Genomic DNA, 57,671 nt, shown 5'->3' with positions numbered 1-57,671 from the left:
GCGGAATACCGCGATCAGCTGGATCTCCTGCATACCTTGCAAACCCTGATCGAAGGTCTGCCGGCGCGTCCTGAACGGACCGAGTTGGAGCAGGGCGTCACCCACCTGCGCGAGGCCATCACGCAGAAGGCCGACGGCGATGCGGTCGGACAGGAAGCGAGGGCGCTAGCCGCTCGATTGGCTCAGCTGTACCACGTGGCGCAGGCGCCGGCCATTACCCCAGACCCAACCCGTGGCGCACCGCTTTACGCCCAGCAGTGCGGGGTCTGTCATGGTAATACCGGGGCGGGCGACGGCCCGGCCGGCATCGGTCTGGAACCCCCTCCCGGCGATCTGCGCGATCCGGCGCGAATGGATCATCTGAGCCTCTACGATATCTACAACACCGTCACGCGGGGCATCGACGGCACGGACATGCCTTCCTTTGCCAATCAACTCGATGAGCGTCAGCGCTGGGATGTGGCGTCCTACATTGCAAGCTTTAGTGCCGACCCGGCGAAAGCGGGTGCGGCCTCGTTCGATCTGGCGCAGCTGGCGGGCCGCACACCTGCCGAAGTGGCCGCCGCACAAGGGGATGAGGCTGCTGCCGCGTTCCGTGCCCAGCGTGCCAAGCCGCCTGTGCAGCAACGCGGCCCTGTCCAGCTGATCGATTACACCCGGGCAACCCTGGATAAAAGTCTGGCGGTCTATCGCGAAGGCGAACATGACCAGGCTTATGACCTGTCTGTGGCAGCCTATCTGGAAGGTTTCGAACTGGTGGAAAGCGCCCTGGATAACCTGGACGCGACCCTGCGCAAGGACACCGAAAAGGCGCTCATGGCTTATCGGCAGTCCTTACAGGATGGCCTTGCCGTGGAGGAAGCCCAGGCTCGCCTGGACATAGCCAAGACGAAACTGGCAGCAGCCAGCGACCTGTTGAGCGGTGGTGGCATGTCTACCTCGCTGAGCTTTTTCGCCAGCCTTCTGATTCTTGTCCGTGAAGGTCTGGAAGCCATTCTGGTATTGGCCGCCGTGCTGGCTTTCCTGCGTAAGACCGGCCAGCAGTCCGCCATCCGTAGCGTGAACATCGGCTGGGGCCTGGCCATGCTGGCTGGTGTCGCTACCTGGGCGGTGGCAGCGTATGCGCTCAATATCAGTGGTGCCCAGCGGGAATTGATGGAAGGCATTACCGGTCTGTTCGCCAGTGTGGTGCTGCTCTGGGTCGGTGTCTGGATGCATGACCGCCGCAACGCCGCCGCTTGGCAGGACTACATCAAGAACAGCCTCGTGGGTGGCGGTGGTCGTTTCGGCTTTGCCGTGCTGGCGTTCTTTTCGGTCTATCGCGAGCTGTTCGAAGTTATCCTGTTCTACGAGACCCTGTGGCTACAGGCCGGCCCGGCAGGTCATGCGGCGGTACTAGGTGGTGCGATTACCGCGGTTGTTCTGCTGGTAGGGCTTGCCTGGGTCATCCTGCGAGGCTCCATGCGTCTGCCGCTGGGCCTGTTCTTCAGCGCCAATGCCGTCCTGTTGTGTCTGTTGTCAGTGATTTTCGCCGGGCATGGCGTGGCAGCGCTGCAGGAAGCAGGTGTGATCGGCACCCGTCCGGTACCGTTCTTTGATTTCGACTGGCTGGGTATCCACGCCGATGCCTACACCTTGACTGCCCAGGGCATCGCGATCGTGGCCATTGCGCTACTCTATGCCCGCAGCCGCTATGCCGAACGCCGTCGTGAGGTGTCAGGCGGCTCTGTCGGAAACGCGTAAGAGGTTTACATGCATATCTGGATCGACGCGGACGCCTGTCCGCGGGCTGCCAAAGAGCTGGTCTTCAAGTTTGCCCTTAAGCGCAAGCTCAACGTGATCATGGTGGCGGGCCAGCCACAGATCAAACCGCCGTATGCCTGCGTGCGGTTGATCATTGTGGAAAGCGGGATGGATGCGGCAGACGACTACTTGGTCGAGCAGGCCCAACCGGGTGATCTGGTCATCTGCAGCGACGTGCCGCTGGCGGATCGGTTGGTGAAAAAGGGCGTGGATGCGCTCGACCCGCACGGCAAGGAGTTCGATACCCGTAACATGGGCGAGCGTCTGGCGGTGCGTAACCTGATGACGGACCTGCGCGATCAAGGCCAGATGGGCGGCGGTCAGCCGCCCTATGGGGAAAAGGAAAAGCAGGCCTTTGCCAATTCGCTCGACCGCCTGCTTACCCGGTTGACCCGCTCGGCGTAGAGCCTGCTCAGGCAGGCTCTACGCTCTGCTCCTGCTCAGCTCTTGCCAGCCAAGCTTGCAGCTGCGGCAGTGACAAAGGCTTACTGAAGAAATAACCCTGGATGAAGTCGCACTGATTTTCCCTGAGGAAAGTCAGCTGCTCCAGGGTCTCCACACCTTCGGCCACAACTCTGAGCTGCAGTTTGTGCGCCATGGCAATAATCGCGGCAGTAATCTCCATATCGGTCTGCTGATTAGGAATATCACGCACAAACGAGCGATCGACCTTGAGCGTATCGACCTTGAACTTGCTTAGGTACGCCAGGGAGGAGTAGCCACTGCCAAAGTCATCGATCGAAACCTTTACGCCAAGCGCTCGAATTCGTTCTAACAACTCAATCGCCAGGTTGAGGTTATGCATCAGAGCATTTTCAGTCAGCTCGAGCGTCAGCGCCTCGGGCGGCAGCTCGGCTTCGCTGAGCGCTTCTTCCACGCGTTTGGGAAGGGTCCGATCGGTAAGGTTCAAAGGCGAGCAGTTTACTGCTACCCGTAGCTCGCTGTAACCCAGCCCGCGCAGGGTTTTCAGGTCTCGACAGGCACGCCGCATGACCCAATGATCCAGCTCACCAATTTGCCCGCTCAGCTCTGCTACATGGACAAAGCGGTCAGGCCTGATGGGACCAAGCGTCGGATGATTCCAGCGAACCAATGCCTCCAGGCTGGCGGTAGTCCGCGCATCACTGGTAACAATAGGCTGGTAATGTACTTCCAGCGTGCCTTCAGTAATGGCCTGACGCAGTTCCTGCTCCAAGTGAAGCGTTTCCTCCGCCTGGGTCTGCAATTCCGGAGCAAAATGCAGGAAGCGATTACGCCCGTTGCGCTTGCACTGCCCCAAGGCGAGGCCTGCATTGCGCAGCAGTTCATTGGCAGAGCGGCCATCCTTGGGATAGTGGGCAATGCCGATGCTCAGCGTCATGCCTATCTGCTGTCCGCTCAGGTTGAAGGGCGGGCGAAGCTGCTCCAACAGCCGCATGGCAAGGCGTTCACTGTGCTCAGGCTGTGCCTCAGGAACCAGGACTAGAAACTCGTTACCCTGACGAGCGACGTGCACGGTGCTATCAAGCACGGCCGTGATGCGTTGGGCAACCTGGGTAAGCAGATCGTCGCCCACGTTGTAACCCAGGCTGTCATTGATTCGCTTGAAGTGATCCAGATCCAGATTAAGCAGGGCAAGGCCTTCCTCGGGGGTGGCCTTGTTGATGATGCGCGCCAGCGTTTGGGTAAAGCTGTAATCATTCAGCAGCTGGGTAAGCGGATCGAGCAGCGTAACCTGACTCAGCGCCGTCGACATCTCTTCCAGGCGTACGCTCTGCTCATGAAAACGGTGTTCCAGACGAGTGGCTGTCAGGCCTGCACAGATCACGACCAAGGTCAGAAATGCAATGATGGTCCCTAAAAGCCCATGATGGGCATCATGGGCCATCATCATGACTGGCGTATCTTCCGGGACCACTAGCGTTAGTGCAGCCATGCCAGTGAAGTGCATAGACACGATCGCACCGCCCAGAATCAGGCTACCCAGGATCATGAGCAATTGGGTATGGCGACCGACTTGGTTACGGACGTAAAACGCCATGATCAATGCCGCCAGAGACGCCAGGATAGCCACTAGGATTGAGACCAGGAACAGGAGCGGGTTGTACACCTGGACACCAACGGAATTGATTGCGGACATTCCGGTGTAGTGCATGGCTGCAATGCCGCAGCCCGCTGCGACCGAAGCTGCCAGGTATTCCCAGGTAGCTAGCCGCTCACGGCTGATAAGCCACATGACGACGCAGGACACGGCAACGGCGATGCCTAATGACAGCAATGTCATGCTGTAGCCGTACTGCATACTGACCGGCGAGGCATAGGACAGCATTGCAATAAAGTGCATTGACCAGATACCACTGCCCAGCGCCAGGCCGCCTACACCACACCAGAGCAGACGGTTCTTACTCAAGGCGGCCGACGAGGCGCGTCTGGCCATATAAAGCGCGGTATAACCGGCCGCTGTTGCCACCAGATAGGACAGCAGAACCAGAACGAAATGATGATGATCGGAGCCGACCGGTACGAAGCCGTCAGGCAGGGATGTGGCAAGCAACATGATTACAGACTCGAAAGGACATCCCACTGCATCGATATATTCGATATCGCCACGGCAAGGCTACTGAATACGTTGGTAATGGCCTTATCGGCCGCCCGTCGGCCAAGCTTGAGGGTGACCGACAGGTGGAGGCGGGAAAAAGAAAGAAAAACTATTTTTTCGGAGCGCGTATCCGGCGCCACAGCCAGAGTACCACGCCCAGAACCAGCAGGGCGCCGAGCACCATCAGTTCGTAGCGCTTGAGATTGCCCAAGGCTCCTTCGAGCACTGCTCCAAAGTGATAGGCCGCCAATCCCAGGACAGTGGCCCAGACAATGGCGCCGATACCATTGAGCAGCAGGTAGCGCGCCGGAGGATAGCCCGACATGCCAATGGCCACCGGCATTACCGTTCTCAGGCCGTAGACGAAGCGAAAGCTGAGCACCCACAGATCGGGATGACGGCGAATATGATCCAGTGCCTTGTCTCCCATGGCTTCCCAGCGAGGCTTTCGCTTGAGCAGCTTGCGACCGTGACGGCGACCCAGGAAATACCAGAGCTGGTCGCCTGCATAACTTCCCATGAAGGCCACCATAATGACCGTCTGGATGTTCATGTACTCGCGGAAGGCTAGAAAACCTGCCAGAACCAGAATGGTTTCACCCTCGAAGAACGTGCCGAGGAAAAGGGCGAAATAACCGAAATCATGGAGGAATTGTTGCAGCATCGTCACGACAACAGGGCGAAATGAAGGCGCAGCCTAACTCGGTTAGCCGCCGGAAGGAAGCTATCGCTTCGTCTAACCCTTTTTAAAAGCAGGGGATTTGCATAGCGATGTGCCAAGCCGAAGCTAGAGGTCGTCTGCCTTAAACAGGGTTGATAGACATGCCTTATTGTCATCAGTTGTTACCATTCGGTCATGATAGTGACTTATAACTCATCACAATGACTCTGCTTGAGTCCGGGAGTACACCGTGAGTTTCACTTCAGTAAGCCGTTCCTTTCCATTCACGCGGATGCGCCGCCAGCGCCGGGATGACTTTTCCCGCCGCTTGATGCGTGAGCACACGCTGACCGTAGACGACCTGATCCTGCCAGTGTTCGTGCTCGACGGCGAAAATCGCCGTGAAAGCGTGCCCTCCATGCCGGGCGTCGAGCGTCTATCCATCGATCTTCTACTGGAAGAAGCGGCTGAGCTTGTAGCATTAGGCATTCCTGCCGTCGCTCTGTTCCCCGTCACACCGTCTGAGAAGAAATCTCTTGATGGTGCCGAGGCTTACAACCCTGACGGTATCGCCCAGCGGGCCACGCGTGCGCTCCGTGAACACTTTCCAGAGCTGGGCGTGATTACTGACGTTGCGCTCGATCCGTTTACCACCCACGGACAGGATGGCATTCTCGATGAGAAGGGCTATGTGCTGAACGACATATCCGTCGAGGTGCTGGTCAGGCAGGCGCTGTCCCATGCGGCCGCCGGTGCCCAGGTCGTTGCGCCGTCGGACATGATGGATGGCCGAGTAGGTGCCATTCGCGCGGCTCTGGAAGAGGCGGGTTATCACAACGTGCAGATCATGGCCTACTCGGCCAAGTATGCGAGTGCCTATTATGGGCCTTTCCGGGATGCGGTCGGCTCGGCTGCCAACCTGGGCAAAGGCAACAAGGCGACCTACCAGATGGATCCGGCCAACAGTGACGAAGCCTTACAGGAGGTGGCGGGCGATCTGGCCGAGGGGGCCGATTCCGTCATGGTTAAGCCGGGCATGCCTTACCTGGACATCGTGCGCCGGGTGAAGGACGAGTTCCGTGTTCCGACCTTTGTGTATCAGGTTAGCGGCGAATACGCCATGCACATGGCCGCAATCCAGAACGGCTGGCTATCCGAGGCGGTGATTCTGGAATCTCTGCTCGCTTTCAAACGTGCCGGCGCTGATGGCATTCTGACTTACTTTGCCAAACGCGCTGCCCAACAATTACGTCAGGAGCGTTAACGCTCCCAAGGAGCTGCCATGAACAGCCAAGGACTCATTGATACTACTGCGCGCACCGAGGAGGCCGCATTGACCGACGCTACGCCCACCGTTGAAACCACGCCTGCGGTCGCGGTGCCAGAAGCACCGGCCGTGCCGGCCTTAAGTGTTGACGACAGTAGCCTGTATATTCACCGGGAACTGTCTCAGCTGCAATTCAACATCCGGGTGCTCGAACAGGCCCTCGATGAGTCCTATCCGCTGCTTGAACGGCTCAAGTTCCTGCTGATCTTTTCCAGTAACCTGGACGAGTTTTTCGAGATTCGTGTCGCGGGTCTGAAAAAGCAGGTCGCCTTTGCCCGCGAGCAGGCCGGTGCCGACGGCTTGCTGCCGCATCAGGCCCTGGCCCGCATCAGCGACATCGTGCATGAGCAGGTGGCGCGCCAGTACACCATTCTCAACGATGTGCTGTTGCCGGAGCTGTCCAAACATCAGATCCGCTTCATTCGCCGCCGCAACTGGGACCTGAAGATCAAGGGCTGGGTGCGTAAGTTCTTCCGCGACGAGATCGCCCCAATTATCACGCCCATCGGGCTGGATCCGACACACCCGTTCCCGCTCCTGGTTAACAAGAGTCTCAACTTCATCGTTGAGCTGGAAGGGATGGACGCCTTTGGCCGCGACTCGGGCCTGGCCATTATTCCGGCGCCGCGTTCGCTGCCGCGTATCATCAGCGTGCCCGAAGAAATTGGCGGCCCGGGCGACAACTACGTTTTCCTCTCTTCGATGATCCATGCCCATGCCGACGACCTGTTCCCCGGCATGAAGGTGAAGGGCTGCTTCCAGTTCCGTCTGACCCGTAACGCCGACCTGTCGGTGGACGCCGAAGATGTAGACGACTTGGCCCGCGCACTGCGAGGCGAGCTGTTCTCCCGCCGCTACGGGGATGCGGTACGCCTGGAGGTGGTCGAAAGCTGCCCGAAGAACCTTACGGACTATCTGCTCAAGCAGTTCAATCTGGCTGAAAGCGAGCTGTACAAGGTCAACGGCCCGGTCAACCTGACGCGCTTGTTCAGTGTGACGGGACTCGACAGCCACCCTGAGCTGCAGAACGCCCCGCTGACGCCCAGCATTCCCAAGCTACTCCAGAAGAAGGAAAACCTCTTCAACGTACTGGGCAAGATCGATGTGCTGCTGATGCACCCGTTCGAGTCCTTTACGCCTGTGGTTGACCTGCTGCGCCAGGCTGCCAAGGACCCCAGCGTTCTGGCCATCAAGCAGACCCTGTACCGCAGCGGTGCCAACTCGGAAATTGTCGATGCGCTGGTAGAAGCGGCGCGCAGCGGCAAAGAAGTCACGGCGGTTATCGAATTGCGGGCGCGTTTCGACGAGGAATCCAACCTGCAACTGGCGAGCCGTCTCCAGCAGGCAGGGGCCGTGGTGATCTATGGGGTGGTCGGCTTCAAGACTCACGCCAAGATGATGCTCATTCTGCGCCGTGAAAATGGTGAGTTGCGGCGTTATGCGCACCTGGGCACTGGTAACTACCATGCCGGCAACGCGAAGCTGTACACCGACTACAGCCTGCTGACGGCCGACATAGCCCTGACCGAAGACGTTCACAAGCTGTTCAACCAGTTGATCGGTATGGGCAAGACCCTGCGCATGAAAAAGCTCCTGCATGCGCCGTTTACGCTCAAGAAGAACCTGCTGGAAATGATCAACCGTGAGGCCGCTGCAGCTGCGGAGGGTCGCCCCGCGCACATTATGGCCAAGGTCAACGGTCTGACCGATCCCAAGGTTATCCGAGCGCTATACAAAGCAAGCCAGGCGGGTGTGAAAATCGATCTGGTCGTTCGCGGAATGTGCTGTCTGCGTCCGGGCGTACCGGGCGTGTCGCATAACATCCAGGTGCGTTCGATCATCGGCCGCTTCCTGGAGCACAGCCGGATCTACTACTTCCTCAATGGGGGAGATGAGCGCATGTACCTGTCCAGTGCGGACTGGATGGAGCGAAACCTCGACATGCGTGTGGAGACCTGCTTCCCGGTGGAAGGCAAAAAGCTCATTTCACGGGTCAAGAAGGATCTGGAAGCCTACCTCACTGACAACACCCAGAGCTGGGTGCTGCAGGAGGACGGGAGTTACCAGCGCATTTCGCCAACGGGCAACCAGAACCCGCGGACTGTGCAGGCGACTCTCATGGAGCGCCTGAGCAGTCCGGGTATTAACACACGGTAAGGGTATAGCCGATCCGCGTGAGCCACTGCGCTTCCTGTTCGAAGTCAGCCTGGGTCAGCGGATTCTGCTCCAGCCAGCCGACCGGGAAGCATACCGCGAGGCTGCGCGGGCCTGCCTTGAGCGTCACGATGGGGCGCTCCTGGTTGCTGCGGATATGATGGAACAGAATGGCAAAGCGCAGCAGGATGCACAGGCGGATCAGGCTTTCGCCTTCTTCGTCACCCAGCTCGGCGAAGCGATCCCGCGGGATATTCCGGCGATGGCCGCGCACCAGAAGGGCCAGCATCTGCTGGTCGCGTCGGGAAAACCCAGGTAGATCGGAATGCTCGATCAGATAGGCGCCGTGCTTGTGATAGTGGTAGTGGGCAATGTCCAGCCCGATCTCATGCACGCGCGCTGCCCAGGTCAGCAGTTCCCGGTAGCAAGGATTGCTCAGGTTCCAGGCTTCGGTAACCTGTTCGAAGGCCTTCAGGGCACGGCGCTCGACCCGTTCGGCCTGACGCTTGTCCACGTGGTAGCGTTCTGCCAGGGCTGACAACGTACGCTCCCGTACATCTTCGTGGTGCTGGCGACCGATCATGTCATAGAGCACACCTTCACGCAGTGCGCCTTCGGACAGGTTCATCTCCTGCAGCTCCAGCGCTTTGAAGATCGCCTCCAGAATGGCGAGACCACCCGGCAGAATGGTGCGGCGGTCGGGCTTGACCCCTTCGATATCGAGCTTTTCGATGTCGCCCTGCTTGAAGATCTTGCGCTTGAGCCACTCGATGCCTTCGGCATTGACCTCACCCTTGCCGCGTCCGGCGGCCTGGATGGCCAGGGCCACGGCGCGGATGGTGCCGGAGGCGCCTACGGCTTCCTGCCAGCCTTTTTCGCGCAGGCTCTGGTCGATGTTCATCAACTCCAGCCGGGCGGCCGTGTAGGCCTGGGCATAGCGGGACGGCGTAATCTTGCCGTCCGCGAAGAACCGCTTGGTATAACTGACGCAGCCCATCTGCAGGCTTTCGCGCTGATGGGTTTCAAAGCGCTGGCCGATAATGAACTCGGTGCTGCCACCACCGATATCAGTCACTAGGCGACGGCCTTCCATATCTGGCATGGTATGGGAAACGCCCAGGTAGATCAGGCGGGCTTCTTCACGGCCGGAGATGACTTCCACGGAATGCCCCAGTACCTGCTGGGCACGCATGATGAAGTCGCTGCGGTTCCTGGCCTCGCGAAGCGCGTTGGTGCCTACGATACGCACGGCGCCCAGCGGCAGGCCGGTGATCAACTGGGCAAAGCGGCGCAGGCATTCGAGCCCGCGTTCCATGGCTTCTTCGCTGAGCATCCGTGATTCGTCCAGCCCAGCGGCCAGCTGAATCTTTTCGCCCATACGTTCAAGGATACGAATTTCGCCATGGTCAGTCCGCGCCCGAACAATGTGAAAGCTATTGGAGCCAAGATCGATGGCAGCAATCAGGGGAAACGGTTCTGCGGATGAATGTGGCATGCTGACGGTCTCATACATAAACGTCGACAATCGTGCCACGATCGAGGTGGTCTGCCAAACCTCAACGTGCAGTCAGACTGTTTCAGTCGATGGGCTGTGGTCTGGATCAATGAACCGAACCGATGAACTGTGCCAGCTCCGGCGTCCCGGGGTTGGCGAATATTTTCTTGGGATTGCCCAGTTCATGCACCTTGCCTCGATGCATGAACACCTGCACATCGCCCGCTTGGCGGGCAAAGCGCGTCTCATGAGGCATCATGATCAGTGTCATGCCATCCTGGATCCGCTGCTTTCTGTTAAGGATTCTTGCCTAGGCTGAAAATCACTTAATCAACCTTGCCTTGATTTTAAAAGGAATACGATTGGTGCTGATTATTGGCACCAGCACGAGTCTGGTATCCAGCTTCTCGGCACCCGCTGTGCCGTGTCGATGTTGAGACCATGCGGATAAGGCATACTGCTCCGTTCTAGTGCGCAGCTTCACTGAGAAGGGCAAAACAAGGCGTATTCGTACAGGCAGCCCGCTGATTTTCCGGCGGTCTGCCAAATGGTGTAATTGAGAGGCTTTAGCTGTCCCAATAAAGAGACTTAATGGCTTGTGCCTTCCTGTTAAGCGCTGGCAGGGCTATAGTGGTCGTTCTTTTTTGTCGTTTCCGAATTCGGAGAAAGTCCATGAGCGAATACATCACCAACGTCAGCGATGCCAGCTTCGAGCAGGACGTGCTCAAGGCTGACGGTCCCGTGCTGGTCGACTACTGGGCCGAATGGTGTGGTCCCTGCAAAATGATTGCGCCGGTTCTGGATGAAATCGCCAAGGACTATCAGGGCAAGCTGAAGGTTTGCAAACTCAACATTGATGAAAACCAGGACACCCCGCCGAAGTATGGCGTACGCGGTATCCCGACGCTGATGCTGTTCAAGAACGGCTCCGTTGAAGCCACCAAGGTGGGTGCGTTGTCCAAATCCCAGCTGGCGGCATTCCTCGATAGCAATATCTGATTTTATTGCTCTCGATCAAAAGCCCTGCGTTTAGCGGGGCTTTTTATTATTTAGCACTAGACGTCCTGTCTAGCAGGGTGCTACATTCGATCTCGCAACGACACAAACGCGTGTCGCCCTCTGCATGCCTTCGCCGATTCTCTTACTAGAATAACCAACGCGATTCTGTCGTTAGCCGCGGCGAGGCCTCTCAAGCCAAAAAGATTCTTACTCCCTCCTTTTCTCAGTTAGCAACGTCTATGAACCTTACCGAACTCAAGCAAAAGCCAATCACGGAACTGTTGGAAATGGCGGAAGCCATGGGCCTGGAAAACATGGCTCGCTCCCGCAAGCAGGACGTGATTTTCTCTCTGCTGAAAAAACACGCAAAAAGCGGTGAAGAGATTTCCGGTGATGGCGTGCTGGAGATTCTGCAGGATGGCTTCGGCTTCCTGCGTAGTGCGGACTCCTCCTACCTGGCCGGCCCCGACGATATCTACGTCTCTCCCAGTCAGATCCGCCGTTTCAATCTGCGCACCGGTGATACCATCATCGGCAAGATTCGCCCGCCGAAAGAAGGCGAGCGTTACTTCGCGCTGCTCAAGGTCGATACCATCAACTATGATCGACCCGAGAATGCGAAGAACAAGATCCTGTTCGAAAACCTGACGCCGCTGTTCCCCAACAAGCGCCTGACGATGGAAGCCGGTAATGGTTCCACCGAAGACCTCACCGGCCGAGTGATCGACCTGTGTGCGCCGATTGGCAAGGGCCAGCGTGGTCTGATCGTCGCTCCGCCGAAAGCGGGCAAGACGCTGATGCTGCAGAACATCGCCAGCAACATCACCCGTAACAACCCCGAGTGCCACCTGATCGTTCTGTTGATCGACGAGCGCCCGGAAGAAGTAACCGAAATGCAGCGTACCGTGCGCGGCGAAGTAGTGGCGTCCACCTTTGACGAGCCGCCAACCCGCCACGTACAGGTTGCTGAAATGGTAATCGAGAAGGCCAAGCGTCTGGTCGAGCACAAGAAAGACGTGGTAATCCTGTTGGACTCCATTACCCGTCTGGCACGTGCCTACAACACCGTGATCCCGAGCTCCGGCAAGGTACTGACCGGTGGTGTGGACGCCCATGCGCTCGAAAAGCCCAAGCGTTTCTTCGGTGCGGCACGTAACATCGAAGAAGGCGGTAGCCTGACCATTCTGGCAACAGCTCTGGTCGATACCGGCTCGAAGATGGACGAAGTCATCTACGAAGAATTCAAGGGCACCGGTAACATGGAGCTTCAGCTGGATCGCAAGATCTCCGAGAAGCGCGTATTCCCCGCCATCAACATCAACCGTTCCGGCACCCGCCGCGAAGAGTTGCTGACCGGTGAGGAAGAGCTGCAGCGCATCTGGATTCTGCGCAAGATCCTGCATCCGATGGAAGAGATCGGTGCCATCGAGTTCCTGCTCGACAAGTTGCGTCAGACCAAGACCAACGACGAGTTCTTCGACTCGATGAAGCGCAAGTAAGACTGAAAAGGCCGGGGTTTCCCGGCCTTTTTACATTCCGGGCAGGCTTTTCATTTTCGAAAAGGGGGCCAGGAGCGGTACACTTTCCGCTTCATTCTCTGCCGAGATACGTCCCGCTATGCAATACCGCGACCTTCGCGACTTCATCCGCGGCCTGGAACAGCGTGGCGAGCTGAAGCGCATCCAGACCCCCGTCTCGCCCAACCTCGAAATGACCGAAGTGTGTGACCGTACCTTGCGTCGCAAGGGGCCGGCTCTGCTGTTCGAAAATCCGACCGGATACGACATGCCTGTGCTAGGCAACCTGTTTGGCACACCTGAGCGGGTTGCGATGGGCATGGGTGCAGAAGATGTCGGTGAACTGCGCGAGATTGGCAAGCTGCTGGCATTTCTGAAGGAGCCGGAGCCGCCCAAGGGATTGAAGGATGCCTGGTCAAAGCTGCCGATTTACAAGAAGGTCATCAGCATGGCGCCCAAGGTGATGAAGGACGCCCCTTGCCATGAGGTGATCGAAGAGGGCGAGGCGGTTGATCTGTCCCGCTTGCCGATCCAGCACTGCTGGCCGGGCGATGTCGGTCCGTTGATCACCTGGGGCCTGACTGTTACCAAGGGACCGAACAAGGAACGGCAGAACCTGGGTATCTACCGTCAGCAGGTCATTGGTCGCAACAAGGTCATCATGCGCTGGCTTAGCCATCGTGGCGGCGCCCTGGATTTTCGTGAATGGTGCGCCAAGTATCCAGGCAAGCCCTATCCCGTGGCGGTAGCCCTGGGTGCAGATCCGGCAACGATTCTGGGCGCTGTTACGCCGGTTCCGGATACGCTGTCCGAATATGCATTTGCTGGCCTTCTGCGTGGCAGCCGTACCGAGCTGGTGAAATGCATCGGCAGTGACCTGCAGGTACCGGCCAGCGCCGAGATCATTTTGGAAGGCTTCATCTATCCCGGCGAGATGGCTGATGAGGGGCCTTACGGTGATCATACCGGCTATTACAATGAAGTAGACCGCTTCCCAGTGTTTACCGTCGAGCGTATCACTCGCCGCCGTGACGCGATCTACCACAGTACCTATACCGGACGTCCGCCGGATGAGCCGGCCATTCTTGGTGTGGCATTGAACGAAGTGTTCGTGCCGATCCTGCAAAAGCAATTTCCCGAGATCGTCGATTTCTACCTGCCGCCTGAAGGGTGCTCCTACCGCATGGCTGTGGTCACCATGAAAAAGCAGTACCCAGGCCATGCCAAGCGGGTAATGCTGGGCGTCTGGAGCTTCCTGCGCCAGTTCATGTACACCAAGTTCGTGATCGTGACCGATGATGACATCAACGCTCGGGATTGGAACGATGTGATCTGGGCTATCACAACCCGCATGGACCCCAAGCGCGACACCGTGATGATCGACAATACGCCTATCGACTATCTGGATTTCGCTTCACCGATTTCGGGCCTGGGCTCGAAGATGGGGTTGGATGCCACCAACAAGTGGCCCGGAGAGACCAATCGGGAATGGGGGCGGGCTATCGTCAAGGACGAAGCCGTGGTCAAGCGGGTCGATGAGATCTGGTCCAGCCTGGGGATCGATTGATGGATACTGTTGGCCCAACGGGGATAAGTTGCGCACATTGTGCGTCGAACCCTATGCATACAGAGGAATTTGCAGGCATGGGATTCGTGCAGAGCTATCCCCAGAAATCCACTTCCATTCACAAGGCGTCCTGAGATGAAGGTCACGTTACGTCCCTCTGGGGCGGTACTCGAGACGTTACCTGGCGAGCGTATCCTGGATGCGGCACGCAGGCTGGGGTATGAGTGTCCGCACAGCTGCCGCAACGGTAATTGCCATGTCTGTGCAGCCTTGTTGATCGAAGGGCGGGTCAGGCAGCAGAACGATGTCATCGACCACGGTGAGATTTTCGTCTGCCTGGCCGAGCCGCTCGAAACATGCGAGTTGCATTGGGATGGAGTATTCGCGCCGGGCGAGCTTCCAGTAGGCGCCTTTGCCTGTCAGGTCCTGGCATGTGAGGATGTGGGCGGAGATGTACGCCGTGTCCGGCTGCTGGCTCCAGCAGGCAAGCTCCCGCGCTATCACGCTGGACAATACCTGATGCTTGAGCGGGACGATGGCAAGCAGTCGGCCTTTTCGCTGGCATCCGCACCGCATCAGGGGCGTGAGCTGGAGTTGCATATTCTGACGCGTGAAGAGAGCAGTCAGGCGATTATCCAGCAGCTTGAGCGAGAGCGCATGGTGCGTGTCCAGCTGCCTTTTGGCGATGCGCATCTGGCCGATCTGCCTCCAGGCCCGCTTGTTCTGATCGCGGCCGGAACGGGAATGGCACAAATGCACAGCCTCATCGAGGATTGCCGTGTGCGCGGCTTCGATCAACCCCTGCACCTGTATTGGGGCGTGCGTCATCCCGATGACTTCTATGCATTACCCCATTGGGAGGAGTGGGAGCAGGACCCCCGTCTTCACTTGAACAAGGTAGTGAGTGACCTGTGTGGGTGGGAGGGGCGTTGCGGCCTTCTGCATGAAGCGGTGCGAGAGGACTTCACCGATATGAAGTCACTGCACGTGTATGCCAGTGGGTCGCCTGCCATGGTTTATGCCACATTGGATGCGCTGGTCGAAGGTGGGATGGATCCTCACCAAATGCGGGCCGACGTGTTCGCCTATGCGCCAAGAGAGGCGCTGGGGTTGTAAGCCGGACCGATCCAGCCCGTAGCTGGATCGGTCCGCTACCTTAACTCAATACCGGGTTTTTATGGCGCAGCGTCAAGGCCAGGAACACAATGGCCAATACGCATGACGCGACCAGCAGCATGAAGCCGCCGTCCCAGCCGTACAGGTCCACTGTGTAGCCAACCAGTGCGTTGGCGGCTACCGAGCCCCCCAGGTAGCCGAACAGGCCGGTAAAGCCGGCAGCTGTCCCGGCGGCTTTCTTGGGCACCAGCTCCAGGGCCTGCAAACCGATCAGCATCACCGGGCCGTAGATCAGAAAGCCAATGGCGATCAGTGCGAACATATCGACCATGGGATTACCTGGCGGGTTGAGCCAGTAAACCACGGTGCCGACTGCCACCAGAGCCATGAACACTACACCGGTGGCGCCACGATTGCCCTTGAACAGTTTGTCCGATAGCCAGCCGCACAGCAGCGTGCCGGGAATACCGGCCCACTCATACAGAAAGTATGCCCAGGATGATTTGTCCACCGTGAAATGCTTGGCTTCCTTCAGGTAGGTGGGCGCCCAATCCAGCACGCCGTAACGCAGCAGATAGACGAATACGTTGGCCAGTGCGATGTACCAGAGCATGCGGTTTTTCAGCACGTATCTGACAAAGATTTCCTTTGTACTGAATTCGCGTTCATGGCTCTCGTCGTAGCCTTCCGGGTAGTCCTGCTTGTATTCCTCGATAGGTGGCAACCCACAGGACTGCGGCGTATCGCGCATGGTCAGGAACGCGAAAACTGCAACACCCAGCGCTACGGCCGCCGGAACGTAGAAGGCTGAGTGCCAATCGTTGAACCAGCCGAGCCCCAGCAGAAACAGCGGGCCAATCAGACCACCGCCTACGTTATGGGCAACGTTCCAGACCGAGACCACGCCGCCGCGTTCCTTCTGGGACCACCAATGCACCATGGTTCGCCCGCTGGGTGGCCAGCCCATCCCTTGCGCCCAACCATTGATGAACAGCAGGATGAACATGATGGTCACGCTTGAGGTTGCCCAATGTGCGAAACCGAAAATGAACATCACACCCGCCGAGACCAGCAGGCCGAAGGGCAGAAAGTAGCGGGGATTCGAGCGGTCGGACACCATGCCCATGAGGAATTTGGAAAGACCATAGGCGATGGCAACGGCCGATAACGCAATACCCAGCTCTCCTCGGCTGTAGCCTTCCTCTACTAGGTAGGGCATCGCCAGAGAAAAGTTTTTGCGCAGAAGGTAATACCCGGCATAACCGATGAAGATACCGGCAAAGATCTGCCAGCGCAGGCGTTTGTAAGCAGGATCGATGCGATCGGAAGGCAGGCGCGCCGTATGCGGGGCCGGACGAAAAATACCAAGCATTTGAGCTCCGAAGATCGTTGTTTTTATGAGAAGAGACGTGCAGGGCAAATATTACAGTTTCATTTCAGAAAAATGACCGATACCGCTGTGCGATAAACGAAAATAAACGCTCGCAAAATGTTGTTTTCCGAACGTACAGGTCCTAACGGCCGTTCAGTCACAGGTTGTGACGTGTGAACTGAACGCGGTTGGCGTTCTATAAGGGGATGCGTATGCTGCCCCGCCGGACCGCACTTGACCGCACGTGATGGGTCTCAACCATAACCGCCTGTGTTCTGATCGTTATGCCCACCTGGAAGCGCTACATATCACGTCTGGTTGATCTCGCTACCGTCCTGATCAACCGTTATCCACGCCTGATTGCCCTGGCAGGCTTTGTTTCGGGTGTGTGCAGCTTTCTGCTGGTTGATCGCCAGCATGGCTTTGCCAAGGTAATGGCCATCGTAATGCTGGCCAGCTGGTTATGGCTGATGGTTGAGAACGTGCTGCGTCAGTGGGTGACTAGGCGGTTTGGCTGGAACCTGCCCCCTGGGCTGTTTCGCTACGCAACCCAGATGATTCATCAGGAAAGCCTGTTCTTTGTCCTGCCGTTCCTGTTTGTCACAACCACCTGGAACAGCGGGCAGGCCATCTTTACCGGCCTGCTGGCCGCCATGGCTGTAGTATCGATTGTCGACCCACTGTACTACAAAGCGCTGTCGAGCCGGCGCTGGATCTTTCTGGGCTATCACACGCTGACGTTGTTTGCCGTTCTGCTTACGTCCCTGCCCATCATCCTGCAACTGACCACCACGCAGAGCTACCGGCTGGCATTAGGCGTGGCGGTGTTGTTGTCGTTTCCAAGCATTCTTGTGGCGCTCTCGATCCGACGCCTGTGGCAATGGCCTGTCGTGCTTGGTCTGAGCCTGATGGTGGGAGGCCTAGGATGGGTACTGCGTACCTGGGTGCCGCCCGCCACGCTGTGGCTGACCGATGTGGCGGTTACCAGCAGCTTTGACAACCTCAAGCGCGAACCGGGTAAGAGTCTGAAGGAAATCAGTGCTGTCCAGCTGCGTTCACAAGGTCTCTATGCCTATACGGCCATCAACGCGCCCCGTGGGCTGAGTGAGCGGATTTACCATGTCTGGCTGCATAATGGAGATGAGGTCGACCGTATCCCACTCGAGATCAGCGGTGGCCGCGAGGCTGGCTACCGGGCCTGGACACACAAGCAGAACTTCCCGAGTGATGTGGCTGGCCGATGGCAGGTACAGATCATAACCGAGGACGGGCAGATGATCGGCACCTTGCGCTTCGAGGTAACGCCCTAACGGCTATTTGGGCATGTAATGCAACTGCCAACGCCTGGGAATCCACAGGGATGCCAGGCCGATCAGGGCCGCCCAAGCGCTGCTGACAAAGAGAGCCTTGAGGCCAAGGTGGTGTTGGAGTCATGCGCCCATTATGGCGCCGCCTAGCATGCCGGCCCACGGAATCGCTTGCATCAGCCAGCCTGAGTGGCGCTCATCCAGCAGCCAGCGTCCCAGGCCTCGTCCCAGTCGTGAAAGTGCACCCGTAACATAGGTCAGCCCAATGGACTGCCCGTTCACCTGTTCCACGGCGGCGTTGATCATGCCCATGGCGAGCACAGCGGCTACAAGAGGTAGCAAGACTGCACCTGGAAGACCGCCGGTGGACCAGCCCGCCGCCGCGGCCAACAAGGCCGATGTCAGCAGCAGGAGAGGCAACGCCCGACGGCCGCTCATGCGCACCACGACAATTCCGAGTGCATTGCCGAGGACAAACAGGGCGACAATCAGGAGCAGCCGCAAGAGGGTGGTGCTGTCGCCCAAGGCAACGGCTACGGCCAGTCGCGTCGTATTGCCGCTCATGAAGGATACGTAGTCACCAGCCGACAAGAAGCCAATGGCATCTGTCATGCCAGCCAGGATCGACAAGGCGGCAACCAGTACCAGTCCTACACGGCGATGCCGATGCATGCTCAGGTGGAGAGGTTGGGTGTGAGCATCTGCTGATGAAAGGTCAAGCGTGAGGCGGGTGCTATCCTGTTGTTTCAAAGCGCCATCCTGGGCGGAACCTGTCCGCGACGACTAAAGAGACTGTTTTTATAGTCTGTCATATTCGGGTGGTTGCCCATCTGAATCCTATGGCTTCAGAAATGCACCGTTTAGTCGATAAGCTGTGACAGGCATAGCTATCGGTTGGCTATGCACCACTCATTTTGTTCGAGGAATTGCCCCGTGAAAGCCCTGCTTGCGTTCGTACTTGCTTTCTCACTCGCTCTGCCAGCCTGGGCGGAGGAAAAAAAGGAGGCCGAAGAGGGCGCCCCGCAACCTAACTACATCAACCTGACGCCCGCGCTGGTCGGTAATTACGGCTCTGGTCCAAAGCTCAAGTACTACAAAGCCGATATTGCCCTGATGACGATGAGTAAGGAAGACTCGGCGCGCGTGTCCTTTCATGAGCCCTTGATCCGCAATCAGCTCATCATGCTGTTCGAGCAGCAGACCGATGAGACCCTGACCGGTGCCGACGCCCGTGAAGCGCTGCGTCAGGCGGCGCTCAAGCAGGTCCAGGACATCATCAATGGCGAAGAAGGCAAACCAATGGTCGAGGACCTGTTGTTCAACAACCTGATCGTTCAGCCCTAAGTCATCGGCAGGCCAGGATGGCCTGCCATTCTTCGTCAGTTACTGGCATGACTGACAGGCGGCTGCCCTTTTGCAGCAATGCAAAATTGCTCAGGGCAGCCACCTCGCGCAGACGCGCCAGTGAAGTGACCTGATCGAATACCTCGACAATACTGACGTCGCGGGCAATCCAGGGGTTTTTCTCCAGGGTGGCTTTCGACGAATGGTATGGGCTTTTCGGATCCAGCGCGGTCGGATCAGGAAAGGAATCATTTTCTATGCGGCCAATACCGGCTACGCCTGGTTCGGGGCAGCTGGAGTGGTAGAACAGAAAGAGATCCCCGGCAGCCATGGCCCGCATGAAGTTGCGTGCCTGATAGTTACGAACGCCATCCCAGCGCCCACTGCCGAGACGTTGCAAATCATGGATGGAAAACTCATCGGGTTCCGATTTCATCAGCCAATAAGGCACGAAGATTGCTCCTGGCAAAACGGTTCTGGACTTTCTGACGGTTGGTTGACGCAATGTTTGCGTCAGAAAACTGGTTAGCGCAGAATGCCGCGGTTTTTGAGTAGCCGTACGGCCTGGCATATAAACAGGTCGGCGGTGTCGTTAATTATGCCAATGAAGGGGTAGGCACATAGATGAAACGCAAGCCGGACTTGCTTTGGGTACTGGTCGCGCTGTTTAGCTTGGGCGTTGTGACGACAGGCTATACCCAAAGTCTCTGGGAAAAGCAGCAGGACAATTCACCGTCCGCTCATGTGATTCAGCAAGTGTCCCGCTGAATCTTCGCAACACGCTGTGGAACACCCTGCGTTGTAGTCTGGCGCAGGGTTCAGGCCTTCTCTTCCTTCCCGTACCATCCCTTATCCGTCACGGTTGCCTTCATCGGCACATCCCAACTGGCCAGGGCCAGCTGATCCACCTTCTGACATTCGTGGGCCAATCCTAACAATTTAGGTGAGCGCCAGGCGATGCGACGTTTGAGATAAGCCAGGCTCCGATCATAAAAGCCGCCACCCATACCCAGGCGACCGCCCTGTGCGTCAAATCCTACCAACGGCATCAGAATCAGATCGAGTGTCCAGGGTTTGCGCTGCTGTACCCGATTCGGTCTGGGTTCGACGATCCTGAAGCGATTGCGCACCCAACGCTCGTGGGGGCGGACACGCTGAAAATGCATGCGCGTGGCTGGCCAACGGCTCAATACAGGCAGGAAGGTGGCCTTGCCGCGGCGCTGGGCTGTTCGAAGCAGCGGACGCGGGTCGATTTCACCGTCATTGGGAAGATAAAAGGCGATCTGCCGGGCACGGCGAAACAAGGGATGATGGCTGAGCTGACGATGCAGCTGTCGAGCAGCCTGCTTTTGCTCGGTAGGGCTCAAGGCCCGACGTTTCTGACGCAGGATTCGGCGCAGGGCCGGACGAGAATGATCAGAAGCTTTGATCATGAGTGAAGGTAGCTCCCCGGAATGCCGCTGCCGGTGTAGCCCTTGAACCCGAGAGTTCAAGGTGGGAGAAGTCGTGGGCCATTAGGCTTTCCGGCGTGCGGACATGCACACAAGCCCAGCGAGCGACCCCCGTGGTGTTGCTTATCGGCTCAGGGACATGACCGACTGGCAAACACACCAGAGAGTGTGTCCAGTATACCCCTTCGCCATGAGAATCAAACCCCCCGTTCGTCCTGCTCTGTCGTCAGAGCCCGGTCGACACGGTCCAGCAGGTCGCGAACGCGCTCGCGCGTGCTGCTGACTTCGAAGTTCACGCCATCCTGGCGATGCAGCAGGTCGTGGGTGATATTGAGGGCTGCCATGACCGCAATGCGGTCGGCGCCAATCACTTTGCCGCTGGCACGGATTTCTCGCATCTTGCCGTCGAGGTAGCGCGCAGTGGTTTCAAGATTGGCGCGCTCGTCCGGTGGACAGCTGATGCAGTAGTCCTTGTCGAGGATGTGGACGGTGACGGTGTCGGTGCTCATGAGTCCTGCTCCAGGGCTTTCAGGCGTAAAATCATCGCTTCGACCTTATGTCGAGCCAAATCGTTCTTTTCGATTAGCTTGGCGCGTTCTTCTCGCCAGCCACGCTCATGGGCGCGCAGCTGGCGATTCTCTTTCCTAAGCTGTTCGATGTGTTCGAGCAGTTGCTCAATTTTATCGGTCAGTACTTGGAGATCGTTTTCGATCGAGGACTCGCGCATGGATGGCTGCTGCTCCGAGCTATACAAGGTTGGCCGGTAACAAGGTCAACGCGTAGGATACAAGGTTCATTCTAGCCATCACGTCGACTAACGACCATAGCCATCCATGACGAGTACATCATCTGCATACGCCGCGTTCACACAATTATTGAGCGAAGCGGCTCTTCCTGTCTCCCCGGCCGAGCTTCATGGCCATCTGATGGGCCGTATCTGCGCCGGCGCCGGGTTTGACGAATCCGACTGGCTTGTTGCCGCTACCGACCTCTTAGGCGGGGCGCCAAGTGACCGTCTGAAGTCAGCGCTGATAGGGCTTCTGGGCATGGTACAGCAGGAATTCGCCACCAACGAAGTGGCCATCGTGCTGCTCCTGCCAACCGACGAAGCGCCGCTTAAGGAGCGCCTGGCCGCTATGGCGCAGTGGTGCCAGGGCTTCCTGTCCGGCTTTGGGCTGGCCAGTCGTACGGCGGAGCTGTCCAACGAAGCCAAAGAAGTTTTGCAGGATCTTGCCGCCATCGCGCAGGTGCAGGACACGCTCGAGGAGTCCGAGGAGGGCGAAAACGATTACATGGAGGTCACCGAGTATCTTCGTGTGGCGCCTGTCATTCTTTATAGCGAGTACGGCAAGAATCCTTCGCCTGCACCCAAGCCTTCAATCCATTGAGGATTGACCCGGCGGGCGAGGGCGATCTTTCCGTTAAGGAGTTCGCATGATCCGCATTCCGAAGGCCGAGTTCGCCCGTCGGCGTCGAGCGCTCATGGCCGAGATGGCGGCGGGCAGTATTGCGATATTGCCCGCCGCGCCCGTGCGTGTGCGTAACCGCGATATCGAATATGCCTACCGCCAGGACAGCGACTTTCAATACCTGACCGGCTTTCCCGAGCCGGATGCCGTCATGGCATTGATTCCGGGGCGGGAACACGGTGAGTACGTGCTGTTCTGCCGGGAGAAGGATCCTGTCCAGGAGATGTGGACGGGCCCGCGCGCCGGTCAGGAAGGCGCGATTCGTCAATACGGGGCTGACGATGCCTTTCCCATCAGCGACATCCACGACATCCTGCCGGGACTGATCGAAGGGCGGGAGCGGGTCTATTACGCCATGGGCTCAAACCCGGATTTCGATCGCCAGTTACTGGACTGGATCAACCTGATCCGCGCCAAGGCCAACCAGGGGGCACAGCCACCCAAGGAGCTGATTGCACTTGATCCTCTCCTGCATGAAGCCCGTCTCTTCAAGACCGCGGCTGAGATCAAGGTTATGCGTGAGGCGGCAAGCGTGTCGGGTGATGCTCATATTCGGGCCATGCAGGCCTGTCGGCCGGGGCTCAGAGAGTATCATCTGGAGGCGGAGCTTGATTATGCGTTTCGCAAGGGCGGGGCGCGGATGCCAGCTTACGGTTCCATCGTCGCTTCCGGCCGCAACGCCTGTATCATGCACTACCAGCAGAACGACGCGCTGCTCAAGGACGGCGATCTGGTGTTGATCGACGCCGGCTGCGAGATCGACTGCTACGCCAGTGACATTACCCGTACCTTTCCGGTCAATGGTCGGTTTTCGCCTGAACAGAAGGCTATCTACGAGATCGTGCTGGCAGCCAACGAGGCAGCTTTTGCCTGCATCGCGCCCGGGCGCCATTGGGACGAGGCCCATGAGGTCACGGTCCGTATCATTACGGAAGGGCTGGTTGATCTTGGCCTGTTGCGGGGTGAGATCAATACCCTGATTGAAGAGGGCGCGTATCGTGATTTTTACATGCATCGGGCCGGACACTGGCTGGGGCTGGATGTACACGACGTTGGCGACTATCGCATCGGTGATCAGTGGCGGATGCTGGAGCCGGGCATGACCATGACGGTTGAGCCGGGCATTTACGTGGCGTCAGACAATCTACGCGTAGCGAAGAAATGGCGGGGCATTGGCGTCCGTATCGAGGATGATGTCGTGGTCAACCGCCACGGCTGCGAAATTTTGAGCCGCCATGTACCCAAGGCGGTCGATGAGATTGAACGATTGATGGCTGATGCCCGTGGCGCTTCGGCGTCCGAAGCGGCCGTGTAAGGAGAGAAGACATGCAGCGCTGCACGGTGGCAATCATTGGTGGTGGATTGGTAGGCGCCAGCCTGGCCCTGTCGCTTCAGGAGCTGGCAAGGGCGCGAGGTTGGAAGATCGTGATGGTCGAGCCCTTCGCGCCGGGTGATGCCTTTCAGCCCAGCTATGATGCCCGCTCCTCGGCGCTATCCTATGGCTCGCGTCTGATTTACGAACGGCTGGGCGTATGGAAGGCCCTGGCCGAGCGCGCCGAGGCGATCAAACACATCCATGTCTCGGATCGTGGACGCTTTGGTGCAGCTCGCCTGGATGCCACCGAGCAGCGCGTCGATGCGCTGGGCTACGTCATCGAGAATGCCTGGCTGGGGCATTGCCTGTGGCACGCCCTGGACCGTGACATCATCGAATGGCGTTGTCCTGCCGAGGTTCGTCGTCTGGTTGCAGGGCCGGATGGCTATACACTGACCCTGGATGATGACAGTGAGCTGACCTGCGATCTGGCGGTTCTGGCCGATGGCGGCCGCTCGGCGCTGCGCGAGCAGCTGGGCATTCATGTGGAACAGACGACCTATGACCAGACAGCCTTGATTGCCAACATCACCCCGGGTGATCCGCATCAGGGCTGGGCCTTCGAGCGCTTTACCGATACCGGGCCGCTGGCCCTGCTGCCGCTGCCTGAAAACCGCTGCGCCCTGATCTGGACCCGCCCGCAGGCTGATGCAGAACGGCTGGCCGCGATTGATGAGCGATCGTTTCTGGCTGAGCTGCAACAGGCTTTCGGCTATCGACTGGGCACATTCCGGCAGGTAGGCGTACGCCACAGTTATCCGCTGACCCTGATCAAATCGCAGGAGCAGGTAAGGCCGCACCTTGTGGTGCTGGGCAATGCCGCCCATAGTCTGCATCCGATCGCCGGACAGGGTTTCAACCTGTCGCTACGGGATGTGTCCGCGTTGGCTGAAGCACTGGAAAACAGCGAAGCCAAGCCCGGTGACTTTGCAACCTTGCAACAGTACCTGGAGGGTCAGCGTCTTGATCAGCAGTTGACCATCGGTTTCTCCGACCAGGTAACGCGGCTGTTTTCCAATGGCAATCCGTGGCTGGCGGCGGGGCGTAATGCCGGGCTGATCGGCCTGGAGCTATGGCCCTCTGCAAAGGGGACGTTTGCCCGTCAGGCAATGGGACTCGGGACACGCCCGGCCCATGCCCTGTTTTGATCATTCCTGTCCTGTTAGGTCCATAACCGCTGCAAAGGAGCTTTGATCGTGGAAACCCAAGTAGACATCGCGATTGTCGGTGCCGGCATGGTGGGTAGCGCCCTGGCGCTGGCATTGGAGGGCAGCGGCCTGAAGGTGCTCCTCCTGGACCGCGGTCCGATGACGGTAAAGCCCTTCGACTCCGCCCAGCCCTTTGAGGCGCGTGTCAGTGCCTTATCCGAAGCCAGCCGGCGTATCCTGCAGAACCTCGGGGCCTGGGAGGGTATTGCCTCTCGCCGTACCAGTCCCTATCGACGCATGCATGTCTGGGACGGCTCAGGCACCGGTGCCATTGATTTCACCGCCAGTAGCGTTCATGCCGATGTGTTGGGACACATCATTGAAAACCGTGTCATTCAGGATGCGCTGATGGAGCGTCTGCAGGCCTCTAGTGTCCAGCTGATGCCTGACGCCCGCATGGAGCTGTTGCGCCATTCTGGTGACGATTGGCTGATTCAGCTGGCTGGCGGGCAGGCCGTCCGCACCTCGCTGGTCATTGCGGCGGATGGTGCCCACTCGGCGGTACGGCGTCTGGCCGGTGTCGAGACGCGGGAGTGGGATTATCTGCATAACGCCATCGTGACCAGTGTCCGCTGCGCGCATCCCCACCAGAAAACCGCCTGGCAACGCTTTACGGACGATGGCCCGCTGGCGTTCCTGCCTCTGGATCGCGAGGGGGACTTACATTGGTGCTCGATCGTCTGGTCCTGCACGCCCAAGGAAAGCGAGCGGTTGATGGCGATGGACGACAATGCATTCTGCGCCGCATTGGGTCGTGCATTTGAAAACCGGCTGGGCGCGATCGAGCAGTCCGATCCGCGCGTCTGTATTCCGCTGCGCCAGCGCCATGCCAAGCGTTATGTCGAGCCGGGGCTGGCTCTGATTGGCGATGCCGCCCACGTCATTCACCCGTTGGCCGGGCAGGGGGTGAACCTGGGCTTTCTGGACGCCGCTGTCCTGGCTGAGGTCCTGCTGCATGCGCACAAGTGGGGCGAACATTTGGCCGATGTGCGTGTGTTGAGTCGCTATGAGCGCCGTCGCATGCCGCATAACCTTGCCATGATGGGCGCGATGGAAGGCTTTCAGCGCCTGTTCCAGAATGACAGTCTGGCTGTGCGCTGGCTGCGTAACACCGGTCTCAAGCTGGTCAACGATCACTTTGAGGCGAAGGCTGTCTTTGTCCGTCAGGCATTGGGCCAGACCGGCGATCTGCCGACACTGGCCCGTGTCTGATGAGGGTAATGACACAACTCGACACATTTGTTGAGACGGCTCGATAAGCGAGAGTCTTTATCATTTGCATCTGTCTTTCACGGAGGTGCTTTACATGCCGTTTCGCAAAGTGGTTGCTGCGTGCGCAGTGTGGCTAACGGCTGGGGTCACCCAGGCGGCTGATGAGGTGGTGGTCTACTCATCGCGAATCGATGAGCTGATAAAGCCTGTGTTTGATGCCTATACCCAGCAGACCGGCGTAAGCGTCAAGTTCATCACCGACAAGGAAGCGCCCCTGATGGCCAGGATCAAGGCAGAGGGTGCCAACACGCCAGCCGATCTGCTGATCACCGTCGATGCCGGCAACCTGTGGCAGGCCGAGCAGATGGGTATTCTGCAACCGATGCAGTCGGCCATCATTGACCAGAACATTCCATCACAGTACCGCTCCTCGACGGGGCGCTGGACAGGGCTCACGCTCCGGGCGCGCACCGTTGCATATGCACCAGACCGCGTTTCCGAGGACGAGCTGAGTACCTATGAAGCCTTGGCTGGCCCGGAATGGGAGGGCCGCCTGTGTCTACGCACCGCCAAGAAGGTATACAACCAGTCGCTGACGGCCACCCTGATCGAAGCCCATGGCGCCGCCAAGACTGAAGAAATCCTGGCGGGCTGGGTACGCAACCTGTCTACCAGCGTTTTCCCGGACGATAACGCTGTGTTGCAGGCTATCGATGCAGGGCAGTGCGATGTGGGTATCGTGAACACCTATTACTACGGCCGGATGCACAAGCAGAACCCTGATTTGGGCGTGAAGCTGTTCTGGCCCAACCAAGACGACCGTGGCGTGCACGTGAATCTGTCGGGTGTTGGCCTGACGCAGCATGCGCCTCATCCAGAAGCCGCCAAGGCATTGGTCGAATGGATGACCGGCCCAGACGCACAGGCACTGTTTGCCGGTATCAACCAGGAGTACCCGGCCAACCCGAGCGTACCGGCTTCGGCAGAGGTTGCCAGCTGGGGCCAGTTCAAGGCCGATACGATTCCTGTCGAGGTCGCAGGGCGGCGTCAGGCAGAAGCCATCAAGATGATGGACCGCGTCGGCTGGAATTGATATCCAGCGCACCGCTATCACGCGGTGCGCCCAGCCCTGTCAGTTACGAATCTACTGCCATACCGCCCTGAGGCGATGCCTAGACCGCACGCCCTTGGACTGCTTTCAGGTATACCCCGTGTCTCATTTCGCTGCTCGCCGCTGGTATGTCATTGCTTTCATGGCAGCAGGTCTGGTGCTCATGCCACTGTGCGTGCTCCTGCTTAGCTGGCAGCACATCGATACCGAGATCTGGTCGCACCTGTGGAGTACGCAGCTGCCCCGCCTGCTAGGCAATACCGTGATGCTTCTGATTGGCGTTGGGGTGGGCGTCACACTGTTGGGGGTAAGCCTGGCTTGGCTGACCAGCCTTTGCGAGTTTCCAGGCCGGCGTTGGCTGGATTGGGCCCTAATGTTGCCCTTTGCGATCCCAGCCTATGTATTGGCGTTCGTATTCGTGGGGCTGCTGGATTTTTCCGGTCCCGTACAGAGCTTTCTGCGCGAGCTGTTTCACATGCGCCTGCGGTTTCCACCAGTGCGATCAACGGGCGGTGTCATCATCGTCCTGGTGCTGGTGTTCTATCCCTACGTGTATCTTTTGGCCCGCAGCGCCTTTCTGGCGCAGGGCAGAGGGCTTACAGAGGCGGCCCGCACACTGGGGCTTTCGCCCTGGCAGGCCTTCTGGCGGATTGCTTTGCCAATGGCCTGGCCGGCCATTGGTGCTGGTCTGGCATTGGCCATCATGGAGACACTGGCCGATTTCGGTGCTGTTTCGGTATTCAATTTCGACACGTTCACCACGGCAATCTACAAGACGTGGTATGGCTTTTTCAGCCTCTCCAGCGCGGCCCAGCTGGCCAGTCTGCTCCTGCTTGGAGTCGGTGTGGTGCTGCTGGGAGAGCGCAGACTGCGTGGCGTAGCCCGGCCCGCCAATGAACGGGCTCGTAGCGGCGCGCTGTATCGGCTGACAGGCTGGAAGGCAATCCTTGCCACGGGCTGGTGCAGCCTTGTTTTTGCCTGCGCCTTTGCCGTTCCGGTCGTGCAGCTGGTCGTCTGGTTCTGGCAGCGTGGCCGTTTCGATCTGGATGAGCGCTATGTCGGTTTGATCCTGCATAGCCTGGGGCTGGGGCTGATTGCCGCGCTGCTGGCCGTAGGCGTAGGGTTGCTACTGGTGTTTGCTCGTCGTCAAGCGCCGCGCCGCACGGTTCGCTCCGCTATCGGGCTCGCCAACCTGGGCTATGCACTGCCGGGCTCGGTACTGGCGGTGGCTATCATGCTAGCCTTCAGTCTGCTGGACCGTGAGCTGATCGTGCCGATGTCTCAATGGCTGGGCGGTGCGGGCAAGCCGCTTCTGCTGGGAAGCCTGGGTGCGCTGCTGCTGGCTTATCTGATCCGCTTTCTGGCAGTCGCTTACGGGCCGCTGGAATCCGCTCTGGCGCGTATCCGCCGGTCCCTGCCAGAGGCTTCCCGGAGTCTGGGTATCGGCGGATTGGGGCTGTTCATTCGTGTGTATCTTCCACTGCTGACGCCAGGAGCGCTGTCGGCTGCCTTGTTGGTCTTCGTGGATGTACTCAAGGAGATGCCCGCCACGCTGCTGATGCGCCCGTTCGGCTGGGACACACTGGCTGTACGGATCTTCGAGATGACCAGTGAAGGCGAATGGGCGCGTGCGGCGCTGCCGGCTCTGACGCTGGTCCTGGTAGGGTTGTTGCCGGTCATTGGACTGATTCGTCGTTCGGCACGGCACTGATCGCGTCTGCCGCGGTCTGTGTCTGCCATCAAGACAGACGGGAGAAATTCAAACGCCCGCTTGTCATCTCGAACGACTACAATGCCGGCCGCTGCAGCCAGCCGGACAACAAGGAGATCCCCATGGGACAGCGCACCCCGCTTTACGACTTGCATGTGGCCCTGGGCGCCAAGCTTGTGGATTTCGGTGGCTGGGATATGCCGCTGCACTATGGATCGCAAGTCGAAGAGCATCATCAGGTGCGGCGTGACTGTGGTGTGTTCGATGTCTCCCATATGACCATTGTCGATATCGACGGTGCGCAGGCTGAAAGCTATCTCTCCCGCCTGCTGGTCGGTGACGTGGCGCGTCTTTCCGCGCCGGGCAAGGCGCTGTACTCCATCATGCTCAACGCCCATGGCGGCGTGGTGGACGATCTGATCCTGTATCGCCTCGAACAGGGCTATCGACTGGTTACCAATGCTTCGACCCGCGAAAAGGTGCTCATTTGGCTGGACGTGCAGTCCGAGGGGTACGCCGTTACCCTCACGCCCCGCCCGGAGCTGGCTATCCTGGCTATTCAAGGTCCAGAGGCCCGCGAGAAGGTTGCGGATGTAGTCTCGCCGGAGCGCGCCGAGCTAATTCGCTCACTCAAGCCGTTCCAGGCCATGCCGGAGGGACAATGGTTCATTGCCCGGACCGGCTATACCGGCGAGGATGGACTGGAGATCATCCTGCCTGCGGATGAAGTCGTCAGTTTTATGAATGAGCTAGTAGGGGCCGGAATCGGGCCGGTGGGGTTGGGGGCGCGCGATACGTTACGCCTGGAAGCCGGTTTGAACTTGTATGGTCATGAGATGGATGAGCATGTCTCTCCTCTGGCCTCCAATCTGGACTGGACCATTGCCTGGGCACCGGAAGGACGTGATTTCATTGGCCGCAAGGCCCTTGAGGAAGAGCGTGATGCCGGACCTCGCTCACGGTTGGTCGGCTTGGTGCTGGAGGAGCGAGGTGTGTTGCGCGCGCATCAGGTGGTACGTATCGCCGGTTGTGGCGAAGGCGAGATCACCAGCGGCAGCTATGCGCCTACCCTGGGCAAGTCCATTGCGCTGGCCCGAGTACCGGTAGAGACAGGAGACCGGGCTGAGGTCGAGATTCGTGGGAAATGGCTGCCGGTGCGTGTGGTCAAGCCGTGTTTTGTACGTTTTGGCAAGACACTTATTTGAGCACGTTGACAGGTAATCGGCTATTTTGCGCTTTTTTCACGTCAGGCGTGGCGAGCAGACCATTCGACACGCTACGCTTGGGCTATAACGATGAGCCGATTGCCTTACAAGGAGCCGAACATGAGCACGATTCCCGCTGAACTTCGCTATGCATCCAGCCACGAGTGGGCCCGCCAGGAAAGCGATGGCACTATCACGGTCGGCATTACCGACCATGCCCAGGAGGCGTTGGGTGATGTCGTGTTCATCGAGCTGCCTGAAGTGGGCAAAACACTGGCGGCTGGTCAGGAAGCAGGCGTTGTGGAATCGGTAAAGGCGGCATCGGATATCTATGCACCAGTTTCTGGTGAAGTCATCGCTGTAAACGAGGCGCTGGCTGATGCGCCTGAGCAAGTTAACACCGACGCCTACACGGCGTGGTTCTTCAAGATCAAGCCCAGCGATACGGCTGAGCTGGACAAGTTGATGGATGCCGACGCCTATAGCGCCGCTAACGACTGATCCCATTCAAAGAAAAAGCCCCGCCGGGCGATTCCGGCGGGGCTTTTTCATGGCCGCATGGTTTTACTGCTGGGCCGTCAGGATCTTGGTCGCCAAGTCGATATCGCTGGCGGAGCTTCCTGGCGTTGCGTTGCGCATTTCGCGCAGGGCGGCTTCCAGGTAAGGACCGCGAATTTCACCATTGCTTGCGAGGAAGGCGCTGGCGTCGTCCTGGGTTGCAATGACCATCTTGTGGTCGTCACGGCTGCTCAGGTAGGTCGAGCCGGTTGTCGCTCCTGAGGTGGCGACATGACGCCAGAATTTGGCATCGGCCATGGCAGATCCGGCAGCAAACGGCAGCAGTACAAGGGGAACCAATGCAAACTTCTTGAGGCGCATAGCAACATCTCCTTCTAAAGGTTCCCTTTAGATAAGGTGCGGGCCAAACGAGTTCCTTTGAAGGCAGAGTGCCTTCAAAGGACGTGAGCCGCTTGGCTTTCGAGCGGGTACTTGGTTCGAACTTAGGGCGCCTGAATCATTTCGTGGATCTTGCTGGCCAACGCATCGATATCGAAGGGCTTGGTCAGCATGTCCATATCCTTCCCCAGAAATTGGCTACGGATCTCGGCATTCTTGGCATAACCGGTAATGAACAGGACTTTCAGATTCGGTCGGTGCTTGCGCGCCACCTCTGCCAGCTGGCGGCCATTCATGCCGGGCAGCCCCACATCACTTACCAGGAGATCGATTCGCTGGTCGCTCTGGAGGAGAGGAATGGCCTGTTCGGCATCGCCGGCCTCGAAGGCGGTATAGCCAAGCTCGGACAGCACTTCGAGTACGATCATGCGTACCGCCGCCTCGTCCTCGACCACCAGTACCGTCTGGCCCTCCTGGGCGCGGGGCATTCCATGGGGTGTTTCGGTCACGAGAGTTTCCATTACAGGGTCGAGGTGGCGCGGCAACAACAAGGTGATGGCTGTTCCTCGTCCCACTTCACTATCGATCCGTACGTTTCCGCCGGATTGCTTGATAAAACCGTAGATCATTGCCAGACCAAGCCCAGTACCTTGTCCAGAGGGCTTGGTGGTAAAGAACGGCTCGAATGCCTTGGTCATGACTTCGGGTGTCATGCCTTGGCCGGTATCTTTGACCTGGATACGAATGTAATCGCCCGGTTCGATGGTTTCACGTCGTGCCGTTTCGGCGTCCAGGGTAACATTTGAGGTCTCGATGCTCAGGTCACCGCCATCCGGCATAGCATCGCGCGCGTTGATGACCAGATTGAGCAAGGCATTTTCAAGCTGGTGGGCATCGCTGAATGCCATCCACAGCTCAGTGTCCAGGTGTGTTCGGATTTTGATCTGCTCGCCTACGGTGCGGACGAACAGATCACGCAGGGAGTCGATAAGCTCGTTCAGATTGACCGGCTTCGTATCCAGGGTTTGACGACGGGCAAATGCCAGCAACCGATGGGTCAACGCTGAGGCTCGGTCGGCTGAAGCTGTGGCGGCATTGATGTAGCGATCCAGATCATCGGTACGGCCACTGATGACACGCATGCGGATAAGATCGAGCGCTCCGACGATTCCGGTCAGCATATTATTGAAATCATGCGCGATCCCACCGGTAAGCTGGCCGATGGCTTCCATCTTCTGAGACTGGCGCAAGGCCTCTTCCGCACGTTCACGCTCATAGATTTCCGTAATGAGTCGTGTATGGCTTTCGCCCAGCTCTTGCGTACGCTCGGCAATCTTGGCTTCCAGGGCATCGGTTGCTAGACGTGCCTCGGTAATGTCGACATTACAGCCGATGTAACCCAGGAACCCGCCTTTGTCGTCGAAGCGGGGGACGGCCTCGCAGCGCAGCCAGCGAACCTCACCTTGGATGTCTCGCACCCGTATTTCACTGCGGTAGAATTGACGCGCTTCGAAGGCCTGCTGGTACTCGGCAACGCAGTGTTCGCGGTCTTCCTCGAAAATCATGCGTGTCCATCCACCGTCCCGGGCACTTTCATAAGAAAGGCCATATTCGCGTTCGTAGCGGCTGTTGACGAAGAGGGTGTTACCTTCGGCATCCACGGCCCAGATCAGGGCCGGTGCGTTGTCCGCCATTAGCCGGAAGCGCGCCTCGCTCTGCCGGAGCGCCTGTTCAGAGTGGGCCCGCTCGATAGCCGCCCAGACGCGATCGGCGATATCGCGCAAAAAGCTGACTTCCTCATTGGACCAGGAGCGTACCTGGTTATCGCAGATGAACAGATAGGCTGCAAAGCGGCCATGCTCGATCAGAGGGACGCTGACAAAGGCCCTAACATCGTTGGGCTCATACAAGGCTTGATAGTCCCGGGTGCGCGGATCCTGCTCGACATCCTGAACCACAACAGCCTCGCCCCGTTGCAGTTCGTCAAGGTAGGTGCCGTAGTCACTAATATGGAACGTACCGGTCAGGCTAGTTGTACTATGGCTCCAGTCATGGGTAACAACAGCTGTTTCACCGTCAGGCTCGACTTGGGCATAACCAACCCGTGAAACATTCAGGATGTGCGCGAGGGTGCGGGAGACAATACCGCCGATATCATCGGTGTCGCTTGCTTCACGCAGGGCGTCACCCAGCTCGATCAGCGCCGTTTGTCGCTCGGCGGCAGCGGTGCGCTCCTGAATCTGGCGAGTGAGCTCGCGATTGATGGCGTTGAGCGCATCGGCATTCCGGCGCTCCTTGCTGATGTCTCGCGCAATGCCAATGATACGGCGGGTGCCATCCGGGTCGGTCACACGGCGGCCTCTCACGCTTAGCCAGACCGGTTCGGTGCTGCTATGGGCGCGTACGCGAAATTCCAATTGTGCTTCGCTATCGCTATCGCCAGCGGTAGCCGTCCTGAACATAGCCTGGACGCTCTCGCTGTCCTCCGGGTGCAGAATGTTGATGAGCAGATCGGTCACGCTGCGGGAGGCGCTGGCTGGAATACCGGTCATCTCGGTGATTCGGTTGTCCCAGGTGATCACATCGCGGTCGATATCGTAATCCCAGACACCCAGCGCCGCGACATCGACGGCAAGGCTGATCCGTTGTTCAGCCAGCCGCAGGTCTTCTGCAGCACGGGTACGCTCGACGACTACACGGATGCGTTCAGCCACTTCGCGAACCAGCGCAATATCTTCGGCCGACCAGCTGTGCGGGGTGCTGGCATGGACATACAGCACGCCCTTGAGCTGGCCCTTGTCATGCTGGGGAACCAGCATCATGGCGCGAATGGCCCATTGTTCGAGATTTTCCCGCTGGGCATGAGTACGTGGATCGGTAGCCGTATCGTCTATCACGATAATCGCACCGCTAACCAAGTCGGCATTCAAATCCGCGCTGAAGTCACTGAGCGAAAAGCTGCCGATTTCTGGAGTAACACTATTATCGTTCCAGCTGCTCTCGGCATTAAGCGCGCCAAAGCGGTCGAGCAGCGCATAGCCGATACGCTGTACGCCCAGTACGTTGCCAAGACTTTGGCCCAGGGCGTCGGCCACGTCGGTAGGCGTCAGGGTGCCGTGCAGGCGGTCCCCCAGTTCAAGCAGGAAGCGCTGGCGGTCGTGGGTACGAATCCGCTCGCTGATATCCATGAACGTGCAGATGGCGCCCTGCAGCTCGCCGTCACGCCAGATGGGCTCGGAGCGGTATTCGACGGGGAAGCGGCTACCGTCCTGGCGGAAAAACCAATCCTGCTCGATATGGTGGGGCGTGCCGGTGTTGGCTGTTTGGAAAATCGGGCATTCGGTTTCTGGGAGCGTCGTCCCGTCTGCACGGCTGTGGTGGATGATGCCGTGCAGGGCTCGCCCGAGAACCTGGCTGCGGTCAGCAAAGCCCAACATGCGCAAGAACGCCTCATTGCACAGTGTGGTCCTGCCCTGCTGATCTACAGAGTAGAACCCTTCGCTGATCGAGTCGATCAAGAGGCGTGTGAAGGCTTCGCTTTCAAGGCGCGCCGCTTCTGCCCGCTTGCGGTCATCAATGTCCAGCGCCACGCCCACCCAGCGCTCGATTTCGCCGGCTGCGTTGAACGCCGGGGTGACGCACGCTTCAAACCAGCGATATTGGCCGTCCGCAGCGCGGAAGGGCGCCTCGATCTTGGCAGCTGTACGGCGAAGGATGGTGTCACGCCAGGTGTTTTTGACGCGCTGGATATGATCCGGATGGACCGCTCGCATCCAGCTATCCGGATTCATGTCGTCCGGGTCAAGGCCGGTATAGGTGTACCAATAGCGGTTGGTGTATTCCATGAAACCGTGGCGGTCACCAAACCAGACGATCTGTGGGCTGACATCCATTAAAGCCCGGTAGCGGGCTTCGTTTTGCTCCGCTGTCCGCTGTTGCAGGCGTTCAGCTGTAAGGTCTTGCAGGGTCAGAAGGAATCCGTTGGTCTCGTCCCGCTCGGTCTGCAAGGCGTGGAGACTGTAGCTGGCCTGCAGGATGTGCTTGTCCTTGCGCAGGTAAAGCCCTTCGCCCTGATGATGCCCTTGTTGCCGAGCGTAGGTCAGCAAGGTCTGGGGAAGCTGGCGGGCTTGGTCTTCGGCCGTGAAGAGCAGTTCCAGCGACTGTCCGCTCAACTCATGCTCATCCCAACCCAGGGCCGATTCGGCGCCAGGGTTGCAGGTCAGTATGCGCCCCTGGTTATCCAGAATCAGCAGTGCCTGACCCGGCTGGTTATGCATCAGCTGACGGTTCATCGACTCGCTGCGTTCGTACGCAGCCTTCACCAGGCGCAGATCCAGGAGCTGCATGACCTGCCGGCCAAGTGCCTCAAGGGATTGCGTCTGGGCTGCAGTCAGAACACGAGGCTGCCAGTCCAGCACACACAGCGTTCCAAGCGGTATGCCGGCAGATGACACCAGCGGAACGCCGGCATAGAAGCGCAGACCGTCTGCGGTCTTGACGAGCGGATTGCTGGCGAAGCGATCATCCCCACGTAGATCGGGAATCACCACCGGGCCTGGGTGCTCAATGGTCTTGGCGCAAATGGAGAGATGCAAAGGCATCTCCCGCACGCCAAAGCCTTTTTCAGCCAGAAACCATTCCCGATTCTCGGCAATCAGGTTGATGACAGCGATGGGCGCATGGCAGATCTGCGAGGCCAGCTGGACGATATCGTCAAAGGCGGGCTCGGAGGGGGCGTCGAGGATGTCGTAACGGTCAAGCTCCGCGAGTCGCTCGCGTTCGCTCCAGCCTGTTGGCAGTACGGGGGCATTACTCAACACAGGCTCCGCATGATTCATCATCGTCCATAAAACCCATATACAACATCAGGGAATTTCCATTCTGCGTCACTTCATTATGCAGTGATACCCTTTTTTGGCGAAGTTCATAGATCATTCATCGCTCGCTTTGTGGTGTAACGCGGAGGACTTCTTCCATAGTAGTCAAACCTGCCGCAATTTTTTGCGCACCGGAAAGACGAAGGCTTCGCATGCCCTCTTTGAAGGCCTGTCGACGCAGCGCCGTGATATCGGTATCCGGTGAAATCAACTGTCGGGTCGCATCCGAAAGCACCATGATTTCGTACACGCCAGCCCGGCCTCGATAGCCCGTATCACGGCATTCAGAGCAGCCTACGGGCTGCATGGCACCGGTGGGAAGCGGCGCGCTCCAGGGGCGGGTAAGCTCCTGCCAGTCCTGCTCGTTGAGCTCGATCGGCGCTTTGCAATGGGGGCAGAGCGTCCGCACCAGACGCTGCGCCATGACGCCCAACACCGTTGCCCGAATCAGATAATAGGGCACACCGAGCTCGATCAGGCGGCTGATGGAGCTGGGTGCATCGTTGGTGTGCAGGGTGGAGAGCACCAGGTGGCCGGTGAGGGCTGCCTGGATGGCCATCTCTGCCGTCTCCAAGTCGCGGATCTCACCGATCATGATGATATCGGGGTCCTGACGCATCAGAGCACGCACACCGCTAGCGAAATTTACCTCAATGTTGTGCTGCACCTGCATCTGATTGAACGAGTCCTCGACCATTTCGATCGGGTCCTCGATGGTGCACACGTTGACTTCCGGCGTCGCTAGCTGCTTGAGCGTGGTGTACAGCGTCGTGGTCTTACCGGAACCGGTCGGGCCGGTTACCAAGATGATGCCGTTGGGCTGGCCGGTCATGGCGGACCAGCGGCGCAGGTCATCGGCCGAAAAGCCCAGCTGGTCAAAACTCTTGAGCAACACATCAGGGTCGAAGATACGCATCACCAGCTTTTCGCCAAAGGCGGTCGGCATGGTGGAAAGGCGTAGTTCCACTTCTTTGTCGCCGGGCATGCGCGTCTTGACGCGACCGTCCTGCGGCTTGCGCTTCTCGGCCACATTCATGCGGCCCAGGTTCTTGATGCGGCTGATAACTGCCAGGGTTACCTGCGCTGGAAACTGGTAAACGCTATGGAGCACGCCATCGATACGAAAGCGAACGGTACCCTGATCACGGCGCGGCTCTACGTGAATATCACTGGCGCGTTGTTGGAAGGCGTACTGGAATAGCCAGTCCACGATGTTGACGATATGGGCGTCGTTGGCGTCCGGTTCCTGATCGCTGGCGCCGAGGTTGACCAGCTGTTCGAAGTTGCCGACATTGATGCCGCGCTGCTCGACTGCCGAGGCGCCGCTGACCGATTTGGCCAGGCGGAAGAATTCCTGTGTGTAGCGTTGAATGTCGACAGGGTTGGCCACCACACGCTTGATGGGTCGTTTGAGCACATGGGTGAGGTTGCTCTCCCAGCTGCTGACAAACGGCTGGGCGCTGGCAATGGTCACCTCATCGGGAGCAACGGCCACCGCCAGGATCTTGTTGCGCTGGGCGAAGGCGTAGGACATCAGTGGCGTGATCGAGGCTACGTCAATCTTCAACGGATCGATCCGGAAGTAGGGCTGGCCAGAAAACTCTGCCAGCCACTGAGTCAGGGTTTCCAGGTCCAGTTTCTTCCCGGGACGCTTCAAATCTTCTACGTTCTGGGCGGCCAGAAATTCGAGCGGGTGCTGCTGGGGATTATTAGCGCCGCGGCGAATGGTCAGACATTGCTCGGCGGCCTGCTGGTCGATCCGACCTTGTGTAACCAATTCACGCAGGACGTCGGAGAGCTCCAGCCAACGGTCCTGAGCGGGGGATGCGATAGCGGACATGCAGGTCTCCTCGTCTGTAATGTACTGCTTTAACCTTCGATCGGGGCGCCTGGCCGTACGGATAACGGCAGACAGCAGTTTCGTTTGATCGTCAGGCTTGCGCTCGGCCGCTTATACACAGCTGAGCCTTTAGGCTATAGGAAGTTCGGTGCGTCCGACGATACGTCAATGAGCGCCAGATAGGCGCCCAGAGGTTGGCTGATCATTATATGAACAGCGCCGTCGCGGTGAAATCATGGCGCACCGCCATTAGGGCCGGTACGCCATGCTGTCTGATTAGCGGGGCAGGGCTTTCCAGGCTGGCAGTGAAATAAGCGTTCGTGCCTGGTTGGCTACTGCGTCGTGTTGCTCATGGGCGATCAGCGCTGGCAGCTTGGCAAGCTCGCCATAGAGACGATCCGTTTCGGGCAGGTCAAGCACCGGACGGGCGAGGCGTAGCCAGACCAGCATACGCTCGACGCGTGGCAACTGCTCTGCTACCAGCTCGGGCTGGTTCATGCCGCGCTGAAGAGGAATGGCATCAGCCTCTTCGCTCAAGGTTCGGGGCAACCACTTGCCCAACGACAGCTGGCCTAGCTTGTTGCCTCGGTCATTACGAGCTTCTGTCCAGCGACGATCATGCAGCCACCGGGCCGCCACCAACGAGAAGTGGCCCCAGCGTGGCTTTGCCAACTCGTTGGCAAAGCGCTCTGGTGCCTGCTGACGTGCTTCTTCATCTTCTTGGCCAATGGTTGCAAACGTTTTCCAATCCGCCAGCAGCGCGTCCAGTGCCTGGCGCAGGTCACGGCTGGACGTACGGGGAACTGCCTGGCCCAGACTGCTCAGCAGCGCCCGCAGGTCGACGAGTTGATGTACCCACTCTACAAGCAGACGCCAATGGCCATTCCAGCGGTATTGTTCTGCCAGACGCTGGCTGCTGCCGAGCAGGTGCCAGGCAATGGCCGCGAATGCGTCATCTAGGGTGGTTTCCGCCGTCAGGGTAGGGGGCGTTAGATGCAAGGTGTAGCTGGCTGCATCGTGCAGGCGATAGCCGCGTTCGGCCTTGCTGATGTCGCAAGGCATTAGCGGCAGGTCAGCCGCCAGCTGTTCAGCCAGCTCAAGAAGGTCGGCCGGCTCGCCCTCGCGCAGCTCAAGCTCCAGCTCGCAGATGGCTTCCTGATGTTCGCCAGCCAGGACCGCACCCTGGTCCAGCGCTGCCTCGACTACAGCACGGCTCTTGCCGCGTTCCCATGCGATATCGGCATAGTCGCGAGTGAAATCGGTTGTGAAGATCGGCTTGAGCTGGTGTTTGTCCAGATCAGCCAGAGCCGCTGGCCAGCATTCAGGGCCCAGCAGGCTGGTGTCCAGGTCTGGACCGCTCAGGTTCCACTCCCACTCGTTGCGCTCGGACAGGCCTGCCATGCTCTGGCCGCGGCTCTTGAGGGTCTGGATGTACTGGTCACCATCGCGACGGACCCGCAGCGCCACTCGGGCATGGGCCAGCTCACGGGTGTCGGTGTCGTAGTATTGGTTGTATAGCTCGCGGCGCTTCCAACCTTCCTTGTTGCGTTTTTTCAGCACAGGGTGCTCACGCAGGGCAGCAAGGGTTTCGGGAGTCGCGCGTAATTTGATTTCGGTTTCTTTGGCCATGGCAAAAAGGTCTGGTGCCTGAAAGATCTGTGAAGTGAAGCGTTCGACCGGCGCCTTGGCGCAGCGGTATAGCTAGGCCGGCAAGGCTCGCTGGGCTATGAGTCGACTGATTGGGTATCAGTGTATCTAACCCTGCGGCCCATGACAGGAGATTCGCATGGCGCTGGCGTCATCTTTTCGAGGAGCGGCGTTGACCCGGTCATTCAGCACTCTAAGATGGGAGCTAGCCGAAGGAGTACGCCCATGCCCATCCCCGCGCTCAAACAGCAATTCAAGGCCCTGTTGGCCGAGTCGTCCGTCAGTTGCACACAACCACAGCTGGACCAGTCCAACGCGGGCGTCATTACGCAGTTGTCGAGCTGGTTGGGGGATCTGGGCTTTCGCTGTGAGACCCAGGAGATTCTGCCCGGCAAATACAACCTGATCGCGACCTATGGCAGCGGACCGGGTGGGCTGGTTCTATCCGGGCATACTGACACGGTGCCTTACGATGAGCCGCTCTGGGCCAGCGACCCGCTAACACTACGTGAGGCGGATGATCGCTGGTATGGGTTGGGTAGCTGCGACATGAAGGGCTTTTTCGCCTTGGTGATCGAGGCGGTTCGTACGCTGATCGACCAGCCGTTCCGTCATCCCCTGATCATCCTGGCGACCTGTGATGAAGAATGCTCCATGGACGGTGCCCGGGCAATCGCCGAGGCGGGCAGGCCATTGGGGCGTGCCGCGGTGATCGGCGAGCCGACCAGTCTCAGGCCCATCCGCATGCACAAGGGCATCATGATGGAGCGTATCGATATCTTGGGGCAGAGCGGCCATTCTTCTGACCCGAGCCTTGGACGAAGCGCCATGGAGGCCATGCATGCCGTCATGGGCGAACTCATGGCGCTGCGGCAGCAGTGGCAGCATGAGCACCACAACCCTTTTTTCAACGTGCCGCAGCCGACCCTGAATCTGGGCTGTATCCACGGTGGTGACAATCCCAACCGGATCTGCGGGCAGTGTGCGTTAGAGTTTGACCTGCGTCCCCTGCCGGGCATGCAGGCGGACGAGCTGCGCAATCTGATCAAGGGGCGGCTGAGACCGATTGCAGAGCGCCATGCCGTCAAGATCGACTACCAACCCTTGTTTCCGGCGGTTCCACCCTTCGAGCAGTCAGCTACCAGCGAACTGGTCCGCATCGCCGAACAACTCACCGGCTGCGAGGCCCAGGCGGTAGCCTTTGGCACCGAAGCGCCGTATCTTCAACAGCTGGGGATCGAGACGTTGGTCATGGGGCCTGGAAATATTGCCTGCGCCCATCAGCCAGACGAACATCTGGAGCTTTCCCAGATCGAACCAACCGTAAAGGTGCTTCGTCAATTGATTCACCATTACTGCATAACGCTACCAATAGCCAAGGAGTGACCGTGTTGCTGCGACGACGATGAACGAGATCTCACCGTTCACCTTTTACTTTTGCTGCACAAGGTTTTCTCTTTAATGCACGATTACGTTAATTGGCTTCGCCACGCGTCTCCCTACATTAATGCTCACCGTGACCGGACCTTTGTGGTCATGCTGCCTGGCGACGGGCTGGAGCATCCAAATTTCGGCAATATCGTCCATGACCTCGTGCTGCTGCACAGCCTGGGTGTGCGCCTGGTACTGGTGCATGGCTCGCGGCCACAGATCGAGACTCGACTGGCTGCGCGCGGTATTGCCCCACGCTTTCACCGTGACCTGCGCATTACCGATGCTGCGACGCTGGAGTGCGTGATCGATGCCGTGGGCAGTCTGCGCCTGTCCATCGAGGCCCGTCTGTCCATGGACATGGCTGCCTCCCCCATGCAGGGCGCGCGATTGCGGGTAGCCAGTGGCAACCTCGTCACGGCGCGACCCTACGGTATCCATGACGGTGTCGATTTTCACCATACCGGTGAGGTCCGCCGCATCGACCGCAAGGGCATCAGTCGTCTTCTGGATGAGCGCACTATTGTGCTGCTGTCACCGCTGGGGTATTCGCCCACCGGGGAGATTTTCAATATTGCCTGTGAAGATGTTGCGACCCGTGCCGCTGTCGATCTGGCCGCCGACAAGCTGGTGCTCTACGGCGCCGAGCAAGGTCTGCTGGATGCCGAAGGCAACCTGATCCGTGAGCTACGTCCTCAACAAGTGCCGCCGCATCTGGAGCGGCTTGGCAGTGGCAACTACCAGGCGGAGCTGCTGGATGCGGCCGCTCAGGCCTGCCGGGGTGGGGTGCGCCGCACGCATATCGTGAGCTACGCCGAGGATGGCGCGCTGCTCAACGAACTCTTTACCCGCAGCGGTAGCGGCACGCTGGTGGCGCAGGAGCAGTTCGAGTCCATTCGCGAGGCGGATATTGGCGATGTGGGCGGTCTGATCGAACTGATCCGTCCGCTGGAAGAACAGGGGATTTTGGTACGCCGCTCGCGGGAAGTACTGGAGCGGGAGATCGACAAGTTCAGTATCGTCGAGCGGGAAGGGCTCATTATCGCCTGTGCCGCGCTGTATCCGATCGCTGATTCAAACGCAGGCGAGCTGGCCTGTCTGGCGGTCAATCCCGACTATCGACATGGTGGGCGGGGGGACGAGTTGCTGGAACGCATCGAGCAGAGGGCCCGCACTCAAGGCATCAAGACCTTGTTCGTCCTGACGACCCGCACGGCTCACTGGTTTCGCGAGCGAGGCTTTGAGCCCAGCAGCGTTGACCGACTGCCCAGTGCCCGTGCATCGCTGTACAACTATCAGCGCAACTCAAAGATTTTTGAAAAAGCGCTATAGGTGATTCTGGCCGGACAGCCCGGCCAGAGCCCGAACGCTACACGCTCAGCGTGCCGAGGATGCTGGCTTGGTAGGCTGCCGCAAAGGTATCGAAGTCGCCTTGGTCGGCAGTCTCCAGTTCTTCTTGATCCTTCAATGACTTTTCTGCCATCTGCTCGAAAAGGGCCTGCTGTTCGGGGCTTAGCTCAGCCTGGCGGAAATAGTCAGCATGGACCTTGCTCTGTCGCAGAGAGAATTCGGCAAAGCTTTCGCCATGCTCGCGCATTTCAGCCAGGACTCGAGCCGAAGGCGTCAGGGCCGGGTTGATAAACTTGTGGCGCTGCTCTTCGACTGATGCATGGTAGGCGTTGCCACCGTAGGCGGTATCCAGCAGTTTGGCACAGCGATCAATGCAGCCCAGCAGCCGCTCGGCCCAGTCCAACATCGAAATCGGAGCGCCCTGGCGTTGTAGGAACAAGCCTGGCTTGCGGCCTTCCTTTACAACCTTGGTAAAGTTCTGCGTACATTCGCCACACTCGCCGTTCAGCGGCGGACTTTCCTCAAGGGCGCAGAACAGCAGGAACGCATCCAGGAAACGTGACTCCACCACGTCGATGCCCAGTGGCAGGAACGGGTTGATATCCAGGCACCGGACTTCGATGTACTGCACGCCCCGAGCAATCAGTGCCTGGACGGGACGCTCGCCCGTACGGGTAACCCGCTTGGGCCGGATGTTCGAGTAATACTCGTTTTCAATCTGCAGGATATTGGTGTTGAGTTGCACCCACTCACCATCGCGGTGAGTGCCGATTTCAGCGTAAGGCGGGTAGGGCGTCGCCACTGCCTTACGCAGGCTCTCCGTGTAGCTCTGCAGGTCGTTGTAACACGGCGTCAGGCTGGCTTGCGCCTCGCTCTGATAGCCCAGGTCGCTCATGCGCAGACTGGTCGCGTACGGCAGGTACAGCGTGTCGGCATCAAAGGTCTCCAGCTGATGCGGGCGGCCACGCATGAATCCGACATCCAGCGCAGGAGAGGCACCGAACAGATACATCAGCATCCAGCTGTAACGGCGGAAGTTACGGATCAGCGCAATATAGCGGGAGGATTGGTAGTCACGATCGCTACGGGTATCGCCTTCGGCCTGGCGTAATAAGGGCCAGAGCGTTTCCGGCAGCGAAAAGTTGTAATGGATACCAGCGATGCACTGCATGGTCCGACCGTAGCGCACGGCCAGCCCGCGGCGGTAGACATGCTTGAGCTTGCCTATATGGGAATCGCCATAATGGGCAATCGGAATCTGCTCTTCCTCCGGCAGCGGACACGGCATCGACGGGCTCCACAGGAGCTCACCGTCAAGCTGTCGCGTAGCGAAGCGGTGAATGATGTCGAGCTGCTCAAGCACCTTGGCAGGGTCATGCGCCGTGGGAGTAATGAATTCAAGCAGGGCTTCGGAGTAGTCCGTCGTGATCTGAGGGTGAGTCAGAGCCGAGCCCAGGGCTGCCGGATGAGGTGTCTGAGCCAATTGGCCGTGCTCGTCCACACGCAGGGTTTCACGTTCGATGCCGTGCTGACACTTAGTCAACAGCGACAGATGGGCAGAATCGCCGAGCAGGGCCAGGCGGCGGGTCAAGATATCGCTCAAGATGTTTTCCTTCACTCGACAGTGGCCCCACTATGGGGATGAGTGAGCCGGTGTACAAGTCTGTCGAATAGACTTCAATAGGCCTACCGCGGTTGCATCCGAAAGTGGACGAAGTGCACCGCGGGTACGATCGCCGTTGTGGCAGGGTAAAAGCCCGGCGCAGAACACGCCGGGCGAACGCATTACAGGCAGGCGAACGTCGCCTGGGCCTTGGCCACCAACTTATCGTTCTGATGCACTTCCGCTTCGATGACGTGCGTTTTGCGCCCGGGATGGATCACCTTGGCGCGGCAGACGATTTCACCGTCGCTGACGCCCCGAATGTAGTTGACCTTGCACTCCAGGGTCACGCTGCCTGGCTTGCCCTCGAACAGGCTGTGACTGGCCTGTCCAAGCGCTGTATCGATCAGCGAGAACAACGCGCCACCATGCATCTTGCCGTGCAAGTTGAGCAGCTTGTCCTGCATGCTCATCCGGACTTCGGATTCTCCCTGCTCGGCTTTGAGGATACGCATCCCCAGCAGCTGGCTGAACGCACTGTCATTACCTGCCACGGACTGGCTCATGGTTACTTCCTCAATTGTTTGGCGTTGGCAAACAGCGCTGCCATGGCACCGCTGGCAGCAGGCTTGCTTTCGTTACGGGGTGCATTACGGTCACGCGATGGGTTGTTGCCAGGCTTGCCGCTGCGGGGTTGCCCGCCACGTTGGCCTTCGACCTTTTCACCGGGCGTATCGCTCATGCGCATGGACAGACCCACCCGGTTACGGGGAATGTCCACTTCCATGACCTTGACCTTCACGATATCGCCTGCCTTGACCACTTCGTAGGGATCTTTGACAAACTTCTCGGACAAGGCGCTGATGTGTACCAAGCCGTCCTGGTGTACACCGATATCGACGAACGCACCAAAGTTGGTCACGTTGGTCACAACACCTTCGAGAATCATACCGGGCTTGAGATCCTTGAGGGATTCAACGCCTTCCTGGAATTCTGCTGTCTTGAACTCGGGGCGCGGGTCTCGCCCCGGCTTGTCCAGCTCGCTCAGGATATCCGTCACGGTTGGCAGGCCAAAGGTTTCATCGGTAAATTTCTTCGGGTCCAGGCGCTTCAGGAAGCTGGAGTCTCCGATCAGGGAGCGAATATCACGGCCGGTATCGGCAGCGATGCGCTCGACGACAGGGTAGGCTTCCGGGTGAACGCCAGAGGCATCCAGTGGATTGTTGCCGCTCATGACCCGCAGGAAGCCTGCAGCCTGCTCGAAGGTCTTGTCTCCCAGGCGGCTCACTTTCTTCAGCTCGTGGCGGGACTTGAAAGCACCATTCAGGTCGCGATAAGCCACAATATTCTGCGCCAGCGTTGCGTTCAGGCCGGAGATACGGGCCAGCAGCGCTACAGAGGCCGTGTTTACGTCCACCCCTACGGCGTTTACGCAGTCCTCTACCACGGCATCCAGGCTACGAGCCAGCTTGAGTTGTGAGACGTCATGCTGGTACTGGCCCACGCCAATGGACTTGGGCTCGATCTTGACCAGCTCAGCCAGCGGATCCTGCAAGCGGCGAGCGATAGATACAGCGCCACGCAAAGAAACATCCAAATCCGGAAATTCCTTGGCGGCGAGCTCGGACGCCGAGTAAACCGAGGCGCCGGCTTCGCTGACCATGATCTTGGTCATCTTGAGGCCCGGGTATTTCTTGATCAGTTCTCCCGCCAGTTTATCGGTCTCGCGGCTAGCCGTGCCGTTGCCAATGGCAATCAGGTCGACGCCATGCTTGGCACACAGCTTCGCCAGCGTATCGATGGTCTGGTCCCACTGATTTTTCGGGGCGTGCGGATACACGGTATCGGTGGCCAGCAGCTTGCCGGTTGAGTCGACCACGGCGACTTTCACGCCCGTCCGCAGTCCTGGGTCCAGACCCAGCGTGGCACGTGGGCCAGCAGGTGCTGCCAGCAACAGATCATGCAGGTTGCGTGCGAATACGCTGATGGCATCATCTTCAGCCTTTTCACGCAGCTCGCCCAGCAGATCGGTTTCCAGCGAGGTGTACAGCTTGACCTTCCAGGTCCAGCGTACGACTTCCGCCAGCCATTTGTCTGCTGCGTGATTCTGATTCTTCACCTCGAAATGCTCGGCAATCATTACCTCGCAAGGGTGCATGGTCCCAGGTGCTTCATCGCCTACCTTGAGCGAGGCACTCAGGATGCCTTCGTTACGGCCGCGGAAGATCGCAAGGGCTCGGTGGGACGGTACATTCCTGAAAAGCTCGTCATGTTCGAAATAGTCACTGAACTTGGCGCCTTCCTGCTCCTTCCCGGTCACCAGACGAGCTGAAAGTGTCGCCTCCTGCTTCAGGAATGCGCGCAGCTTTTCCAGAAGGTCGGCATCTTCGGCAAAACGCTCCATCAGAATATATTTGGCACCCTCCAGGGCCACCTTCACGTCGGCGACGCCTTTGTCCGCATCTACATAGACGGCGGCTTCGGTCTCGGGAGAAAGCGTTGGGTCATTGAGCAAGGCATCAGCCAGTGGGCCAAGGCCGGCTTCCAGGGCAATCTGGCCCTTGGTACGACGCTTCTGCTTATAGGGCAGATAAAGGTCTTCAAGACGGGTCTTGGTATCGGCCTGCTTGATCTCGCGGGCTAGCTCCGGCGTGAGTTTACCTTGCTCGTCGATGCTGGCCAGGATCGCCGTGCGACGCTCCTCCAGCTCGCGCAGGTAGCGCAGACGCTCTTCCAGATGACGCAGGTGCGTATCGTCAAGGCTGCCGGTGACTTCTTTTCTATAACGGGCGATGAAAGGAACCGTCGATCCCTCATCAAGCAGCGCCACGGCTGCGGCGACCTGTTGTGGGCGGACGCCGAGCTCTTCGGCGATGCGGGAGTTGATACTGTCCATGAAACCACCTGAAAACCAGAGAAGCGGGCCTGACCGGCAGGCTTGAAGCGCTGCATTATACCCGTCGGGTATCAACGCGCTGCGGCAATTTGCCAAGGATAAGTGTGTGCTTTCAACTTCTTATGCAGGCTAATCCCCCATTCTCAGGAAAAATCTGCTAACAATGGACTGTCCCTCTGCGGACGAGGCCTGCGCCATAATCCACTTCCCTATTTGAAGGAGTTGACATGAGCACCACCCCCGTTACGGAAGGTGAAAAGATTCTGGTCGTAGATGACGATGCTCGTCTGCGTCGCCTGCTCGAGCGTTTTCTGGCCGAGCAGGGCTACCGTGTGCGTACCGTGGAAAGCACCGAGCAGATGGACCGCCTGATGTCCCGTGAGCTTTTCCATCTGGTCGTGCTGGATCTGATGATGCCGGGCGAAGACGGTATGTCGGCCTGCGCCCGTCTGCGTGAGCAGAACAACCAGATCCCGATCATCATGCTGACGGCTAAGGGCGATGAGGGCAGTCGCATCCAGGGGCTTGAGCAGGGCGCCGATGACTATCTGGCCAAGCCTTTCAACCCTCGCGAACTTCTGGCTCGTATCAAGGCGGTTCTTCGTCGTCAGGCCCCTCAAGTGCCAGGCGCACCGGGCAGCGAAGATGCCGTCGTAACCTTTGGTGATTATGAGCTTTCGCTGGCGACCCGCGAACTCAAACGCGGTGATGAAGTGCATATGCTGACCACTGGTGAATTTGCCGTGCTCAAGGCGCTGGTCCAGCATGCGCGCGAGCCGCTGACCCGCGACAAGTTGATGAACCTGGCACGTGGCCGTGAGTGGGATGCACTAGAGCGGTCGATTGATGTACAGATTTCCCGTCTGCGCCGCATGATCGAGCCTGATCCCTCCAAGCCTCGCTATATCCAGACGGTCTGGGGTGTTGGCTACGTATTCGTGCCGGACGGCAACAAGTAACAGTCCGGCACGCAAGGACGCCTTCAGGCGAACAAGCCGTTGTGAACACCTACCAACAGGAAGATGCCCAGCAGCGCTCGATAGACAATGAAGATCCAGGTCGAAAAGCGTTCCAGAAAGCGCATCAGACCCCAGATGGCTGCAAACGCCGAAAGGCTTGCCACCAGGATGCCTACCAGCAGAAGCGACCAGGCTTCTGCCGGGATGGACGCATGCCAGAGCACGACCAGTTCTTTCAAGCCAGCCAGGGCAATCGCGGGCAGGCCCAGCAGGAAAGAAAAGCGGGCTGCTTCTTCACGCTTTAAGTTGAGGAACATGGCGGCAGTCAATGTCGAGCCGGAGCGGGATACTCCTGGAATCAACGCGCCAATCTGTGCAACTCCAACAATCAGGGCGTCACGCAGGCGCATTTCACTCATGTCGCGCTTGTGCTTGCAGGTCAGCTCGGCAATGGCCAGCAACGCCGCCATGCCCAGACAGGCATAGCCAATGACATTCAAGCCCCGTAAAGGCGAGTCGCAGGCATTGAGCACAGGGGAAAGCGCAAGCCCGACCACACAAATAGGGATTGTCGCCAGAATGATTGCCATGGCGAGGACAAAGGCGCGACTGTTGTAGTCCTTATGACGAATTGCATTGACGCTGCCAGTGGTAACGGAGCTGACGTCACGCCAGAAATAACTGATGACGGCTGCCAGAGCTGCCATCTGCATTGCAGCGGAAAAGGCGGAACCAGGATCTTGCCAGCCTAGCAAGGCTGGAACGACACGCATGTGAGCAGTAGAGGAAATTGGCAGGAGCTCGGTGATACCCTGCACAACACCTAGGAAAACAACCTGGGCGTAACTAAGGGAAGCAAAGCCAATGTCCAAGCCGGTATGGCACATATCGGACACGAAATATCTCCAGTGTGGGAGGTCTTTGAAAAGAGTCGGGCAAATGTATCAAAATGTTTCTTAGCGAAACGAGGCTGTGAGGCATTTAAAAAGCCGTTTTGTTCAGTCACTCAACAAAATCGATGCCTTTTCTATGAAGCAGGTCTTTATAGGGTGGCAATATGCTCGGAGCGTCAATGACGTGTGGTTACTATGAAAACGCCTGCCTGGTTCCCTCAAAGCTTCTTCGCACGCTCGCTCTGGCTGGTTCTGATTGCCGTACTGTTTTCCAAGGCGCTGACGCTGGTTTACCTGCTGCTCAACGAAGATGTATTGGTTGATCGCCAATACAGTCATGGCGCTGCACTGACGTTGCGGGCCTACTGGGCCGCTGATCCGGATGACCGTCCCGCTGTCGCCCAGGCATCCGGGCTGCACTATGAATCGCCGGAAACGGTGCCAGCGGGTGAGTATCATTGGCCTTACAGTGAAATTTTCGACCGCCAGATGCAGCAGGAGCTGGGGCCGGATACTCAAGTCAGGGTTCGTGTACAGCAGGGGCCTGCACTTTGGGTGCTGGCGCCATCGCTGGGGCCTGATTGGATCAAGATACCGCTGTACGCTCACCCCCTGCGAGGCCAGCGAATCTGGAGTGTGCTGGGTTGGTTCTTCGGGATTGGCCTGTTTTCTACCGCCGTGGCCTGGGTGTTTGTCGGCCAGCTGAACCGACCACTCAAACGGCTCGTCTATGCCGCCCGCGAGCTGGGTAAAGGGCATAGCGTACGCCTGCCGGAAAGTGATGCGCCAAGCGAGATCATGGAGGTCTATCATGCCTTCAATCAGATGGCTCACGATGTCGAGCAGGCTGGACGCGAGCGTGAGCTGATGTTGGCCGGCGTGTCCCACGACCTGCGCACGCCGCTTACCCGTCTACGCCTCTCAGTCGAATTGCTGCCTGAAATGGACGAAATGACGGAGGACATGGTCCGCGATATCGAGGATATGAACCTGATTCTCGATCAGTTCCTAGCATTTATACGTGATGGACGCGACGAGCCTCTAGAAGAAACGAACCTGAATGACCTGATTCAGGAAACCGTGGCGCCTTACAACCAGAATGAGGAGCGGGTCCGTCTCTCCCAGACCGATGTGCCGCCCGTGGCCTTGCGGCGTGTGTCGATCAAACGGATGCTGACCAACCTCTTGGAAAATGCGTTCAAGCATGGAGGCGGCGCCGTGGAGGTCAGGGCTCACGTAGGTGGAGACTCGACAGCGCCCTATGTTGTGCTGAGCGTTCTGGACCAAGGGCCGGGCATTGATCCCAGTGAGATAGAGGAAATTTTCAATCCCTTCATTCGCGGCAACCGGGCGCGTACCGGCTCTGGTACCGGGCTGGGGCTGGCCATCGTCAGGCGTATTGCCGCTCAGCATGGTGGCAGCGTAGAGCTGCGTAATCGTGAAGGTGGCGGAGTCGAGGCACGCGTCCTGCTGCCACTAGGTCTGCTGCTGCCTCGTACCGCCAGCTGATCTGACGCTACCAGTGGAGTCCGTCATGATCGAGGCGGGCTTCCTGACCATATGGCCAGGCCTGGTTATCCGGGCCGTGTCCACTAGGCAGACCCGAGAACAACGGAACACCATGGGGCTCTAGCCATTCAGCGATAATCTCTTCAAGGCTGTGTACCACACCCTTGCGCGGGCAATCTGTAAAGGTGCCCAGGCATACGGCGCCAAGCCTGGCGATATCGATACTGTTCAATAGCTGCCACAGACTACGCTCGATACGATAGTACGGCTCACCTACATCCTCCAGGATCAGAATGGCGCCGTCAGGCGCATACAGTCCATAGCCGGTGCCCTCGGTACTGGCCAGTGCCGTCAGGTTACCGCCAATCAGCGGTCCTTGTATGGACTTGAGTGAGTGATTGACCGGTTGGGCTGGCAGATGCCCTCCGGCCGTTCTCAGCAGCCGATCGAGGCTACGAAACGAGTTCTCATGACGCAGCTGTTCTTCACCGTCATATCGTTTGGCCAATGACGTAGCCACTTGACCATGTACTGCAGGCAGACTTTGCCGATGAAAGGCACTGAGCATGATCGAGATATCAGAGAAACCAATCAGCGGTTTAGGGCCAGCCCGCCTGATGCGCTCCCAATCCAGATGCGGTAAAAGCTGAGCACACCCATAACCGCCCCGCAAGCACCAGACAGCACTAACCTCTGAATTCTCAAAAGCCGCATAAACATCGGTCAGACGCTGATCCACTGTACCCGCAAGATAACGATGACGGGCCTGTACGTGCTCACCTGCAACATACGGAACCTCCATCTCACGCAACCGAGCGTAGGTGGTTTCCAGCGCATCGTTGGCAATTGCTGCCGCTGGTGCAATTAGCGCTACCTTGCCCCCAAAACTGGAGGCATCAAGAAGAGACGTGCGGCCTGTCATTCCTTAGCCCTTGCCTTTGGTGCGTGTCAGGTTGGGGCCACTGTTCTTTTCTAGATACTGGATGATCATGCCCGCAATGTCCTGGTTGGTCGTTTGCTCGATGCCTTCCAGGCCCGGTGAAGAGTTTACCTCCATGACCAGCGGACCATGATTGGAGCGAAGAATATCGACACCGGCCACATTCAGCCCCAGCACCTTGGCGGCTCTAATGGCGGCCATACGCTCTTCAGGCGTAATTTTCACCAAGCTTGCCGTGCCGCCGCGATGCAGGTTGGAGCGAAACTCACCGGGCTTGGCCTGGCGCTTCATGGCGGCAATCACCTTGTCACCCACCACGAAGCAGCGAATATCCGCACCGCCTGCCTCGCGGATATACTCCTGCACCATGATGTTCTGCTTGAGCCCCATGAAGGCTTCCAGTACCGACTCGGCAGCCTTTTCGGTTTCACACAGCACCACGCCGATTCCCTGAGTACCCTCCAGCAGCTTGATGACCAGCGGAGCACCGCCAACCATGCGGATAAGGTCCGGTACATCATCTGGAGAGTGCGCAAATCCTGTCACCGGCAGGCCAACACCCTTGCGTGACATCAACTGCAGGGAGCGCAGCTTGTCTCGGGCTCGGCTGATGGCGACGGACTCATTGAGCGGAAAGACGCCCATCATTTCAAACTGCCGCAGCACTGCGCAGCCATAAAACGTTACCGATGCCCCAATTCGCGGAATCACGGCATCGAAGTCTTCGAGCGGCTTGCCTCTATAGTGAATCTGCGGTTTGTGGCTTGCGATATTCATATACGCGCGCAACGTATCGATCACGACCATCTGATGACCACGTTGCTCTCCGGCTTCCACCAGGCGACGAGTGGAATACAGGCGAGGATTACGCGACAGCACAGCGATTTTCATGCAGCACCCGGAGCGGGAGAGAGGGATAGGATGGGTTTGTCTTGCGCATAGCTGACGGCCGGATTCACGATCAGGCCACCCTCGACCAAGGCTTTCGAGCCTAGAAGCATGCGGTAACGCATGCTCTTGCGGCAGGCCAGGGTAAATTCCACTGGCCAGGATCGATTACCCAGGGCGAGATTGGTTCGAATCACATAGCGGTTCTGAGCATGGCCATTGGAGCTTCGTATGGTCTTTTTGGCTACCAACGGCGCTTCGCAATGCCGGTGCCGGGACTGCACCAGTGTGCCCAGATGGACCGTAAAACGCACCCAGCGTTCACCGTTACGCTCAAAAGGAACAACTTCCGTTGCATGCAGGGCTGAAGTGCTCGCACCTGTGTCGATCTTGGCCCTCAGGCCGATTACGCCCAGGTCCGGCAGGGCGACCCATTCACGTAGGCCGATAATGGCCAGCTCGTCGAGTGTGTCCAAGCGTAATCCTTGAAGTCGGGATCAGTGTCCCCATATCTGCTTATCGATGGAGGCCAGCGCATTGAACGCAGGCTTGGCAAACCAGTAACCCTGCATCAACGTGATACCAATGTCACGCAGGCAATCACGCTCGGCAGCGGTTTCAATACCTTCGGCAATGATCTGGATGTTCAACTCCGTACACATGGAGACGACGGCTCGAACAATGGCCTGCCGGACTCGATCATGATCGATATTGCGAATCAAGGCCATATCCAGCTTGATCAGATCCGGTTGAAAAGCGGCTAGCAGGTTCAAGCCTGAATGTCCGGCACCAAAGTCGTCAATCGCCGTCATGAAGCCGAACTGCCGATATTCTTTCAGGATATGCGTTAGATGCTGGCTATCACCAATATGCTCGCTTTCAACTGTTTCAAAAATAAGATTGCTCAACGGAAAGTCATGCCGTTTGGCCGCCTCCAGTGTGCTGCGAATGCACAGCTCCGGTCGATAGACGGCATTTGGAAGAAAGTTGATGGAAAGTTTTTCCTTCATTCCAAGCTTTGCTGCGCCTGAAATCGCCTTGGTGCGGCATAACTGATCGAAACGATAGCGGTTATGCGCATCCACCCGCTCAAGCACTGAAAGCGCACCCTGGCCTTCCGGGCCACGGACCAGCGCCTCGTGAGCAAAGATACTGCGAGTGGTTACGTCAACAATAGGCTGATAGGCAAAGGCGAAATCGAACCCAAGGGGTTCACTCTGGTGGCAGCCTTGGCAGCGCATAGGGTTGGTTAATTCTTCAGGAAAGAAGGTCTTCATGATCGTACCGTTAGAATGCCCGTAACCAGCCCTGGTCTAATGGCAAAAATTGATAAGTATTCGGAGCGTTTTCGTTAATGACGTCTATTCAAGATATAGATGAAAAAGTCCGCCTGGATAAGTGGCTGTGGGCTGCACGGTTCTTCAAGACACGAGCACTAGCCAAGGCTGCTATAGAAGGAGGCAAGGTTCAATGTCGGGGTGAGCGGTGTAAGCCCAGCAAAGAGCCCAAGGTCGGTGATGAGCTGACGATTCGTCAGGGGTTCGATGAGAAGACCGTCATAGTCCTCTCCCTGTCTCAACAGCGTCGCGGAGCACCCGAGGCCCAGTTACTGTATCGGGAGACAGAGGAAAGTCTTGAGCGTCGCGAGCGGGCTACGGCCATGCGCAAGGCAGGAGCGCTTGGGTTGGCAACGGATGGAAGGCCAACCAAGAAGCAGCGCCGTCAGATTCATCGATTCCGGGGCGACGCTGATTCTCGGGCCAATGACTAGATGAGCAGTCAGTAGTGCTTGACCAGGCTCATCTGCCGGATAACAGGAATATGAGCTGCTACACGAAACAGCGGCGCAGTTAAACGAAGGAACATGCGGCTACCGGCATTGGCCAGCGGCGTATAAAACCCCCAGGCCATTGCCAGTAGTGCAACGGCAATACCGCCCATATAGTCATCCGAAGCCCAGTGAGCACCGGCGACCAGGCGCGGCATCATGAAAAGCATTACCAGTAGCCAAGTGACGATAAGTTGTAATGGGTTGCGCGTAAAAGCCGTTAGAAAGAGGCCCCAGAGCAGAAGAACCGAAGCATGATCCCCCGGAAAGCTGGTGCCGGAGCGATCTTTGAGCTCCCAGGCCTTTTCCCAGGACTGGAAGTAATCGCTCATGTGAATGGCATACGTCAGCATGTCGGATGGACTGGCATGCTGCAGGCCGGCGGCTTCGATAGCCTTGGTGAACAGGTTGCGGATCAGCAGCAAGGCTAGCAGTACCGTAAGCAAGCCGAAGAAGGCGCTACGGACCTGCTCTGGTTTGAACACCCAATTCCCACGTATCGTAAGTGTGAGAAGAATGATGCCCACAACGATGTCGAATGGCCTCAGGCTGGCAACGGCCCAGACGTGTAGCCAGACCGTATTGCTTTCCAGCGGTGCGTTCAGCGCGCGGAAGAGATGCGCATCCAGATCCAGAAGAGTGGTGCGTACGGAAGGGATAAGCCAGAGAATAATCAACAGCAGCGCCACGAGGTGGCTGATTAGAAATGCTCGCCATTGCCACTTGGCTTGGAAGAGTGTGGCATTGTCCATAGAATGGAATGAATCCATATGAATAAACAGAAAGCGTGACCGCACGGGAGTGTTGTCACGCTTTTGTCATTTTCCCTGTTTAAGCGTACTTTTGTCATGACCCCATTCGATTACACACAGCGTTTCCTGTTTGAAAACACCGACGTTCGCGGCGAACTTGCATTGCTTGAAAGAAGCTATGTAGAGGTGCTTGCCAAACACCCCTATCCGGAACCCGTCGCGCAGCTGTTGGGTGAAATGCTTGCAGCCGCTGCCTTGCTGTGCGGCACGCTCAAGTTCGACGGTCTGCTGGTATTGCAGGCACGCTCCAGCGGTGCGATTCCTCTATTGATGGTGGAGTGCTCGAGCGCCCGAGAGGTGCGCGGTATCGCCCGCTACAATGCCGACGACATCGCTCCTGATGCCACGCTGAAAGATCTGATGCCCGAAGGTATTCTTGCCATAACGGTCGATCCGACCAACGGTCAGCGTTACCAAGGGATCGTTCCTCTCGAAGGCCAGACGCTCGCTGAATGCCTTTCAGGCTACTTCGCCACGTCCGAGCAGCTGCCTACTCGCTTCTGGCTCAATGCCGATGGACGGCGCGCTCGTGGGCTCCTGCTCCAACAGCTGCCAGCGGACAAACACAAGGACAAAGAGTCGCGCGACGCCAGCTGGGAGCACCTTACAACCCTTGGCAATACGCTGACTGCAGAAGAACTGTTGGGGTTACCCAACGAAACGGTACTTCATCGCCTCTATCATGAAGAAACTGTCAGAGTCTTTGATCCTCAAATCGTCGAATTCCATTGTGGCTGTTCTAGGGAACGTTCTGCCAATGCGCTTGTCTCTGTGGGCCAGGAAGATGTCGAACTGCTATTGCAGGAGCAGGGTGGTCAGATAGAAATCGACTGCCAATTCTGCAATCAGCGATACCTGTTCGACGCTGCCGATGTCGCGCAGATTTTTGCAGGCGGTGGAAGCCAAACACCGCAAGAAACCCGTCACTAAGCATTGCATTCAGGAATAGGCTTTCTGGCATAATCGCGCGACTTCGTTTTTTATGTAGCCAAACTCGGGTTAAGCTACAAAACGCAAAAGGACCGGCCGAGGGCCGACGGGGAACTACATGACGCAAGCCAACGTTTATACCGATATTAGCGCCGCGCAGCTGGTAGAAGAGGCGCTTCGGCGCGGCGAGGGTGAGTTAGCCGCCAATGGCTCTCTTGTAGTCAAGACTGGACATCGCACCGGCCGCTCGCCAGCCGACCGCTTCATTGTTGAAGAGTCGTCTACCCGTGATGCCATCGATTGGGGTTCTATCAACCGTCCTTTTCCAGCGGAAAAGTTCGATGCGCTATGGGATCGCGTTTCAACCTATGTAGGTGAGCGGGATCACTTCGTTTCGCATGTGCATGTAGGCTCCGATCCAGAGCACTACCTTGCAGTCAAGATGACTACGGAAACCGCCTGGCACAACCTGTTTGGCCGTTGCCTGTTCATCAACCCGGAAAGTTACAACCCTCAGTCCCGCCAGGAATGGGAAATCCTTAACGCCCCTTGGTTTGTCTGCGAACCGGAGCGTGATGGAACCAATTCCGATGGCACCGTCATCATTAACTTTGCTGCTCGCAAGGTATTAATCGCGGGCATGCGTTATGCCGGTGAAATGAAGAAGGCCATGTTCTCGGTGCAAAATTTCCTGCTGCCTGAGCATGATGTACTTCCTATGCACTGTGCGGCCAACATGGGCGAAGAGGGCGACGTTACGCTGTTCTTTGGCCTGTCGGGAACAGGTAAGACGACGCTATCTGCCGATGAAAGCCGTTACCTGATCGGTGACGATGAGCATGGCTGGGGTGTCGGCACCGTCTTTAATATAGAAGGCGGCTGCTACGCTAAGTGTATCGACCTGTCCGAAAAGAATGAGCCCGTCATCTGGAAAGCCATTCAGTTCGGCGCTGTGCTGGAAAACGTGGTGCTTGATCCACAGTCTCGCCTGCCAGATTACTCGGACGATAGTCTGACCCAGAACAGCCGGGCGGCATATCCTCGTGAGTTGATCGAAAAGCGTGCGGAACTGAACCGCGGTGGCGAGCCTAATGCAGTAATCTTTCTCACCTGCGATCTGACGGGTGTGCTGCCTCCTGTATCTATCCTTAATAACGAGCAGGCGGCTTATCATTTCCTTTCGGGTTACACTGCGCTGGTGGGTTCTACTGAAATGGGATCGGGGGCTGGCATCAAATCCACTTTCTCTACCTGTTTCGGTGCGCCCTTCTTCCCGCGTCCGGCGGCCGAGTACGCTGAGCTTCTCATCAAACGTATCAATGGGTTCGGCTCCAAAGTTTACCTGGTGAACACCGGGTGGACCGGGGGCGGTTACGGTGTAGGCAGGCGCTTCAATATTCCGACGACACGAGCGGTGATTGCCGCTATTCAAAGTGGCGCGCTGGTCGATGTTGAGACCGAGCATTTGCCCATTATCAACCTTGATGTTCCCAAGGTCGTAGCTGGTGTCGATACTGCATTGCTCAACCCGCGTAACACTTGGGAAGATAAAAATGCCTATGATGAATCGGCCAAGGCGCTGGCAGGTAAGTTCATCGAGAACTTCAAAAAGTTCAGTGGTGTCTCCGAAGCGATCAAGGCAGCTGGTCCACAGTTATAATCGTTAGGCTGAAAACAAAGGGTCGCTTAAGCGACCCTTTGTTTTTTAAGAAAAAAATTCAAGAAAACCGCATTTAATGATTGCATGTGAAAAATTAAATGCATAAAATGCGCCCGCCTTGAACATGTAAGTCCACTGGTTGGCGGTCAAGGCAACGTAAGTTGAGGAAAAGTAAGAAAATCCTTGACACGACGGCAGCAGGCAAATAGAATGCTGCCTCCTTTGGAGGGATTCCCGAGCGGCCAAAGGGATCAGACTGTAAATCTGACGTCTACGACTTCGAAGGTTCGAATCCTTCTCCCTCCACCAAATTGCAAGAGCTACAGGCTCTGCGGGTATAGTTTAGTGGTAGAACCTCAGCCTTCCAAGCTGATGATGCGGGTTCGATTCCCGCTACCCGCTCCAGTTTGTTGTAGTTTGCTCATGTAGCTCAGTTGGTAGAGCACACCCTTGGTAAGGGTGAGGTCAGCGGTTCAAATCCGCTCATGAGCTCCATTATTAAGGGCAGATATGAGAATATCTGCCTTTATTTTATGGCGGCGTTACTTGCTCAATTCTTGATGGGAGAGAGTGTCGATGGCTAAAGAAAAATTTGAACGCAACAAACCGCACGTCAACGTCGGCACCATCGGCCACGTCGACCATGGTAAGACAACGCTGACTGCAGCACTGACCAAGGTTTGCTCTGAAACTTGGGGTGGTTCTGCTCGTAACTTCGACCAGATCGAT

48 protein-coding genes, 3 tRNA genes, 1 other RNA gene and 2 pseudogenes (1 of these 54 running past the window's edge) are annotated in these 57,671 nt (G+C 58.1%); 30 read left to right on the top strand and 24 right to left on the bottom strand.

Annotation, left to right across the window (positions count from 1 at the left end; genetic code table 11):
• Both B3729_RS03905 and B3729_RS03900 read left to right on the top strand, forming a co-directional pair.
• Positions 1 to 1,743, top strand: the 3' portion of a protein-coding gene (locus B3729_RS03905; protein ID WP_286787108.1) for an FTR1 family protein. It extends 171 nt beyond the left edge of the window; 1,743 of the gene's 1,914 nt are visible here — the last part of the coding sequence; the start codon falls outside the window, past its left edge; its stop codon occupies positions 1,741 to 1,743.
• Positions 1,744 to 1,752: 9 nt separating this feature from the next.
• Positions 1,753 to 2,208 carry a YaiI/YqxD family protein gene (locus tag B3729_RS03900; protein ID WP_286787107.1) on the top strand — a complete coding sequence of 152 codons (456 nt, stop codon included), beginning with the start codon at positions 1,753 to 1,755 and terminating at the stop codon, positions 2,206 to 2,208.
• A gap of 7 nt (positions 2,209 to 2,215) precedes the next feature.
• Here the strand turns inward: B3729_RS03900 and B3729_RS03895 are convergent, their stop codons facing one another.
• Together B3729_RS03895 and B3729_RS03890 are read right to left on the bottom strand one after the other, a co-directional pair.
• Complete coding sequence (locus B3729_RS03895) at positions 2,216 to 4,339, bottom strand: putative bifunctional diguanylate cyclase/phosphodiesterase (RefSeq protein WP_286787106.1); 2,124 nt, start codon at positions 4,337 to 4,339, stop codon at positions 2,216 to 2,218.
• A 151-nt stretch (positions 4,340 to 4,490) separates the two neighbouring features.
• Positions 4,491 to 5,045: a DedA family protein gene (locus B3729_RS03890; RefSeq protein ID WP_010796689.1), complete on the bottom strand. Its 555-nt coding sequence runs from the start codon at positions 5,043 to 5,045 to the stop codon at positions 4,491 to 4,493.
• A 247-nt stretch (positions 5,046 to 5,292) separates the two neighbouring features.
• On the opposite strand from B3729_RS03890, the gene hemB reads away from it, so the two are divergent.
• Positions 5,293 to 6,306 (top strand): porphobilinogen synthase, encoded by a 1,014-nt coding sequence (gene hemB / locus B3729_RS03885; RefSeq protein WP_286787105.1) that lies wholly within the window; start codon positions 5,293 to 5,295, stop codon positions 6,304 to 6,306.
• An 18-nt stretch (positions 6,307 to 6,324) separates the two neighbouring features.
• Positions 6,325 to 8,526, top strand: a complete 2,202-nt coding sequence (ppk1, locus tag B3729_RS03880; RefSeq protein ID WP_010796691.1) for a polyphosphate kinase 1 — start codon at positions 6,325 to 6,327, stop codon at positions 8,524 to 8,526.
• Here the strand turns inward: ppk1 and ppx are convergent.
• On the bottom strand, positions 8,513 to 10,018 hold the full coding sequence (gene ppx, locus B3729_RS03875; protein WP_074821752.1) for an exopolyphosphatase: 1,506 nt from the start codon (positions 10,016 to 10,018) through the stop codon (positions 8,513 to 8,515). The genes ppk1 and ppx overlap by 14 nt on opposite strands.
• 106 nt (positions 10,019 to 10,124) lie before the next feature.
• A pseudogene (locus tag B3729_RS03870) lies at positions 10,125 to 10,310 on the bottom strand (amino acid ABC transporter ATP-binding protein); the annotation flags it as partial.
• A gap of 380 nt (positions 10,311 to 10,690) precedes the next feature.
• On the opposite strand from B3729_RS03870, the gene trxA reads away from it, so the two are divergent.
• The 4 genes from trxA to B3729_RS03850 all read left to right on the top strand — a co-directional run bounded on the left by trxA (position 10,691) and on the right by B3729_RS03850 (position 15,217).
• Complete coding sequence (gene trxA, locus B3729_RS03865; RefSeq protein ID WP_010796694.1) at positions 10,691 to 11,017, top strand: thioredoxin TrxA; 327 nt, start codon at positions 10,691 to 10,693, stop codon at positions 11,015 to 11,017.
• A 239-nt stretch (positions 11,018 to 11,256) separates the two neighbouring features.
• Positions 11,257 to 12,516, top strand: a complete 1,260-nt coding sequence (rho, locus tag B3729_RS03860; RefSeq protein ID WP_010796695.1) for a transcription termination factor Rho — start codon at positions 11,257 to 11,259, stop codon at positions 12,514 to 12,516.
• Between the two features lie 118 nt (positions 12,517 to 12,634).
• On the top strand, positions 12,635 to 14,101 hold the full coding sequence (ubiD, locus tag B3729_RS03855; RefSeq protein WP_010796696.1) for a 4-hydroxy-3-polyprenylbenzoate decarboxylase: 1,467 nt from the start codon (positions 12,635 to 12,637) through the stop codon (positions 14,099 to 14,101).
• A gap of 135 nt (positions 14,102 to 14,236) precedes the next feature.
• Positions 14,237 to 15,217, top strand: coding sequence for a CDP-6-deoxy-delta-3,4-glucoseen reductase (locus tag B3729_RS03850; protein WP_286787104.1), 981 nt, complete (start codon positions 14,237 to 14,239; stop codon positions 15,215 to 15,217).
• A 40-nt stretch (positions 15,218 to 15,257) separates the two neighbouring features.
• Here the strand turns inward: B3729_RS03850 and glpT are convergent, their stop codons facing one another.
• Positions 15,258 to 16,589, bottom strand: a complete 1,332-nt coding sequence (glpT, locus tag B3729_RS03845; RefSeq protein ID WP_286787103.1) for a glycerol-3-phosphate transporter — start codon at positions 16,587 to 16,589, stop codon at positions 15,258 to 15,260.
• Between the two features lie 284 nt (positions 16,590 to 16,873).
• On the opposite strand from glpT, the gene B3729_RS03840 reads away from it, so the two are divergent.
• Positions 16,874 to 17,899 carry a DUF5924 family protein gene (locus B3729_RS03840; RefSeq protein ID WP_286787102.1) on the top strand — a complete coding sequence of 342 codons (1,026 nt, stop codon included), beginning with the start codon at positions 16,874 to 16,876 and terminating at the stop codon, positions 17,897 to 17,899.
• Positions 17,900 to 17,902: 3 nt separating this feature from the next.
• On the opposite strand, the pseudogene B3729_RS03835 reads toward B3729_RS03840, so the two are convergent.
• Positions 17,903 to 18,568, bottom strand: a pseudogene (locus B3729_RS03835) (YoaK family protein).
• Positions 18,569 to 18,829: 261 nt separating this feature from the next.
• Here B3729_RS03835 and B3729_RS03830 point away from each other — a divergent pair.
• On the top strand, positions 18,830 to 19,240 hold the full coding sequence (locus B3729_RS03830) for a flagellar basal body-associated FliL family protein (protein ID WP_010796702.1): 411 nt from the start codon (positions 18,830 to 18,832) through the stop codon (positions 19,238 to 19,240).
• A gap of 1 nt (position 19,241) precedes the next feature.
• Here B3729_RS03830 and B3729_RS03825 read toward each other — a convergent pair whose 3' ends face one another.
• Complete coding sequence (locus tag B3729_RS03825) at positions 19,242 to 19,691, bottom strand: EVE domain-containing protein (protein ID WP_286787101.1); 450 nt, start codon at positions 19,689 to 19,691, stop codon at positions 19,242 to 19,244.
• 173 nt (positions 19,692 to 19,864) lie between these two features.
• Between B3729_RS03825 and B3729_RS03820 the strand changes: the two genes are divergently transcribed.
• Positions 19,865 to 20,008 (top strand): hypothetical protein, encoded by a 144-nt coding sequence (locus tag B3729_RS03820; protein ID WP_010796704.1) that lies wholly within the window; start codon positions 19,865 to 19,867, stop codon positions 20,006 to 20,008.
• Between the two features lie 50 nt (positions 20,009 to 20,058).
• On the opposite strand, the gene B3729_RS03815 is transcribed toward B3729_RS03820, so the two are convergent.
• The 4 genes from B3729_RS03815 to B3729_RS03800 all read right to left on the bottom strand — a co-directional run bounded on the left by B3729_RS03815 (position 20,059) and on the right by B3729_RS03800 (position 21,418).
• A complete protein-coding gene (locus B3729_RS03815) occupies positions 20,059 to 20,673 on the bottom strand; it encodes a 5-formyltetrahydrofolate cyclo-ligase (RefSeq protein ID WP_074821567.1) in 615 nt (204 codons plus the stop codon).
• A gap of 9 nt (positions 20,674 to 20,682) precedes the next feature.
• A non-coding RNA gene (ssrS, locus tag B3729_RS03810) (6S RNA) lies at positions 20,683 to 20,860 on the bottom strand.
• A gap of 28 nt (positions 20,861 to 20,888) precedes the next feature.
• Positions 20,889 to 21,200: a cell division protein ZapA gene (locus B3729_RS03805; RefSeq protein WP_010796706.1), complete on the bottom strand. Its 312-nt coding sequence runs from the start codon at positions 21,198 to 21,200 to the stop codon at positions 20,889 to 20,891.
• Positions 21,197 to 21,418 (bottom strand): TIGR02449 family protein, encoded by a 222-nt coding sequence (locus B3729_RS03800; RefSeq protein ID WP_010796707.1) that lies wholly within the window; start codon positions 21,416 to 21,418, stop codon positions 21,197 to 21,199. Before B3729_RS03800 ends, B3729_RS03805 begins: the two co-directional genes overlap by 4 nt.
• Before the next feature lie 106 nt (positions 21,419 to 21,524).
• Between B3729_RS03800 and B3729_RS03795 the strand changes: the two genes are divergently transcribed.
• The 8 genes from B3729_RS03795 to gcvH all read left to right on the top strand — a co-directional run bounded on the left by B3729_RS03795 (position 21,525) and on the right by gcvH (position 30,483).
• Complete coding sequence (locus B3729_RS03795; RefSeq protein ID WP_073450029.1) at positions 21,525 to 22,079, top strand: UPF0149 family protein; 555 nt, start codon at positions 21,525 to 21,527, stop codon at positions 22,077 to 22,079.
• A gap of 46 nt (positions 22,080 to 22,125) precedes the next feature.
• Entirely contained in the window at positions 22,126 to 23,475 is a 1,350-nt protein-coding gene (gene pepP / locus B3729_RS03790) for a Xaa-Pro aminopeptidase (protein WP_286787100.1), read from the top strand.
• Positions 23,476 to 23,486: 11 nt separating this feature from the next.
• Positions 23,487 to 24,683 carry a 2-octaprenyl-6-methoxyphenyl hydroxylase gene (ubiH, locus tag B3729_RS03785; RefSeq protein ID WP_286787099.1) on the top strand — a complete coding sequence of 399 codons (1,197 nt, stop codon included), beginning with the start codon at positions 23,487 to 23,489 and terminating at the stop codon, positions 24,681 to 24,683.
• Between the two features lie 48 nt (positions 24,684 to 24,731).
• Positions 24,732 to 25,955, top strand: a complete 1,224-nt coding sequence (locus B3729_RS03780; RefSeq protein WP_286787098.1) for a 2-octaprenyl-3-methyl-6-methoxy-1,4-benzoquinol hydroxylase — start codon at positions 24,732 to 24,734, stop codon at positions 25,953 to 25,955.
• Positions 25,956 to 26,049: 94 nt separating this feature from the next.
• Positions 26,050 to 27,048, top strand: a complete 999-nt coding sequence (locus B3729_RS03775) for an extracellular solute-binding protein (RefSeq protein WP_286787097.1) — start codon at positions 26,050 to 26,052, stop codon at positions 27,046 to 27,048.
• A gap of 118 nt (positions 27,049 to 27,166) precedes the next feature.
• Complete coding sequence (locus tag B3729_RS03770) at positions 27,167 to 28,777, top strand: ABC transporter permease (RefSeq protein ID WP_286787096.1); 1,611 nt, start codon at positions 27,167 to 27,169, stop codon at positions 28,775 to 28,777.
• A 122-nt stretch (positions 28,778 to 28,899) separates the two neighbouring features.
• A complete protein-coding gene (gcvT, locus tag B3729_RS03765; RefSeq protein ID WP_074821585.1) occupies positions 28,900 to 29,982 on the top strand; it encodes a glycine cleavage system aminomethyltransferase GcvT in 1,083 nt (360 codons plus the stop codon).
• A 120-nt stretch (positions 29,983 to 30,102) separates the two neighbouring features.
• Positions 30,103 to 30,483 carry a glycine cleavage system protein GcvH gene (gcvH, locus tag B3729_RS03760; RefSeq protein ID WP_286787095.1) on the top strand — a complete coding sequence of 127 codons (381 nt, stop codon included), beginning with the start codon at positions 30,103 to 30,105 and terminating at the stop codon, positions 30,481 to 30,483.
• Between the two features lie 63 nt (positions 30,484 to 30,546).
• On the opposite strand, the gene B3729_RS03755 is transcribed toward gcvH, so the two are convergent.
• From B3729_RS03755 to B3729_RS03740, 4 genes are all read right to left on the bottom strand, one after another.
• Positions 30,547 to 30,861: a DUF2388 domain-containing protein gene (locus B3729_RS03755; RefSeq protein ID WP_010796716.1), complete on the bottom strand. Its 315-nt coding sequence runs from the start codon at positions 30,859 to 30,861 to the stop codon at positions 30,547 to 30,549.
• A 122-nt stretch (positions 30,862 to 30,983) separates the two neighbouring features.
• The gene (locus B3729_RS03750) at positions 30,984 to 35,696 is read right to left on the bottom strand and encodes a PAS domain S-box protein (RefSeq protein WP_286787094.1); all 4,713 of its coding nucleotides are present in this window, start codon (positions 35,694 to 35,696) and stop codon (positions 30,984 to 30,986) included.
• A 118-nt stretch (positions 35,697 to 35,814) separates the two neighbouring features.
• Positions 35,815 to 37,596, bottom strand: a complete 1,782-nt coding sequence (locus tag B3729_RS03745; RefSeq protein WP_125888634.1) for a GspE/PulE family protein — start codon at positions 37,594 to 37,596, stop codon at positions 35,815 to 35,817.
• A 276-nt stretch (positions 37,597 to 37,872) separates the two neighbouring features.
• Positions 37,873 to 39,225: an inorganic triphosphatase gene (locus tag B3729_RS03740; protein ID WP_010796720.1), complete on the bottom strand. Its 1,353-nt coding sequence runs from the start codon at positions 39,223 to 39,225 to the stop codon at positions 37,873 to 37,875.
• A 243-nt stretch (positions 39,226 to 39,468) separates the two neighbouring features.
• Here B3729_RS03740 and argE point away from each other — a divergent pair, with 243 nt between their 5' ends.
• Both argE and argA read left to right on the top strand, forming a co-directional pair.
• Positions 39,469 to 40,629: an acetylornithine deacetylase gene (argE, locus tag B3729_RS03735; protein ID WP_074821597.1), complete on the top strand. Its 1,161-nt coding sequence runs from the start codon at positions 39,469 to 39,471 to the stop codon at positions 40,627 to 40,629.
• 75 nt (positions 40,630 to 40,704) lie between these two features.
• Positions 40,705 to 42,006 carry an amino-acid N-acetyltransferase gene (gene argA / locus B3729_RS03730; protein ID WP_286787093.1) on the top strand — a complete coding sequence of 434 codons (1,302 nt, stop codon included), beginning with the start codon at positions 40,705 to 40,707 and terminating at the stop codon, positions 42,004 to 42,006.
• Between the two features lie 37 nt (positions 42,007 to 42,043).
• Here the strand turns inward: argA and gshA are convergent, their stop codons facing one another.
• From gshA to B3729_RS03715, 3 genes are all read right to left on the bottom strand, one after another.
• Positions 42,044 to 43,627, bottom strand: a complete 1,584-nt coding sequence (gene gshA, locus B3729_RS03725) for a glutamate--cysteine ligase (RefSeq protein ID WP_286787092.1) — start codon at positions 43,625 to 43,627, stop codon at positions 42,044 to 42,046.
• A 182-nt stretch (positions 43,628 to 43,809) separates the two neighbouring features.
• Positions 43,810 to 44,193, bottom strand: coding sequence for a PaaI family thioesterase (locus B3729_RS03720; RefSeq protein WP_010796724.1), 384 nt, complete (start codon positions 44,191 to 44,193; stop codon positions 43,810 to 43,812).
• A gap of 2 nt (positions 44,194 to 44,195) precedes the next feature.
• Positions 44,196 to 46,523, bottom strand: a complete 2,328-nt coding sequence (locus tag B3729_RS03715) for a Tex family protein (protein WP_286787091.1) — start codon at positions 46,521 to 46,523, stop codon at positions 44,196 to 44,198.
• A gap of 227 nt (positions 46,524 to 46,750) precedes the next feature.
• Between B3729_RS03715 and ompR the strand changes: the two genes are divergently transcribed.
• A complete protein-coding gene (ompR, locus tag B3729_RS03710) occupies positions 46,751 to 47,482 on the top strand; it encodes a two-component system response regulator OmpR (protein WP_010796726.1) in 732 nt (243 codons plus the stop codon).
• 23 nt (positions 47,483 to 47,505) lie between these two features.
• Here the strand turns inward: ompR and B3729_RS03705 are convergent, their stop codons facing one another.
• Positions 47,506 to 48,369, bottom strand: a complete 864-nt coding sequence (locus B3729_RS03705) for an undecaprenyl-diphosphate phosphatase (protein WP_409438603.1) — start codon at positions 48,367 to 48,369, stop codon at positions 47,506 to 47,508.
• A gap of 201 nt (positions 48,370 to 48,570) precedes the next feature.
• On the opposite strand from B3729_RS03705, the gene B3729_RS03700 reads away from it, so the two are divergent.
• A complete protein-coding gene (locus B3729_RS03700; protein WP_074821627.1) occupies positions 48,571 to 49,884 on the top strand; it encodes an ATP-binding protein in 1,314 nt (437 codons plus the stop codon).
• A 7-nt stretch (positions 49,885 to 49,891) separates the two neighbouring features.
• On the opposite strand, the gene B3729_RS03695 is transcribed toward B3729_RS03700, so the two are convergent.
• Genes B3729_RS03695 through B3729_RS03680 form a run of 4 tightly spaced genes read right to left on the bottom strand, consistent with a single transcriptional unit; the run spans position 49,892 to position 52,989 of the window.
• Positions 49,892 to 50,806: a S66 peptidase family protein gene (locus B3729_RS03695; RefSeq protein ID WP_286787089.1), complete on the bottom strand. Its 915-nt coding sequence runs from the start codon at positions 50,804 to 50,806 to the stop codon at positions 49,892 to 49,894.
• Positions 50,807 to 50,809: 3 nt separating this feature from the next.
• Positions 50,810 to 51,715 (bottom strand): 30S ribosomal protein S6--L-glutamate ligase, encoded by a 906-nt coding sequence (gene rimK, locus B3729_RS03690; RefSeq protein WP_010796730.1) that lies wholly within the window; start codon positions 51,713 to 51,715, stop codon positions 50,810 to 50,812.
• Positions 51,712 to 52,161, bottom strand: a complete 450-nt coding sequence (locus B3729_RS03685; protein ID WP_256205724.1) for an ATP-dependent zinc protease — start codon at positions 52,159 to 52,161, stop codon at positions 51,712 to 51,714. The genes rimK and B3729_RS03685 overlap by 4 nt, the downstream gene beginning before the upstream one ends.
• Positions 52,162 to 52,209: 48 nt before the next feature.
• Entirely contained in the window at positions 52,210 to 52,989 is a 780-nt protein-coding gene (locus tag B3729_RS03680) for an EAL domain-containing protein (RefSeq protein WP_150348178.1), read from the bottom strand.
• A 77-nt stretch (positions 52,990 to 53,066) separates the two neighbouring features.
• Between B3729_RS03680 and B3729_RS03675 the strand changes: the two genes are divergently transcribed.
• Positions 53,067 to 53,483, top strand: a complete 417-nt coding sequence (locus tag B3729_RS03675) for an RNA-binding S4 domain-containing protein (protein ID WP_010796733.1) — start codon at positions 53,067 to 53,069, stop codon at positions 53,481 to 53,483.
• An 8-nt stretch (positions 53,484 to 53,491) separates the two neighbouring features.
• On the opposite strand, the gene B3729_RS03670 is transcribed toward B3729_RS03675, so the two are convergent.
• On the bottom strand, positions 53,492 to 54,292 hold the full coding sequence (locus B3729_RS03670; RefSeq protein ID WP_286787088.1) for a phosphatase PAP2 family protein: 801 nt from the start codon (positions 54,290 to 54,292) through the stop codon (positions 53,492 to 53,494).
• A 96-nt stretch (positions 54,293 to 54,388) separates the two neighbouring features.
• Here B3729_RS03670 and hslO point away from each other — a divergent pair, with 96 nt between their 5' ends.
• The 6 genes from hslO to B3729_RS03640 form a co-directional block, all read left to right on the top strand.
• Positions 54,389 to 55,282, top strand: a complete 894-nt coding sequence (hslO, locus tag B3729_RS03665; protein ID WP_286787087.1) for an Hsp33 family molecular chaperone HslO — start codon at positions 54,389 to 54,391, stop codon at positions 55,280 to 55,282.
• 118 nt (positions 55,283 to 55,400) lie between these two features.
• Positions 55,401 to 56,942: a phosphoenolpyruvate carboxykinase gene (locus B3729_RS03660; RefSeq protein WP_286787086.1), complete on the top strand. Its 1,542-nt coding sequence runs from the start codon at positions 55,401 to 55,403 to the stop codon at positions 56,940 to 56,942.
• 224 nt (positions 56,943 to 57,166) lie between these two features.
• A tRNA-Tyr gene (locus tag B3729_RS03655) sits at positions 57,167 to 57,251 on the top strand.
• A gap of 22 nt (positions 57,252 to 57,273) precedes the next feature.
• Positions 57,274 to 57,347 (top strand) — tRNA-Gly (locus B3729_RS03650).
• Positions 57,348 to 57,361: 14 nt separating this feature from the next.
• Positions 57,362 to 57,437, top strand: a tRNA-Thr gene (locus tag B3729_RS03645).
• An 81-nt stretch (positions 57,438 to 57,518) separates the two neighbouring features.
• Positions 57,519 to 57,671: GTP-binding protein (locus B3729_RS03640; protein WP_286787351.1), on the top strand; the 153-nt coding region annotated here is incomplete at its 3' end.

This window comes from Pseudomonas sp. UBA3149 (assembly GCF_002364655.1).
Lineage (GTDB): Bacteria > Pseudomonadota > Gammaproteobacteria > Pseudomonadales > Pseudomonadaceae > Chryseomonas > Chryseomonas luteola.
Note: the sequence above shows the minus strand (reverse complement) of the source record. Positions and strands in the feature narration are given on the sequence as shown.

Coding starts and splice junctions, on each gene's coding strand:
- B3729_RS03900 (WP_286787107.1), top strand. CDS start 1,753: ATGCATATCTGGATCGACGCGGACGCCTGTCCGCGGGCTGCCAAAGAG.
- B3729_RS03895 (WP_286787106.1), bottom strand. CDS start 4,339: ATGTTGCTTGCCACATCCCTGCCTGACGGCTTCGTACCGGTCGGCTCC.
- B3729_RS03890 (WP_010796689.1), bottom strand. CDS start 5,045: ATGCTGCAACAATTCCTCCATGATTTCGGTTATTTCGCCCTTTTCCTC.
- ppk1 (WP_010796691.1), top strand. CDS start 6,325: ATGAACAGCCAAGGACTCATTGATACTACTGCGCGCACCGAGGAGGCC.
- ppx (WP_074821752.1), bottom strand. CDS start 10,018: ATGCCACATTCATCCGCAGAACCGTTTCCCCTGATTGCTGCCATCGAT.
- trxA (WP_010796694.1), top strand. CDS start 10,691: ATGAGCGAATACATCACCAACGTCAGCGATGCCAGCTTCGAGCAGGAC.
- rho (WP_010796695.1), top strand. CDS start 11,257: ATGAACCTTACCGAACTCAAGCAAAAGCCAATCACGGAACTGTTGGAA.
- ubiD (WP_010796696.1), top strand. CDS start 12,635: ATGCAATACCGCGACCTTCGCGACTTCATCCGCGGCCTGGAACAGCGT.
- B3729_RS03850 (WP_286787104.1), top strand. CDS start 14,237: ATGAAGGTCACGTTACGTCCCTCTGGGGCGGTACTCGAGACGTTACCT.
- glpT (WP_286787103.1), bottom strand. CDS start 16,589: ATGCTTGGTATTTTTCGTCCGGCCCCGCATACGGCGCGCCTGCCTTCC.
- B3729_RS03840 (WP_286787102.1), top strand. CDS start 16,874: ATGCCCACCTGGAAGCGCTACATATCACGTCTGGTTGATCTCGCTACC.
- B3729_RS03820 (WP_010796704.1), top strand. CDS start 19,865: ATGAAACGCAAGCCGGACTTGCTTTGGGTACTGGTCGCGCTGTTTAGC.
- B3729_RS03815 (WP_074821567.1), bottom strand. CDS start 20,673: ATGATCAAAGCTTCTGATCATTCTCGTCCGGCCCTGCGCCGAATCCTG.
- B3729_RS03805 (WP_010796706.1), bottom strand. CDS start 21,200: ATGAGCACCGACACCGTCACCGTCCACATCCTCGACAAGGACTACTGC.
- B3729_RS03800 (WP_010796707.1), bottom strand. CDS start 21,418: ATGCGCGAGTCCTCGATCGAAAACGATCTCCAAGTACTGACCGATAAA.
- B3729_RS03795 (WP_073450029.1), top strand. CDS start 21,525: ATGACGAGTACATCATCTGCATACGCCGCGTTCACACAATTATTGAGC.
- pepP (WP_286787100.1), top strand. CDS start 22,126: ATGATCCGCATTCCGAAGGCCGAGTTCGCCCGTCGGCGTCGAGCGCTC.
- ubiH (WP_286787099.1), top strand. CDS start 23,487: ATGCAGCGCTGCACGGTGGCAATCATTGGTGGTGGATTGGTAGGCGCC.
- B3729_RS03775 (WP_286787097.1), top strand. CDS start 26,050: ATGCCGTTTCGCAAAGTGGTTGCTGCGTGCGCAGTGTGGCTAACGGCT.
- gcvT (WP_074821585.1), top strand. CDS start 28,900: ATGGGACAGCGCACCCCGCTTTACGACTTGCATGTGGCCCTGGGCGCC.
- gcvH (WP_286787095.1), top strand. CDS start 30,103: ATGAGCACGATTCCCGCTGAACTTCGCTATGCATCCAGCCACGAGTGG.
- B3729_RS03755 (WP_010796716.1), bottom strand. CDS start 30,861: ATGCGCCTCAAGAAGTTTGCATTGGTTCCCCTTGTACTGCTGCCGTTT.
- B3729_RS03745 (WP_125888634.1), bottom strand. CDS start 37,596: ATGTCCGCTATCGCATCCCCCGCTCAGGACCGTTGGCTGGAGCTCTCC.
- B3729_RS03740 (WP_010796720.1), bottom strand. CDS start 39,225: ATGGCCAAAGAAACCGAAATCAAATTACGCGCGACTCCCGAAACCCTT.
- argE (WP_074821597.1), top strand. CDS start 39,469: ATGCCCATCCCCGCGCTCAAACAGCAATTCAAGGCCCTGTTGGCCGAG.
- argA (WP_286787093.1), top strand. CDS start 40,705: ATGCACGATTACGTTAATTGGCTTCGCCACGCGTCTCCCTACATTAAT.
- B3729_RS03720 (WP_010796724.1), bottom strand. CDS start 44,193: ATGAGCCAGTCCGTGGCAGGTAATGACAGTGCGTTCAGCCAGCTGCTG.
- B3729_RS03715 (WP_286787091.1), bottom strand. CDS start 46,523: ATGGACAGTATCAACTCCCGCATCGCCGAAGAGCTCGGCGTCCGCCCA.
- ompR (WP_010796726.1), top strand. CDS start 46,751: ATGAGCACCACCCCCGTTACGGAAGGTGAAAAGATTCTGGTCGTAGAT.
- B3729_RS03705 (WP_409438603.1), bottom strand. CDS start 48,369: ATGTGCCATACCGGCTTGGACATTGGCTTTGCTTCCCTTAGTTACGCC.
- B3729_RS03700 (WP_074821627.1), top strand. CDS start 48,571: ATGAAAACGCCTGCCTGGTTCCCTCAAAGCTTCTTCGCACGCTCGCTC.
- B3729_RS03695 (WP_286787089.1), bottom strand. CDS start 50,806: ATGACAGGCCGCACGTCTCTTCTTGATGCCTCCAGTTTTGGGGGCAAG.
- rimK (WP_010796730.1), bottom strand. CDS start 51,715: ATGAAAATCGCTGTGCTGTCGCGTAATCCTCGCCTGTATTCCACTCGT.
- B3729_RS03680 (WP_150348178.1), bottom strand. CDS start 52,989: ATGAAGACCTTCTTTCCTGAAGAATTAACCAACCCTATGCGCTGCCAA.
- B3729_RS03675 (WP_010796733.1), top strand. CDS start 53,067: ATGACGTCTATTCAAGATATAGATGAAAAAGTCCGCCTGGATAAGTGG.
- B3729_RS03670 (WP_286787088.1), bottom strand. CDS start 54,292: ATGGACAATGCCACACTCTTCCAAGCCAAGTGGCAATGGCGAGCATTT.
- hslO (WP_286787087.1), top strand. CDS start 54,389: ATGACCCCATTCGATTACACACAGCGTTTCCTGTTTGAAAACACCGAC.
- B3729_RS03660 (WP_286787086.1), top strand. CDS start 55,401: ATGACGCAAGCCAACGTTTATACCGATATTAGCGCCGCGCAGCTGGTA.